The organism is Enterobacter cloacae complex sp. IR53030, assembly GCF_049238365.1.
GTDB classification, from domain to species: domain Bacteria; phylum Pseudomonadota; class Gammaproteobacteria; order Enterobacterales; family Enterobacteriaceae; genus Enterobacter; species Enterobacter kobei.
Window position 1 is genome coordinate 55,906 of sequence record NZ_JBMKHA010000009.1, and the last position, 57,671, is coordinate 113,576.

Annotated in this window: 49 protein-coding genes, 2 tRNA genes and 1 pseudogene (2 of these 52 only partly in view); 19 read left to right on the forward strand and 33 right to left on the reverse strand. The window is 55.3% G+C overall.

Features of this window, described 5'->3' with window-relative positions; translation table 11 throughout:
* Nucleotides 1-147, reverse strand: partial view of a YciY family protein gene (locus tag ACOTXR_RS11430; RefSeq protein WP_017384232.1) — the 5' portion only. It extends 27 nt beyond the left edge of the window; 147 of the gene's 174 nt are visible here — the first part of the coding sequence; it begins with the start codon at nt 145-147; the stop codon falls past the left edge of the window.
* Nucleotides 148-290: 143 nt separating this feature from the next.
* On the opposite strand from ACOTXR_RS11430, the gene cls reads away from it, so the two are divergent.
* Nucleotides 291-1,751: a cardiolipin synthase gene (gene cls / locus ACOTXR_RS11435; RefSeq protein WP_008502791.1), complete on the forward strand. Its 1,461-nt coding sequence runs from the start codon at nt 291-293 to the stop codon at nt 1,749-1,751.
* Between the two features lie 33 nt (nt 1,752-1,784).
* Nucleotides 1,785-2,114 carry an HI1450 family dsDNA-mimic protein gene (locus tag ACOTXR_RS11440; RefSeq protein WP_003856748.1) on the forward strand — a complete coding sequence of 110 codons (330 nt, stop codon included), beginning with the start codon at nt 1,785-1,787 and terminating at the stop codon, nt 2,112-2,114.
* Between the two features lie 31 nt (nt 2,115-2,145).
* On the opposite strand, the gene ACOTXR_RS11445 is transcribed toward ACOTXR_RS11440, so the two are convergent.
* From ACOTXR_RS11445 to ACOTXR_RS11475, 7 genes are all read right to left on the reverse strand, one after another.
* The gene (locus ACOTXR_RS11445) at nt 2,146-3,015 is read right to left on the reverse strand and encodes an ion transporter (RefSeq protein ID WP_023330571.1); all 870 of its coding nucleotides are present in this window, start codon (nt 3,013-3,015) and stop codon (nt 2,146-2,148) included.
* A 14-nt stretch (nt 3,016-3,029) separates the two neighbouring features.
* Nucleotides 3,030-4,034, reverse strand: coding sequence for a murein tripeptide/oligopeptide ABC transporter ATP-binding protein OppF (gene oppF, locus ACOTXR_RS11450; RefSeq protein ID WP_014884159.1), 1,005 nt, complete (start codon nt 4,032-4,034; stop codon nt 3,030-3,032).
* Nucleotides 4,031-5,044, reverse strand: a complete 1,014-nt coding sequence (locus ACOTXR_RS11455) for an ABC transporter ATP-binding protein (protein WP_014884160.1) — start codon at nt 5,042-5,044, stop codon at nt 4,031-4,033. Before ACOTXR_RS11455 ends, oppF begins: the two co-directional genes overlap by 4 nt.
* An 11-nt stretch (nt 5,045-5,055) precedes the next feature.
* On the reverse strand, nt 5,056-5,964 hold the full coding sequence (gene oppC, locus ACOTXR_RS11460; RefSeq protein WP_014884161.1) for an oligopeptide ABC transporter permease OppC: 909 nt from the start codon (nt 5,962-5,964) through the stop codon (nt 5,056-5,058).
* A 12-nt stretch (nt 5,965-5,976) separates the two neighbouring features.
* Nucleotides 5,977-6,897, reverse strand: coding sequence for an oligopeptide ABC transporter permease OppB (gene oppB, locus ACOTXR_RS11465; protein ID WP_014884162.1), 921 nt, complete (start codon nt 6,895-6,897; stop codon nt 5,977-5,979).
* A gap of 83 nt (nt 6,898-6,980) precedes the next feature.
* Complete coding sequence (oppA, locus tag ACOTXR_RS11470; protein WP_023330572.1) at nt 6,981-8,612, reverse strand: oligopeptide ABC transporter substrate-binding protein OppA; 1,632 nt, start codon at nt 8,610-8,612, stop codon at nt 6,981-6,983.
* 770 nt (nt 8,613-9,382) lie between these two features.
* Nucleotides 9,383-10,030 carry a YchE family NAAT transporter gene (locus tag ACOTXR_RS11475; RefSeq protein WP_014884164.1) on the reverse strand — a complete coding sequence of 216 codons (648 nt, stop codon included), beginning with the start codon at nt 10,028-10,030 and terminating at the stop codon, nt 9,383-9,385.
* 480 nt (nt 10,031-10,510) lie between these two features.
* Between ACOTXR_RS11475 and adhE the strand changes: the two genes are divergently transcribed.
* The gene (gene adhE, locus ACOTXR_RS11480) at nt 10,511-13,189 is read left to right on the forward strand and encodes a bifunctional acetaldehyde-CoA/alcohol dehydrogenase (RefSeq protein ID WP_421767031.1); all 2,679 of its coding nucleotides are present in this window, start codon (nt 10,511-10,513) and stop codon (nt 13,187-13,189) included.
* Nucleotides 13,190-13,253: 64 nt separating this feature from the next.
* Here adhE and tdk read toward each other — a convergent pair whose 3' ends face one another.
* Nucleotides 13,254-13,868, reverse strand: coding sequence for a thymidine kinase (gene tdk, locus ACOTXR_RS11485; protein ID WP_045135478.1), 615 nt, complete (start codon nt 13,866-13,868; stop codon nt 13,254-13,256).
* Between the two features lie 550 nt (nt 13,869-14,418).
* On the opposite strand from tdk, the gene hns reads away from it, so the two are divergent.
* Entirely contained in the window at nt 14,419-14,832 is a 414-nt protein-coding gene (gene hns / locus ACOTXR_RS11490; RefSeq protein ID WP_008502781.1) for a histone-like nucleoid-structuring protein H-NS, read from the forward strand.
* A gap of 201 nt (nt 14,833-15,033) precedes the next feature.
* Here hns and galU read toward each other — a convergent pair whose 3' ends face one another.
* From galU to rssA, 3 genes are all read right to left on the reverse strand, one after another.
* Nucleotides 15,034-15,942: a UTP--glucose-1-phosphate uridylyltransferase GalU gene (galU, locus tag ACOTXR_RS11495; protein WP_045135479.1), complete on the reverse strand. Its 909-nt coding sequence runs from the start codon at nt 15,940-15,942 to the stop codon at nt 15,034-15,036.
* 200 nt (nt 15,943-16,142) lie between these two features.
* Entirely contained in the window at nt 16,143-17,156 is a 1,014-nt protein-coding gene (gene rssB / locus ACOTXR_RS11500) for a two-component system response regulator RssB (RefSeq protein WP_014884168.1), read from the reverse strand.
* A 91-nt stretch (nt 17,157-17,247) separates the two neighbouring features.
* Complete coding sequence (gene rssA / locus ACOTXR_RS11505; RefSeq protein ID WP_200923885.1) at nt 17,248-18,150, reverse strand: patatin-like phospholipase RssA; 903 nt, start codon at nt 18,148-18,150, stop codon at nt 17,248-17,250.
* 114 nt (nt 18,151-18,264) lie between these two features.
* On the opposite strand from rssA, the gene ACOTXR_RS11510 reads away from it, so the two are divergent.
* The 4 genes from ACOTXR_RS11510 to ACOTXR_RS11525 all read left to right on the forward strand — a co-directional run bounded on the left by ACOTXR_RS11510 (nt 18,265) and on the right by ACOTXR_RS11525 (nt 19,974).
* A complete protein-coding gene (locus ACOTXR_RS11510) occupies nt 18,265-18,723 on the forward strand; it encodes a YchJ family protein (protein WP_072205285.1) in 459 nt (152 codons plus the stop codon).
* Nucleotides 18,724-18,769: 46 nt separating this feature from the next.
* On the forward strand, nt 18,770-19,612 hold the full coding sequence (purU, locus tag ACOTXR_RS11515; RefSeq protein WP_014884171.1) for a formyltetrahydrofolate deformylase: 843 nt from the start codon (nt 18,770-18,772) through the stop codon (nt 19,610-19,612).
* Nucleotides 19,613-19,769: 157 nt separating this feature from the next.
* Nucleotides 19,770-19,854: transfer RNA gene (locus ACOTXR_RS11520), tRNA-Tyr, on the forward strand.
* 35 nt (nt 19,855-19,889) lie between these two features.
* Nucleotides 19,890-19,974: transfer RNA gene (locus ACOTXR_RS11525), tRNA-Tyr, on the forward strand.
* 131 nt (nt 19,975-20,105) lie between these two features.
* On the opposite strand, the gene ACOTXR_RS11530 is transcribed toward ACOTXR_RS11525, so the two are convergent.
* A complete protein-coding gene (locus tag ACOTXR_RS11530) occupies nt 20,106-20,549 on the reverse strand; it encodes an Lrp/AsnC family transcriptional regulator (RefSeq protein WP_058689891.1) in 444 nt (147 codons plus the stop codon).
* Nucleotides 20,550-20,657: 108 nt separating this feature from the next.
* Between ACOTXR_RS11530 and ACOTXR_RS11535 the strand changes: the two genes are divergently transcribed.
* Nucleotides 20,658-21,554 carry a DMT family transporter gene (locus tag ACOTXR_RS11535; protein WP_058689890.1) on the forward strand — a complete coding sequence of 299 codons (897 nt, stop codon included), beginning with the start codon at nt 20,658-20,660 and terminating at the stop codon, nt 21,552-21,554.
* Here the strand turns inward: ACOTXR_RS11535 and narI are convergent.
* The 5 genes from narI to ACOTXR_RS11560 form a co-directional block, all read right to left on the reverse strand.
* On the reverse strand, nt 21,551-22,228 hold the full coding sequence (gene narI / locus ACOTXR_RS11540) for a respiratory nitrate reductase subunit gamma (protein ID WP_023330579.1): 678 nt from the start codon (nt 22,226-22,228) through the stop codon (nt 21,551-21,553). The two genes, ACOTXR_RS11535 and narI, sit on opposite strands and share 4 nt — an antisense overlap.
* Nucleotides 22,228-22,938, reverse strand: coding sequence for a nitrate reductase molybdenum cofactor assembly chaperone (narJ, locus tag ACOTXR_RS11545; protein WP_058689889.1), 711 nt, complete (start codon nt 22,936-22,938; stop codon nt 22,228-22,230). Before narJ ends, narI begins: the two co-directional genes overlap by 1 nt.
* Nucleotides 22,935-24,470, reverse strand: coding sequence for a nitrate reductase subunit beta (gene narH, locus ACOTXR_RS11550; protein WP_058689888.1), 1,536 nt, complete (start codon nt 24,468-24,470; stop codon nt 22,935-22,937). The genes narJ and narH overlap by 4 nt, the downstream gene beginning before the upstream one ends.
* Nucleotides 24,467-28,210: a nitrate reductase subunit alpha gene (locus tag ACOTXR_RS11555; protein WP_045135481.1), complete on the reverse strand. Its 3,744-nt coding sequence runs from the start codon at nt 28,208-28,210 to the stop codon at nt 24,467-24,469. The genes narH and ACOTXR_RS11555 overlap by 4 nt, the downstream gene beginning before the upstream one ends.
* Nucleotides 28,211-28,587: 377 nt before the next feature.
* Nucleotides 28,588-29,985, reverse strand: coding sequence for a NarK family nitrate/nitrite MFS transporter (locus ACOTXR_RS11560; protein ID WP_014884177.1), 1,398 nt, complete (start codon nt 29,983-29,985; stop codon nt 28,588-28,590).
* Between the two features lie 309 nt (nt 29,986-30,294).
* On the opposite strand from ACOTXR_RS11560, the gene narX reads away from it, so the two are divergent.
* Nucleotides 30,295-32,091 carry a nitrate/nitrite two-component system sensor histidine kinase NarX gene (narX, locus tag ACOTXR_RS11565; RefSeq protein ID WP_058689886.1) on the forward strand — a complete coding sequence of 599 codons (1,797 nt, stop codon included), beginning with the start codon at nt 30,295-30,297 and terminating at the stop codon, nt 32,089-32,091.
* Nucleotides 32,084-32,734, forward strand: a complete 651-nt coding sequence (gene narL, locus ACOTXR_RS11570) for a two-component system response regulator NarL (RefSeq protein ID WP_008499531.1) — start codon at nt 32,084-32,086, stop codon at nt 32,732-32,734. Before narX ends, narL begins: the two co-directional genes overlap by 8 nt.
* Before the next feature lie 3 nt (nt 32,735-32,737).
* Here the strand turns inward: narL and ACOTXR_RS11575 are convergent, their stop codons facing one another.
* The 6 genes from ACOTXR_RS11575 to ACOTXR_RS11600 all read right to left on the reverse strand — a co-directional run bounded on the left by ACOTXR_RS11575 (nt 32,738) and on the right by ACOTXR_RS11600 (nt 43,693).
* Nucleotides 32,738-34,144 carry a YchO/YchP family invasin gene (locus ACOTXR_RS11575; protein WP_058689885.1) on the reverse strand — a complete coding sequence of 469 codons (1,407 nt, stop codon included), beginning with the start codon at nt 34,142-34,144 and terminating at the stop codon, nt 32,738-32,740.
* Nucleotides 34,145-34,292: 148 nt separating this feature from the next.
* Nucleotides 34,293-36,770, reverse strand: coding sequence for a nitrate reductase (locus ACOTXR_RS11580; RefSeq protein WP_058689884.1), 2,478 nt, complete (start codon nt 36,768-36,770; stop codon nt 34,293-34,295).
* Nucleotides 36,767-40,753, reverse strand: coding sequence for a nitrite reductase large subunit NirB (gene nirB, locus ACOTXR_RS11585; RefSeq protein WP_072205283.1), 3,987 nt, complete (start codon nt 40,751-40,753; stop codon nt 36,767-36,769). Before nirB ends, ACOTXR_RS11580 begins: the two co-directional genes overlap by 4 nt.
* Nucleotides 40,754-40,766: 13 nt before the next feature.
* The gene (locus tag ACOTXR_RS11590; protein WP_014884182.1) at nt 40,767-41,555 is read right to left on the reverse strand and encodes an ABC transporter ATP-binding protein; all 789 of its coding nucleotides are present in this window, start codon (nt 41,553-41,555) and stop codon (nt 40,767-40,769) included.
* Nucleotides 41,556-41,564: 9 nt separating this feature from the next.
* Nucleotides 41,565-42,443: a nitrate ABC transporter permease gene (gene ntrB, locus ACOTXR_RS11595; protein WP_014884183.1), complete on the reverse strand. Its 879-nt coding sequence runs from the start codon at nt 42,441-42,443 to the stop codon at nt 41,565-41,567.
* Between the two features lie 2 nt (nt 42,444-42,445).
* Nucleotides 42,446-43,693, reverse strand: coding sequence for a CmpA/NrtA family ABC transporter substrate-binding protein (locus tag ACOTXR_RS11600; RefSeq protein WP_059373518.1), 1,248 nt, complete (start codon nt 43,691-43,693; stop codon nt 42,446-42,448).
* On the opposite strand from ACOTXR_RS11600, the gene ACOTXR_RS11605 reads away from it, so the two are divergent.
* Nucleotides 43,692-43,814 (forward strand): hypothetical protein, encoded by a 123-nt coding sequence (locus ACOTXR_RS11605; RefSeq protein ID WP_255343926.1) that lies wholly within the window; start codon nt 43,692-43,694, stop codon nt 43,812-43,814. The two genes, ACOTXR_RS11600 and ACOTXR_RS11605, sit on opposite strands and share 2 nt — an antisense overlap.
* A 106-nt stretch (nt 43,815-43,920) precedes the next feature.
* Here the strand turns inward: ACOTXR_RS11605 and nasR are convergent, their stop codons facing one another.
* Nucleotides 43,921-45,105: a nitrate regulatory protein NasR gene (nasR, locus tag ACOTXR_RS11610; RefSeq protein ID WP_058689882.1), complete on the reverse strand. Its 1,185-nt coding sequence runs from the start codon at nt 45,103-45,105 to the stop codon at nt 43,921-43,923.
* A gap of 72 nt (nt 45,106-45,177) precedes the next feature.
* On the opposite strand from nasR, the gene ACOTXR_RS11615 reads away from it, so the two are divergent.
* The 3 genes from ACOTXR_RS11615 to ACOTXR_RS11625 all read left to right on the forward strand — a co-directional run bounded on the left by ACOTXR_RS11615 (nt 45,178) and on the right by ACOTXR_RS11625 (nt 47,873).
* Nucleotides 45,178-45,531 (forward strand): DsrE/DsrF/TusD sulfur relay family protein, encoded by a 354-nt coding sequence (locus ACOTXR_RS11615; protein ID WP_014884187.1) that lies wholly within the window; start codon nt 45,178-45,180, stop codon nt 45,529-45,531.
* Between the two features lie 106 nt (nt 45,532-45,637).
* A complete protein-coding gene (locus ACOTXR_RS11620) occupies nt 45,638-47,422 on the forward strand; it encodes a methyl-accepting chemotaxis protein (protein ID WP_058689881.1) in 1,785 nt (594 codons plus the stop codon).
* A 211-nt stretch (nt 47,423-47,633) separates the two neighbouring features.
* Nucleotides 47,634-47,873, forward strand: coding sequence for a DUF1883 domain-containing protein (locus tag ACOTXR_RS11625; protein ID WP_010432930.1), 240 nt, complete (start codon nt 47,634-47,636; stop codon nt 47,871-47,873).
* A 30-nt stretch (nt 47,874-47,903) separates the two neighbouring features.
* On the opposite strand, the gene ACOTXR_RS11630 is transcribed toward ACOTXR_RS11625, so the two are convergent.
* Both ACOTXR_RS11630 and chaB read right to left on the reverse strand, forming a co-directional pair.
* The gene (locus ACOTXR_RS11630) at nt 47,904-48,599 is read right to left on the reverse strand and encodes a gamma-glutamylcyclotransferase (protein ID WP_014884190.1); all 696 of its coding nucleotides are present in this window, start codon (nt 48,597-48,599) and stop codon (nt 47,904-47,906) included.
* A 177-nt stretch (nt 48,600-48,776) separates the two neighbouring features.
* Complete coding sequence (gene chaB, locus ACOTXR_RS11635; protein ID WP_014884191.1) at nt 48,777-49,007, reverse strand: putative cation transport regulator ChaB; 231 nt, start codon at nt 49,005-49,007, stop codon at nt 48,777-48,779.
* A gap of 269 nt (nt 49,008-49,276) precedes the next feature.
* Here chaB and chaA point away from each other — a divergent pair, with 269 nt between their 5' ends.
* Nucleotides 49,277-50,377: a sodium-potassium/proton antiporter ChaA gene (gene chaA, locus ACOTXR_RS11640; RefSeq protein WP_008499517.1), complete on the forward strand. Its 1,101-nt coding sequence runs from the start codon at nt 49,277-49,279 to the stop codon at nt 50,375-50,377.
* 115 nt (nt 50,378-50,492) lie between these two features.
* Here chaA and kdsA read toward each other — a convergent pair whose 3' ends face one another.
* The 6 genes and pseudogenes from kdsA to hemA form a co-directional block, all read right to left on the reverse strand.
* Nucleotides 50,493-51,347, reverse strand: coding sequence for a 3-deoxy-8-phosphooctulonate synthase (gene kdsA / locus ACOTXR_RS11645; RefSeq protein WP_014884193.1), 855 nt, complete (start codon nt 51,345-51,347; stop codon nt 50,493-50,495).
* A 36-nt stretch (nt 51,348-51,383) separates the two neighbouring features.
* Nucleotides 51,384-52,193 (reverse strand): invasion regulator SirB1, encoded by an 810-nt coding sequence (sirB1, locus tag ACOTXR_RS11650; RefSeq protein ID WP_008499515.1) that lies wholly within the window; start codon nt 52,191-52,193, stop codon nt 51,384-51,386.
* Nucleotides 52,194-52,228: 35 nt separating this feature from the next.
* A pseudogene (locus ACOTXR_RS11655) lies at nt 52,229-52,318 on the reverse strand (siroheme synthase); the annotation flags it as partial.
* A gap of 8 nt (nt 52,319-52,326) precedes the next feature.
* Nucleotides 52,327-53,157, reverse strand: coding sequence for a peptide chain release factor N(5)-glutamine methyltransferase (prmC, locus tag ACOTXR_RS11660; RefSeq protein WP_047027839.1), 831 nt, complete (start codon nt 53,155-53,157; stop codon nt 52,327-52,329).
* Nucleotides 53,157-54,239 carry a peptide chain release factor 1 gene (gene prfA / locus ACOTXR_RS11665; protein WP_014884195.1) on the reverse strand — a complete coding sequence of 361 codons (1,083 nt, stop codon included), beginning with the start codon at nt 54,237-54,239 and terminating at the stop codon, nt 53,157-53,159. Before prfA ends, prmC begins: the two co-directional genes overlap by 1 nt.
* Before the next feature lie 41 nt (nt 54,240-54,280).
* Nucleotides 54,281-55,537: a glutamyl-tRNA reductase gene (gene hemA, locus ACOTXR_RS11670; protein ID WP_008499512.1), complete on the reverse strand. Its 1,257-nt coding sequence runs from the start codon at nt 55,535-55,537 to the stop codon at nt 54,281-54,283.
* A gap of 201 nt (nt 55,538-55,738) precedes the next feature.
* Here hemA and lolB point away from each other — a divergent pair, with 201 nt between their 5' ends.
* From lolB to prs, 3 genes are all read left to right on the forward strand, one after another.
* The gene (gene lolB, locus ACOTXR_RS11675; protein ID WP_045281217.1) at nt 55,739-56,350 is read left to right on the forward strand and encodes a lipoprotein insertase outer membrane protein LolB; all 612 of its coding nucleotides are present in this window, start codon (nt 55,739-55,741) and stop codon (nt 56,348-56,350) included.
* Complete coding sequence (gene ispE / locus ACOTXR_RS11680; RefSeq protein WP_058689879.1) at nt 56,347-57,216, forward strand: 4-(cytidine 5'-diphospho)-2-C-methyl-D-erythritol kinase; 870 nt, start codon at nt 56,347-56,349, stop codon at nt 57,214-57,216. The genes lolB and ispE overlap by 4 nt, the downstream gene beginning before the upstream one ends.
* A gap of 125 nt (nt 57,217-57,341) precedes the next feature.
* On the forward strand, nt 57,342-57,671 hold the beginning of the coding sequence (gene prs / locus ACOTXR_RS11685; RefSeq protein WP_003856663.1) for a ribose-phosphate diphosphokinase. It continues 618 nt past the right edge of the window; 330 of the gene's 948 nt are visible here — the first part of the coding sequence; the start codon lies at nt 57,342-57,344; its stop codon lies off the right edge, out of view.

Below are 57,671 nucleotides of genomic sequence, written 5' to 3' on the forward strand. Positions count from 1 at the left end.
CGCGTTGCGGTGCCTGTTCAATCCACATTTTCTGATGGCGTGGATACGCATATTGCGGCGGGATTGTGCTTCCAGCCAACGAGCCTTACGACGACTCACCTGTCGCAACATGCGCCAGCGCCCTACTTCTGTTCTACTGCGCTTCATGTCTACAACTCTTTCTCAAACAGAGCCGCCATTATAAACCCAACCCGGCAGCAAACCAGCGCTTTTACCTGGCGTTTTTATTTGCCAGATGAATCCTGATGCGTACACTCATAACAATACGCTTTCAAAAGGATTTTTTAACCATGACAACCTTCTACACCGTGGTGAGTTGGCTGGTCATTTTGGGATACTGGCTGTTAATCGCGGGTGTGACATTACGCATCCTGATGAAGCGCAGAGCCGTACCCTCTGCCATGGCCTGGCTTCTGATCATTTACATCCTCCCGCTGGTGGGAATTATTGCCTATCTCTCTTTCGGTGAGCTTCATCTGGGTAAACGCCGGGCCGAGCGGGCGCGTGCCATGTGGCCTTCCACCGCGAAGTGGCTTAACGATCTTAAAGCCTGCAAACATATCTTTGCCGAGGAGAACAGCAGCGTCGCCTCCTCGCTGTTTAAGCTCTGCGAACGGCGTCAGGGGATTGGCGGCGTTAAGGGGAACCAGCTCCAGCTTCTGACCTCCTCCGATGACGTGATGCAGGCGTTGATCCGCGATATCCAGCTTGCTCGCCATAACATTGAGATGGTGTTCTATATCTGGCAGCCCGGCGGCATGGCCGACCAGGTCGCTGAATCCCTGATGGCGGCCGCGCGTCGGGGGATCCACTGCCGTCTGATGCTGGACTCCGCAGGCAGCGTGGCCTTTTTCCGCAGCCCCTGGGCAGGCATGATGCGTAATGCCGGTATCGAAGTGGTTGAGGCGCTAAAGGTAAATCTCCTGCGCGTCTTTCTGCGCCGGATGGACCTTCGCCAGCACCGTAAAATGATCATGATTGATAATTATATTGCCTATACCGGCAGTATGAACATGGTTGACCCGCGCTTCTTTAAACAGGACTCCGGCGTCGGGCAATGGGTGGATCTGATGGCACGAATGGAGGGGCCGATTGCCACCTCGATGGGTATCGTTTACTCCTGCGACTGGGAGATAGAGACCGGCAAGCGTATTCTGCCCCCACCGCCAGATGGCAACATCATGCCGTTTGAAGAGGCCAGCGGTCATACTATTCATACCATTGCCTCCGGGCCTGGCTTCCCGGAAGACTTAATTCATCAGGCGCTGCTGACGGCTACCTACTCAGCGCGTGAATATTTGATCATGACGACGCCCTACTTCGTCCCCAGCGATGACCTGTTGCACGCGATCTGTACCGCAGCGCAGCGCGGTGTCGATGTGAGTATCATTTTGCCCCGCAAAAATGACTCGCTTCTGGTGGGCTGGGCCAGCCGCGCCTTCTTTAGCGAACTGCTGGCCGCCGGGGTGAAAATATACCAGTTTGAAGGCGGGCTGCTGCACACCAAGAGCGTGCTTGTCGACGGCGAATTAAGCCTGGTGGGCACGGTAAACCTCGATATGCGCAGCCTGTGGCTGAACTTTGAAATCACCCTGGTGATTGATGACGCCGGATTTGGCGGTGACCTGGCGGCGGTGCAGGATGATTATATCTCCCGCTCGCGGCTGCTGGATGCCAGGCTGTGGGTAAAACGCCCGCTGTGGCAGAGAATAGCTGAACGACTGTTTTACTTCTTTAGTCCGTTGCTGTAAAACGTGCCCAACGATGTTAAACAGGTAGTCATCATGGAAATGGATCTGAACAATCGCCTGACCGAAGACGAAACGCTCGAGCAGGCCTATGACATTTTTCTCGAACTGGCGGTTGATAACCTCGATCCCGCGGACGTGATCCTCTTTAATCTGCAGTTCGAAGAGCGCGGCGGTGCCGAATTGTTCGACCCTGCAGAAGACTGGGCTGAACATGTGGATTTCGACCTGAATCCTGACTTCTTTGCCGAAGTGGTGATTGGGCTGGCTGACGAAGATGGTGGGGAAATTAACGACATTTTCGCTCGCGTCCTGCTCTGCCGGGAGAAAGACCACAAGCTGTGCCACATTCTCTGGCGCGAATAATAAAAAAGGCTGCGATGGCAGCCTTTTTTATTTACTTCGGTAACTCGCTCCCACAGCGGTTGCAAAACCGCGCGCTCTGCTCATGCTCTCCCTGATGACAGCGCGGACATTTACGCTGCGCTTTATGGCTTTGAAATGCACTGCTCATGTGCGTGGTAATTAACCCCGTCGGGATAGCAATCACCGAATACCCAATCAGAATGAGCACGGATGCCACTATGCGCCCCAGCGGCGTATGGGGTGTGATATCACCGTACCCCACGGTCGTCACGGTCACGATGGCCCAGTAGACGGAGGCGTTGAGCGTTGTGAAGCCGTATTTGGGCCCTTCTATCAAATACATCAGCGCGCCGAAAACAATCATCACAATGGCAATAAACGAGTAAAACAGAATAAGCTGATGTCGTGCGCTAACGATGGCACTCCAGAATACGCGCAGCGACGGCATAAAACGCAGCAATTTAAGAATTCGCAATACGCGAATCACGCGCATGGCGCGCCAGGCGAAAACATAGTTGAGACTGATTTCTGGCCATAGCCACATGACATAGAGCGGCAGGATAGTCGCTAAATCGATAAAACCCCAGAAGCTGAATACGTACTTTGCCGGATTGGGCCAGCAAACGACCCGCAGAATATACTCAGCGGTAAAGACCAGGGTGATCGCCAGTTCAAGCCAGACAAAGGCATGCCATTCATCAAATGTCAGGTGATATTGTGTCCCGACACCGGATTCAATAAAGATGACAATGACACTGAGTAACGCAAACAGCGCGCAGAGTCCCTCAAAACGGCGTCCCGATACCGTTTCTGGATCGAATAAAAGATGATAGAGCCGTCGACGGGCTGAAGTGAATAAACGCGACACGGTAACCTCGCAATAAATAAGGGCTGACATCATGTCAGCCCTTGCGATTATAACGGGTCTACTTTCAGGCAGGAAACCGCATGTCGGAAACTGCCTTCCAGAACCGGTCGTGTTTTCGCACATTCCGGCCCGGCCATCGGGCAGCGCGTACGGAAAACGCAACCTGACGGAGGGTTAATTGGTGAAGGCAATTCTCCTTCCAGAAGCTGGATCGTTTTATTTTTCTCCAGATCGGGATCGGGGATGGGTACTGCAGACATCAGTGCTTTGGTGTAAGGGTGCAGCGGATTGTGGTACACCTCATCATACGTGCCCAGCTCCACGGCATGACCCAGATACATCACCAGCACACGGTCAGAAATGTGTTTTACCACGGCCAGATCGTGCGCAATGAAGATCAGCGACAGCCCCATCTCGCGCTGCAGCTTCTGCAGCAGGTTTACCACCTGCGCCTGAATGGAAACGTCCAGCGCGGAAACCGGTTCATCACAGATAATCAGCTTCGGCTCAAGGATCAGCGCACGCGCAATACCAATACGCTGACACTGACCGCCGGAGAATTCGTGCGGATAACGGTTAATGAGGTTAGGCAACAGCCCCACTTTCAGCATCATCGCCTTTACGCGGTCACGGACTTCCTGACGCGGCATCTTAGGATGATAGGTGCGCAGCGGCTCGGCAATAATCTCTCCGATGGTCATACGCGGGTTAAGTGATGCCAGCGGATCCTGGAAAATCATCTGGATGTCGCTTCGCACGTCGCGCCACTCGTCGGGCTTCATCCCCAGCAGGTCTTTACCCAGCCACGCCACTTTTCCGTCGGTAGCTTTGACCAGGCCGATAATGGCACGAGCGAAAGTGGATTTCCCACAGCCGGACTCGCCCACGACCCCCAGGGTCTCCCCCTCGTACAGACGCAGGGTGACGCCATCCACCGCTTTTAGGGTTTTCGGCGGCTGCCAGAACCACTGTTTACCATCCTTAATATCGAAATGCACCTTAAGGTCAGCGATTTCGAGCAGCACATTGCGTTTTTCATCTAATGCGTTCATACCAGCTCCTCCTGCGGCTTAAAGCAGGCGCGCAGACGGCCTGGTGCAAATGCTTCCAGCGGCGGCGCGCTGTTGCAGATTTCCATCGCATGCGGACAGCGCGGCTGGAACGGACAGCCTTTTGGCAGACGCAGCAGGTTTGGCGGGTTGCCCGGAATGGTGAGCAGGGATTCCCCTTCCGCATCAAGCCGCGGCACCGCGTTCAGCAGGCCAATGGAGTATGGATGGGCAGGCTGATAGAACACGTCACGCGCTTTGCCGTATTCCATCGTACGACCGGCATACATCACCAGCACTTTGTCACAGATACCGGCAACAACACCCAGATCGTGGGTAATCATGATAATCGCCGTGTTGAACTCACGCTTAAGCTCGTTCAGCAGGGTCATGATTTGCGCCTGAACGGTAACGTCCAGTGCGGTAGTCGGTTCATCGGCAATCAGCAGTTTTGGCCGGCACAGCAGTGCCATAGCAATCATCACGCGCTGACGCATACCGCCGGAGAATTCGTGAGGAAACATGCGCATGCGCTTACGCGCTTCCGGCATTTTTACCGCATCCAGCATTTTGACGGATTCCTCAAACGCTTCCGCTTTCCCCAGACCTTTATGCAGCATCAGAACTTCCATCAGCTGCTCACCGACGCGCATATACGGGTTCAGCGAGGTCATCGGGTCCTGGAAAATCATCGAGATCTGCTCGGCACGCAGCTTGTTCAGCTCGTGCTCCGGCAGGTTGAGGATTTCGCGACCATTGAATTTTGCGGAACCGCCAATCACACCGTTAGATGCCAGCAGGCCCATCAACGCAAAGGCGGTCTGGGATTTTCCGGATCCGGATTCACCGACAATCCCCAGCGTTTCACCCGCACTCAGGTTGAAGTTGAGATCGTTGACGGCGGTAACATCCCCGTCAGGGGTTTTAAAGGTCACACGGAGGTCTTTTACGTCCAGCAGAAGATTGCTCTGCTGTTGCGCCTGTGGCGCAGTGGCCGTTTCAATAATTGTCATGACGGCGCTCCTTAACGGTCTTTCGGGTCGAGGGCATCACGCAGGCCATCGCCGATAAAGTTGAAACAAAACAGTGTGACCACCAGGAAACCCGCCGGGTAGAGCAACAGCCACGGTGAGACTTCCATCGAGTTTGCACCATCGCTCAACAGTGCGCCCCAGCTGCTCAGTGGTTCCTGCGTACCCAGCCCCAGGAAGCTGAGGAAGGATTCAAACAGGATCATGCTTGGCACCAGCAGTGAGGCATAGACCACAACCACCCCCAGCACGTTAGGAACAATATGGCGAACCACGATATTTCGGGTAGATACGCCACCAACCTGCGCGGCTTCGATAAATTCTTTACGTTTCAGGCTCAGCGTCTGGCCGCGCACGATACGCGCCATATCCAGCCAGGAAACCATCCCGATGGCCACGAAAATTAACAGAATGTTCTGGCCGAAGAAGGTCACCAGCAGAATGACGAAGAACATAAACGGGAAGGAGTTCAGGATTTCCAGCAAACGCATCATCACTGAGTCCACTTTGCCGCCAAGGTAGCCGGAAAGTGAGCCGTAGAGCGTCCCCAGAATTACCGCCACCAGCGCGGCGGCGATACCGACCATCAACGAGATACGCCCCCCAATCGCGACGCGCACCAGCAGATCACGGCCGGATGAGTCGGTCCCGAAATAGTGACCGGATTCCATATCCGGCGCGCTGGACATCATGCCCCAGTCCGTATCGAAATAGGTAAATTGCGACAGCATCGGTGCCAGGGTCACAAACAGCGCGATGATCACCAGAACCACCAGACTGGCGACGGCGGCACGGTTGTGCATAAAGCGACGGCGTGCATCCTGCCAGAGACTACGACCTTCCACTTCCAGTTTTTCACTGAAGTTTTCCAGCGCCTCGCTGTTTTTCTTACTCAACATCATGGCGTGCTCCAGTTAGTAACGGATTTTCGGGTCGATGACGGCATACAGCACATCAACGATCGCGTTAAAAAGAATGGTGAGCGCACCAACGAGGATCGTCAGGCTCAGTACCAGCGAATAGTCGCGGTTGAGCGCGCCGTTAACGAACAGCTGACCAATGCCCGGCAGACCGTAGATGGTTTCGATAACCATCGAGCCCGTGATGATCCCAACGAATGCAGGCCCCATATAGGAGAGCACCGGCAGCAGCGCCGGTTTGAGCGCGTGGCGGAAGATAATCCGGCGCATCGGCAGCCCTTTCGCGCGCGCGGTGCGGATGAAGTTCGAATGCAGCACTTCGATCATAGAACCTCGGGTGATACGCGCGATACTGGCGATATAGGCCAGAGATAATGCCACCATTGGCAAAATCATGAACTTCAGAGCCCCGCCGTTCCAGCCGCCGCCAGGCAGCCACTTCAGCGTAATGGCAAATATCATCACCAGTAATGGCGCGACAACGAAGCTGGGTATCACTACCCCGGTCATTGCCACCCCCATTACGGCATAATCCCATTTGGTATTTTGTCTGAGCGCGGCGATAACGCCTGCGGTAACCCCAAGAACGACGGCCAGAATGAATGCCGCAGCACCCAGTTTTGCCGAAACCGGGAAGCTGGAGGCCACCAGGTCGTTTACGGAATAGTCTTTATATTTAAATGACGGTCCAAAATCACCGTGCGCCAGCTGCTTCAAATAATTGAAGTATTGGGTAGTGATGGGATCGTTTAAGTGATACTTCGCCTCGATATTCGCCATAACTTCCGGCGGCAGCGTACGTTCACCGGTAAATGGACTTCCCGGTGCGAGACGCATCATAAAGAAGGAAATCGTAATTAGAATAAATAACGTTGGTATCGCTTCTAGACAGCGACGCAGGATAAATTTCAACATTGCCCGTACCTTCTGGCGTGTGCCTGATGAATGTTACAAAGTAGACACAGTGGGGCAAGCCAGGCTCACCCCACGTATTGCCATTAATGCTTGATAATATAAAGATTCTTAACGGAAATATTATCCAACGGGTCTTTACCGGTATAACCCCCTACCCACGGTTTCACCAGACGGGCGTTAACGTAGTAGTAGACCGGTACGATTGCAGAGTCTTTATCGAGCTGCTCTTCAGATTTCGCGTACAATTCTGCGCGTTGCGCATCGTCAGACACTTTCAGCGTATCAGCGATGATCTTGTCGAACGCCGGGCTCTTATAGTGCGCAGTGTTGTTTGAACTGTCGCTGAGCATCGTGTTCAGGAATGAGGTCGGTTCGTTATAGTCCGCACACCAGCCTGCACGCGCCACGTCGAAGGTCCCCTGATGACGCGTATCGAGGAAGGTTTTCCACTCCTGGTTTTCCAGCTTAACGTTGACGCCCAGGTTTTTCTTCCAGATAGACGCGACGGCGATAGCCAGTTTTTTATGCAGATCTGACGTGTTGTACAGCAGGTTAAACGTTAATGGCTTATCGGCAGTGTAGCCCGCTTCAGCCAGCAGCTTTTTCGCTTCTTCGTTACGTTTTTCCTGTGACCACTTGAACCATTCAGGCTCAACCAGTTTCATTCCATCGGTATAAGGAGGGGTGTAGCTATACGCCGGGAGATCGCCCTGGTTTTTCACTTTGTTCACGATAATATCGCGATCCAGTGCCAGCTTCAGCGCAGTACGAACGCGTACGTCGGTGAACGGTGCTTTCTGGTTGTTGATTTCGTAGTAATAGGTGCACAGGTATGGGTCGACGTGAACTTCTTTCGGGATCTCTTTCTTCAGCTTCTGGAACAGTTCAATCGGCATGTTGTTATAGGTCATGTCGATTTCACCGCTACGGTAGCGGTTAACATCCGTGACTTCAGAAGAGATTGGCAGGTAGGTGACCTGATTAATCACGGTCTTCGCGTTATCCCAGTATTGCGGATTACGCTCCAGGACCATACGTTCGTTGACCACCCAGTCTTTCAGCTTATAGGCGCCGTTGGTCACGATATTGGCAGGTTGCGTCCATTTTTCACCAAATTTTTCCACAGCGGATTTTGGTACCGGGGAAACGGATGGGTGAACCAGCAACTTATAGAAGTACGGAACAGGTTCGCTCAACGTCACTTCAAAGGTATTGGCATCGATCGCTTTCACGCCAAGGTCGGTGACCGGCTTTTTACCGGCGATGATGTCATCGATATTGGCGATGTGGCCATATTGCAGATAGCTCGCATACGGAGAGGCGGTATTTGGATTCGCCAGGCGCTGCCAGCTATACACGAAATCTTCGGCGGTAACCGGCGTACCGTCGGACCATTTGGCATCTTTACGCAGATGGAAGGTCCAGACTTTAAAATCTTTATTTTCCCACTTTTCTGCCACACCTGGTGCCGGGTGGCCGTCAACGTCAGTCACCAGTAGACCTTCGAACAGGTCACGGTTAACGTTTGACTCAGGAACACCTTCAATTTTGTGCGGGTCAAGAGACTGAACTTCCGCACCGTTGTTACGCACCAGCGTCTGTTTCTCCGCCAGTTGTACTCCTGCAGGAACGTCCGCAGCCATTGCAGCATTGCCCGCGATTAGCGCAGTTAAAATCCCCGCCGCTACCAGATTTTTTTTTGTGATGATGGACATTGTGTTGGTACTCCACTCATTATAATTACTGGCTTTCGCCAGCTGTCTATTCCCCTGTTGGGGCCTGTACAGCGCAGGAGTTTTTTTTGCTGCTGTCAGGTTCTTCTTTTACTACTTGCTATCACCGACTTTTTTATTACTGACTGCTCGTATGGCCGTCTTGCGTCGATTCTTCACAGGCCTCCCCTGTTTGAGACCTGAGCTGGATATCTGAGAAGAGAGCTATATGAAAATAATTCTCATCTGATTGTTTTATGCTGCAAAATAATAGGCCGGAAAGTATCAAATGGCGTAAACGCGCGCCAATACATTTTGCAAATTTGTTAAGCAATTCTCTTTTACGAAGTACTTCGTGTCGTTGGGGGCAGCCCTGCCAGACATCGAAAGCCGGTAAAAACACCGGGTATTCAATAAGGTAGAGAAAACTTCCTCTACTCGCGCGTCGCTGCGCTACTTTTGAGTGATTTTGTACAAAAATTTAACAACTGATCATTATTTAGCACATTCCTCTAAGGGAAAGTTGAAATTACTAATAACATTTCGGTTATCTCTCAGCAAGCCCCAGAGTATCGTGTGAGTAAAATAACAGAGCGTTAGAAGATTTTCTGTGCAGGCGGGATTGTGCGAAATTCATAACCCTTTGAAATAAAAGAGATGAACATTATTAGTAGAATTTATTATGATATGTGAGCATTTCAACTTTAGTTATATGATTTGCTGATATTCACGTAAAAAAACGGAGCCGTAGCTCCGTTCTTTCATTCGAAATATTAGTGTAGCAAGCCGGGGAAAATGCTTTTAATACCGGTGACAATGAATTCGATCCCTAACGCCATCAACAACAACCCCATGATACGGGTGATGACGTTAATCCCCGTCTGTCCCAGCAAGCGAACCAGCCAGGGCGCCATACGAAATACCCCCCAGCAGCAGAGCGCGAAAACAGCAATAGCGACAGAAAAACCAATCAGGTGCATGAGGCTATGGTAACGCGTACCCCAGACAATGGTTGAACTGATGGCACCGGGCCCTGCCATCAAGGGTAACGCCAGCGGAACCACGCCGATACTCTCGCGTATCGCGGTTTCTGACTTCTCCTGCTTGTTCTGTTTGTCCTCGCCCAGCTTACCGCTGATCATCGACATGGCGATCGTCACCACCAGGATCCCACCCGCAATGCGGAAGGAGTCGATGGAGATACCGAAGACCTGGAGAATGGCATCCCCCAGGAAAAGCGAGGTGAGCAAGATGATCGCCACAGACAGGTTAGCGGTGAGATTGGTTTTGTTCCGGGCCGCCGCCGTCTGGTAACTGGTCATACTAATAAAGACAGGAATGATACCCACCGGGTTAACCAGGGCAAACAAACCGATAAAAAATTTGAAATACGTTGGAAAATCAAAGAGCGTTTGGATCACGTTTTGCTCCGCCTTTGCACATGCCCGGGACTGACAACGTTGTCATGAAAAATCGCGCTGAAGATACGCTTTTTATTAGCATACTTCACCAGAAATCTGTGCCAAAACGTTAGCATTTCAGAATGTTAAACATATGTTGAATCATTGATGTCGCCACTTCCAATAGTTACATAATTAATTAACAGTGGAAAAATATCCATGAAATAACCCTGCTGAAAGGTATCAGCTTGGGGAGAAATTGACGCAGATCATGATTTCCGTACTCAGAAGTGAGTAATCTTGATTACGCCCCCCAGGAAGGTCACCTGTCAAAAAGGGATGATGCTAAGGTAAGGCTCTTTTAGTAAATTAGTGTGCTGGAGCATAAAGTAACCCATTGTTTTACTTTATGTAACGCAAGTCGTATTGGCACTGTCTATACTGTCTGACGTATCGAGCGCTGGTTTACTAAAAGAGTTTAAACATTATCAGGAGAGCATTATGGCTGTTACTAATATCGCTGAACTGAACGCCCTCGTCGAGCGCGTTAAAAAAGCCCAGCGTGAATATGCCAATTTCACCCAAGAACAGGTTGATAAAATCTTCCGCGCTGCCGCTCTGGCTGCTGCAGATGCTCGAATCCCTCTCGCTAAAATGGCCGTTGCCGAATCTGGCATGGGTATCGTTGAAGATAAAGTGATCAAAAACCACTTTGCTTCAGAGTATATCTACAACGCCTATAAAGATGAGAAAACCTGTGGCGTGCTGTCTGAAGACGACACCTTCGGCACGATCACCATCGCTGAACCTATCGGTATTATCTGCGGTATTGTTCCAACGACTAACCCAACTTCAACGGCTATCTTCAAATCTCTGATCAGCCTGAAGACGCGTAACGCAATTATCTTCTCTCCACATCCACGTGCAAAAGATGCGACCAACAAAGCAGCAGATATCGTTCTGCAGGCTGCGATTGCCGCAGGCGCACCAAAAGATCTGATTGGCTGGATCGACCAACCTTCCGTTGAGCTGTCCAACGCACTGATGCACCATCCTGACATTAACCTGATCCTGGCGACCGGTGGTCCTGGCATGGTTAAAGCTGCATACAGCTCCGGTAAACCTGCCATCGGTGTGGGCGCGGGTAACACCCCTGTTGTTATCGACGAAACTGCTGATATCAAACGTGCCGTTGCTTCCGTACTGATGTCTAAAACCTTCGATAACGGCGTTATCTGTGCATCTGAACAGTCTGTTGTTGTGGTTGATTCCGTATACGACGCAGTACGCGAGCGTTTCGCCAGCCACGGCGGCTACCTGCTGCAGGGTAAAGAGCTGAAAGCGGTTCAGGACATCATTCTGAAAAATGGCGCGCTGAACGCCGCTATCGTAGGTCAACCCGCCTATAAAATTGCTGAACTCGCAGGCTTTACCGTTCCGGCAACCACCAAGATCCTGATCGGTGAAGTAAAAGTTGTCGACGAAAGCGAGCCGTTTGCTCACGAAAAACTGTCTCCTACGCTTGCCATGTACCGTGCGAAAGATTTCGAAGACGCGGTAGAGAAAGCTGAGAAATTGGTTGCCATGGGCGGTATCGGTCACACCTCTTGCCTGTACACCGACCAGGATAACCAGCCTGAGCGTGTTGCTCACTTCGGTCAGATGATGAAAACTGCCCGTATCCTGATTAACACCCCTGCTTCTCAGGGTGGTATCGGTGACCTGTACAACTTCAAACTCGCACCTTCCCTGACTCTGGGTTGTGGTTCCTGGGGTGGTAACTCCATCTCTGAAAACGTTGGTCCGAAACATCTGATCAACAAGAAAACCGTTGCTAAGCGAGCTGAAAACATGTTGTGGCACAAACTTCCGAAATCTATCTACTTCCGCCGTGGCTCTCTGCCAATCGCGCTGGATGAAGTGATTACTGATGGCCACAAGCGTGCGCTCATCGTGACTGACCGTTTCCTGTTCAACAACGGCTACGCTGACCAGATCACCTCTGTTCTGAAAGCGTCTGGCGTTGAAACTGAAGTGTTCTTTGAAGTTGAAGCTGACCCAACACTGAGCGTGGTGCGTAAAGGTGCTGAACTGGCGAACTCCTTCAAACCAGATGTGATTATCGCTCTGGGTGGTGGTTCCCCAATGGATGCCGCGAAAATTATGTGGGTTATGTACGAACATCCAGAAACCCACTTCGAAGAACTGGCGCTGCGCTTTATGGACATCCGTAAACGTATCTACAAGTTCCCGAAAATGGGCGTGAAAGCGAAAATGATCGCCGTCACCACCACTTCCGGTACGGGTTCAGAAGTTACGCCATTTGCAGTAGTAACTGACGATGCAACCGGTCAGAAATACCCACTGGCTGACTACGCCCTGACCCCAGATATGGCTATCGTTGATGCCAACCTGGTTATGGAAATGCCGAAATCACTGTGTGCCTTCGGTGGTCTGGATGCCGTGACTCACGCTCTGGAAGCTTACGTTTCTGTTCTGGCATCTGAGTTCTCTGACGGTCAGGCTCTGCAGGCACTGAAACTGCTGAAAGAAAACCTGCCAGCGTCTTACAACGAAGGTTCTAAGAACCCTGTAGCGCGCGAACGTGTCCACAGTGCAGCCACTATCGCCGGTATCGCGTTTGCGAACGCCTTCCTGGGTGTTTGCCACTCTATGGCGCACAAACTGGGTTCACAGTTCCACATTCCTCACGGTCTGGCGAACGCCCTGTTGATCAGCAACGTTATCCGTTATAACGCCAACGACAACCCAACCAAGCAGACGGCTTTCAGCCAGTACGACCGTCCGCAAGCGCGCCGTCGTTATGCTGAAATCGCTGACCACCTTGGTCTGAGCGCACCGGGCGACCGCACTGCTGCGAAGATTGAGAAACTGCTGGCATGGCTGGAAAGCCTGAAAGCTGAACTGGGTATTCCTAAATCTATCCGTGAAGCAGGCGTTCAGGAAGCTGACTTCCTCGCTCACGTAGACAAGCTGTCTGAAGATGCATTCGATGACCAGTGTACTGGTGCTAACCCGCGCTACCCACTGATCTCCGAGCTGAAACAGATTCTGCTGGATACCTACTACGGTCGTGAGTTCAAAGAAGGTGACGTTGCTGCTGTGAAAACAGAAGCAACTGTCATTAAAGCTGACAAGAAAGCGAAGAAAAGCGCTTAACTGACAGCCTGATGAAAAAACCCGCCTTCCAGGCGGGTTTTTTTATGTCTGAATACCAAAGAGGTTATTTTCTGTTGTCGTGCTGAATCGCCGTCAGAGAGCCGACTGACAGCGCTTCTTTATAATGCTTACGACAGACCGAGACATAGCGTTCATTGCCGCCTATCACCACCTGCTCCCCATCTGCATAAGGTTTTCCGGCCTGATCGAGTCGAAGCACCATGCTGGCTTTACGTCCGCAGAAGCAGATAGTTTTCAGTTCCACGAGCTTATCTGACCAGGCGAGCAGATACTGGCTTCCGGCAAACAGCTCCCCGCGAAAGTCCGTACGCAGTCCGTAGCACAGAACGGGAATATCCAGCTCATCCACCACTTCGGAGAGCGCATGAACCTGTTCACGCGTCAGGAACTGGCTCTCATCAACCAGAACGCAATGAATAGGCTCTGACGCATGCGCAGCGCGGATGTCATTCAGCAGGTCAGATTGCGGGTTAAACAATCTGGCTGGCGAAGACAGGCCTATTCTTGAACTCACCTTTCCGGCACCGAAGCGGTCGTCGATTTCAGCGGTATAAACAACGGTACGCATCCCTCGTTCCTGGTAATTGTATGAGGATTGCAGCAGTGCGGTAGATTTGCCGGCATTCATTGCCGAATAGTAGAAATAAAGCTGTGCCATTGGCCGTAAAACCCTAATCAATGTGTAATATTACCGATGATTCATTGTACCATATTTTGTCTGGTCTTCCGCGACAGGCCGCACAGAAGATGCCTTGCTGAAAGGTGTAAAACAGCTACTTCTGGCGAAAATAATCTGTTAAAACAGAGAGTAAAGATAAGCTCATTTGTGAATATGTTATAGGGTGAGCCAAACATAACACTTCTTTTTATAGTGGCATCAGCGTTCATTAAAATTCACTATTTATTAACTATTCCTGCCTTAACACCCCAGCCTGGAACTAATACAAAAGGCTGATATTTATCCGCCGAAACTATAATTCCTGCGGTAAATGTCACAAAAAAAAGATGCAATCGGCGGGGTTAAGCAGGTTAACGTGATAACAAGCGACACACAGTCGAAGAGGAAATTTAAGTTAGCGTAATTAATAATAGCGGCTTTATTTAGTATTTTTTGAATTCCTTACATTCCTGGCTATTGCACAACTGAATTTATGGCTCTATTATTAGGACAACAAACCACCCCCCATTATAAGTTTGAGATTACTACAATGAGCGAAGCACTTAAAATTCTGAACAACATCCGTACTCTTCGTGCGCAGGCAAGAGAATGTACCCTTGAAACGCTCGAAGAAATGCTGGAAAAATTAGAAGTTGTAGTTAATGAACGTCGCGAAGAAGAAAGCGCTGCTGCTGCTGAAATCGAAGAGCGTACTCGTAAACTGCAGCAATATCGTGAAATGCTGATTGCTGATGGTATCGATCCAAATGAATTGCTGAACAGCATGGCTGCAGCTAAAACCGGTACCAAAGCAAAACGCGCTGCGCGTCCTGCTAAATATAGCTACGTTGATGAGAACGGCGAAACTAAAACCTGGACTGGCCAGGGCCGCACTCCTGCTGTAATCAAGAAAGCTATGGATGAGCAAGGTAAACAGCTGGATGACTTCCTGATCAAGGATTAATCACGCCGAATTCAGAAAAATCCCGCTTCTGGCGGGATTTTTTTTTGGCCGCAATTTATTGCAAACATCCTCTTACACAACGTCATAAAGCGTTATTCATCGATATAGCTATGCTTACAATCAGGCACCCCGGGGCGTTTTATGGGCATAAAAAAACCGGTGGGCAACGCCACACCGGTTTCAGACATTTACACCTGGGAGTTATTTCTTAATACCCATACTCTCTTTGAGCCAGGCTTTAAATTCTTCACCCAGTGAATTGTGGCGAATGCCATATTCAACGAAAGCCTGCATATAACCGAGCTTATTACCGCAGTCATGGCTCTTACCTTTCATATGGTAAGCCTCAACGGTCTCTTTCTCGATCAGCATATCGATAGCATCGGTCAGCTGGATTTCATCCCCTGCGCCTGGAGGCGTTTTCGCCAGCAGAGGCCAGATTTCAGCACTCAGGACATAGCGACCCACAACCGCCAGATTAGAAGGCGCTACGTCGGCTTTAGGCTTCTCTACAACGCCAACCATGGGTACGCTTTCGCCTGGTTCAAGGTTAACGCCTTTGCAGTCAACCACGCCGTAAGCCGTCACGTCATCAACAGGCTCAACCATGATCTGGCTGCTACCCGTTTCATCGAAACGCTTGATCATCTCTGCCAGGTTGTCCTGGGAAAGATCGGATTCGTATTCATCCAGAATAACGTCAGGCAGAATAACCGCTACCGGCTCATCACCGACAACCGGGTGTGCACACATCACCGCGTGACCCAGGCCTTTAGCCAGCCCCTGACGCACCTGCATAATAGTGACGTGCGGAGGGCAAATAGACTGAACTTCTTCTAACAGCTGACGCTTAACACGTTTTTCCAGCATGGCTTCGAGTTCAAAACTTGTATCGAAGTGGTTTTCGATAGAGTTTTTTGATGAATGCGTAACCAGCACAATTTCAGTGATGCCGGCAGCGATACACTCATTGACGACATACTGAATTAATGGCTTATCAACCAGAGGCAACATCTCTTTAGGAATCGCCTTAGTTGCTGGTAACATCCTGGTCCCCAATCCCGCTACCGGGATGACGGCCTTTCTGACTTTCGAATTTAGGGCAGCCATTCAAATTCTCCTGATTTGTTCAAGTTTTGAACTTTTATGCAATAAATAACGCGTTGAGTATATCAGCCTCGCCCTGCAGTCCGGGTCTGAAAAGAACGCGTTGCCGATCAATTAGGACAAATACGCATGATTCTGGGCTGCGATAGTAGCACTCCCGAGAAAACAGAGGTAAAGCAATCTTAAAATTACGCTCCAGTTGCTTATTCCGTGGACAACATTAAGCGTAGCCTTCCCCCAGCCCCCCAAATTTGGCACTGCCATGAGGAACAACGGTGGCTAATTTGATTAAGATACGCCGTACCCAGTGTTCCAAGCGGTACACCGTTACTCACCTGAATATGGTGTTCACCCGTATTCAGTGACGCATTCAGACCTGCTGAAACGAGGATAAGATTTTTTAAACCGCTATGGTAATAACCCACCAGCAGCGGGAACTGTCCCGGTAAATTGGCCTGACGAAAAAGCTGGTTTACTTGTTTGAGTAAACTGCCTAACTCAGGAAGCCGTTGTCCCTGATGCGATAACTGTTCCTGCAATAAACCGTTAAATAGCGCACGAAGTAACAACGCGGCTAATACGCCATTATCCCCTGCACGGGTTACGTCCAGAGAATAAAACGCGAGATCAGAGTCAGACAGTGGCGCAATATCCAGCACCAGCCCAGGCTGGTCAGCCGCCACCAGCTGGCGATAATTTACGCGGCAGTGTGAAATAGTCTGCTGAACGGGTGGCTGAAGTTCTTGCAACAGTTTGGCTGCCGCAGGCGGATCACTTACCAGCGCGTCCCAGTCCTGGAAAAGACGTTCCTCTTCCTCAACGCGGGAATTAAACATATTCGGATAGAGGCACGCTAATACCGTTTCACGTAACCGGTTCAGATCTTTAACGGGTTTAAGCAGGATATCCTGGACGCCAAGGCGCAATGCTTTGGCGATATCCGCCATATTTTCTGTCGCAGAGATCACCAGAATGGGCATCTGGTCACCCTCGTTACGCAGATGTTCAACCAGTTTCAGTCCGTTCATGCGCGGCATCGCGATATCGCAAATCATCAGATCGGGCGCAATGCTGGTCATTTTTTCCAGCGCGTCGATGCCATCTTCAGCCAGTAACGTGTTTGCGCCCAGTGAGGATAACCATGAATCCAGTAGCGATCGGAAAACGGGCTCGTCTTCAACAATCAAAATGTGTTTTCCGGCCAATGGCTGCGTCATGGTTCCTCCCCTGGCTGATAGTTACTAAATAGTGGCATGCTATCGGTACTATCGCCTGTCAGATTTTGCTGAAGTAGTCAAAAAAAGGTGCTTAACGTGCTGTTCGCACAAATGGCAGCAACTCGTCTATTTTCTTTTCGACGGCTAATGAGCCCGCTGCGATGGCGGCCTCAGCCCGATGGAAATCAAGGGTAGAGATTTGTGGACAGTATGGCTGAATAAGAATATCCGGAGGATCGCCAGCCATACGGTTACGTTTAAGGCGATTCTCAAGAACCTGAATAGAGGTGGTCATGATTTCCATCGCCGTCGGTGCGGCGACCGAGCGTCGTGCGGCCAGACGCCCAATTCTTCCGCGCAAACGCGCGTGCCAGGCAAGCTTCTCGCCTTCGGCATCTTCGCTCTGGAGATTGACCGGCATAAGGTCTTGCTGCATCAGGTGAGCATCGTGCTGCAAATCCACGGCAATCACGATATCGGCCCCCATGGCACGCGTCAGAGAGATGGGAACAGGATTAACGACGCCACCATCGACAAGCCAATAACCGTTATGGGGGACAGGTGCCATAAGCCCGGGAATGCTGCATGAGGCACGCACCGCAAGGTGAATATCTCCTTCGGTCAGCCAGAGTTCGCGTCCGGTGCTGAGATTCGTCGCGACGGCACCGAAAGGCATCTGACAATCCGTGAAGTCCTGAAGAGGCATAACCTGGCGGAACTGCTTAAAGACGCGTTCGCCGCGCAACAGTCCACCGCGCTGCCAGGAGAGATCCATCAGGCGAAGCACGTCCCAGTAGCTGAAGGAACGTACCCAGGTTTCGAGTTCCGGGAGTTTGCCGCACGCATACGCGGAGCCGACAAGCGATCCTATGGAACATCCCGCAACGATATCGACGTCAACGCCCATCTTGTTTAAGGCATTAATCACGCCGATGTGGGACCATCCCCGGGCTGCACCTGAGCCCAGCGCCAGTCCAATTTTAACCTTTCTCATTAGCCCTGTTTTACTTCCCCTGGATTCCTGACATAGCGTCAACGCAACAGCTCAGTTAACATAGTGCTACCCGAGGCGTTTAACGCCCTTATTTTTTATTCCAGGAAGAGAATCGTGTCTCAACTCTGCCCCTGTGGTAGCGCTCTGGAGTATAGCCTATGTTGCCAGCGATATCTTTCTGGCAATCAGGTTGCACCGGACCCGTCACACCTCATGCGTTCACGGTATACTGCTTTTGTGATCAAAGACGCAGACTACCTGATAAAAACCTGGCACCCATCCTGCCACGCCGCCGACTTCAGACAAGAGATCGAAGCCGGGTTTACGCATACCCAATGGCTAGGACTTACCGTCTTTGAATCGTCATCCGGCAGTCACGACGACGAAGGCTTTGTCAGCTTTGTCGCCCGCTTTACCGAGAACAATAAACCTGGCGCCATTATCGAGCGTTCCCGGTTCTTAAAGGAAAGCGGGCAATGGTATTATATTGACGGTACGCGCCCACAGTTTGGTCGTAACGATCCCTGCCCTTGTGGTTCAGGTAAAAAATTTAAAAAGTGTTGCGGGCAGTAACGCCTGACAACCCAGACTTCGCAAATACAAACAGGATTTCCCGGCGATGCAATCATTACAACGTAAAGTTCTGCGCACTATCTGTCCCGATCAAAAAGGGCTGATCGCACGAATTACCAACATTTGCTACAAACATGAACTGAATATCGTGCAGAACAACGAGTTCGTTGACCACCGTACCGGTCGTTTCTTCATGCGAACCGAACTGGAAGGTATTTTCAACGACACCACCCTGCTTGCCGATTTGGACAGCGCGCTGCCGGAAGGTTCGGTGCGTGAGCTGAATCCAGCGGGCCGTCGTCGCGTTGTGATTCTGGTGACGAAAGAAGCTCACTGCCTGGGCGATCTGCTAATGAAAGCCAATTACGGCGGTCTGGATGTTGAAATCGCCGCGGTTATCGGCAACCACGAGACCCTGCGCACGCTGGTTGAACGGTTTGATATTCCGTTTGAACTGGTGAGCCATGAAGGCCATACCCGTGAAGAGCATGACAACCTGATGGCTGAAGCCATTGAAGCGCATAATCCGGACTACGTGGTGCTGGCGAAATATATGCGCGTGCTGACGCCCTCTTTCGTGGCGCGTTTCCCGAACAAGATCATCAACATTCACCACTCATTCCTGCCAGCCTTCATTGGTGCCCGCCCTTACCATCAGGCGTACGAGCGCGGCGTGAAGATCATCGGCGCGACTGCGCACTACGTGAATGACAATCTGGACGAAGGCCCAATCATCATGCAGGACGTCATTCACGTGGATCACACCTACACGGCTGAAGACATGATGCGCGCTGGCCGTGACGTTGAGAAGAATGTGTTAAGCCGTGCGCTGTATCAGGTGCTGGCACAGCGTGTCTTTGTCTACGGTAACAGAACGATTATTCTTTAATCGACAATGAAATGAACTGGTTAGCTTTCCAGCTTTGCGCGTAAAAATCATGCAACCAGTTTATTTTTATTGTGGTAACGCTTTACAGGGGCGTGTCATTTGATATGATGCGCCCCGCTTCCAGCAGGAAGCGGGCCAGTAAATAGCATTACCCCGTGGTGGGGTTCCCGAGCGGCCAAAGGGAGCAGACTGTAAATCTGCCGTCATCGACTTCGAAGGTTCGAATCCTTCCCCCACCACCATCTCTCAGCATTACCTCAAAATGTGAATTACCCCTGGTGGGGTTCCCGAGCGGCCAAAGGGAGCAGACTGTAAATCTGCCGTCATCGACTTCGAAGGTTCGAATCCTTCCCCCACCACCATCATTTCCAAACACCTCTGAATTATCTGCTCGCACTCGACCTCATGCATTTCCGTTATGGGGAAGGATGAGAAGCTTCGACTAAGCCGTTGTAGGCCGGGTAAGGCGCAGCCACCACCCGGCGACAGGCAGCTACATCGGTGGCAATCGTCGCTTCACCGGCGAACTCTTCACAATCGACGTATTACACTGCGCATGCTCCGCCAGCCCGTCCAGCAACATATCCAGTTGCTCAATCGAGCGCACCACCAGCCTGATCACGAAGCAATCTTCCCCGGTCACTTTGTCGCTCTCAATACACTCCGGCATCGCCTGAATGTACTTATCCACTTTATGCAGCAACCCAGGCAGCGGCCGCACGCGCACCAGCGCCTGCAGCGTATATCCCAACGCCGCCAGATTCACCCGCGCACGATATCCCTGAATCACACCGCGTTCTTCCAGCCTTTTCAGCCGTTCTGCCGTGCTGGGTGAGGTCAAACCGATACGGCCACTGAGCACCTTCAGCGACATGCGCGCATCTTCAACCAGGCAGGTTAATATGTGTCTGTCGATCTCATCGAGAAGGTTTTCCATCGATTTTGCCTCATTTTAAAAAGTCATCACTCTCTTTCACCTTATATCACCCCTGTAAAACCCGACAGCGATTTTCGACAATAAGGTCATTAAATCAGGAGGTGGATAATGCGTGATTTCCATAAAGGCGTCTGGCAAATGAGCCTGGCGATGTTAATTTCCGGCTCTATCGGTGCGTTTGTTTTACTCTCCGGTCTGCCCGTCACGGAAGTGGTCTTCTGGCGCTGTCTTATTGGGGCCATAACACTTTTTATTTTTATCCGGGTCAGTCAAAAGCCCTTTAGTCCCCTCACCCGCACCACGCTGATGCTGGCGATTCTCGGGGGTGTGGCATTAGTTGTGAACTGGCTACTGCTTTTCGCCGCTTACGAACGTATCTCTATTGGCCTGTCTACCGTGGTATATAACACCCAGCCGTTTATGCTGGTATTGATGGGGATGTTTTTAGGTGAGCGCGTCAGCCTGGTAAAATGGGGCTGGCTGTTCCTCGCCTTTGGCGGAGTGGTGATATTGCTCTCCAGTGAGCTGACCGGAGCCCATAACAGTAAATGGCTCGCAGGGGTTGGTCTGGCCATGGCCGCGGCCTTCTTCTATGCGCTGACGGCAATCATTGCGCGCAAACTCAAAACAATCGCCCCACAGCATATCGCTTTTATCCAGGTGCTGACCGGCGTGGTGATGCTGCTGCCTTTTGCCAGCCAGCAGTCGCTCTCCGTCGATTTTCCCTGGCCGATCTTGCTGACGCTGGGCATCGTCCATACCGGTATTATGTATCAACTGCTGTATAGCGCGATCCAGAAACTGCCAACGCCGGTGACCGGCTCCCTGTCGTTTATCTATCCGGTGGTGGCAATTATTGTAGATAATCTGGTGTTCGGACACGCATTGAACCTGACGCAGCTGGCGGGTGGTGCGTTAATCCTGTTTGCCGCAGCGGGCAACAACCTGGGCTGGGGCGAAAAAAAACCCCGCGAGTGCGGGGTTGGTATTAAAACGGTGAATTAGCGACGGGCACGCACAATCTGATACTTGCGTGTCAGGTACTCCACCGGCGCGCTCCAGATGTGTACCAGACGGGAGAACGGGAACAGCACAAACAGCGTCATCCCCAGCACCAGGTGAACGCGGAAGATAAACGCCACGCCGTCCAGGTGTTCGGACGCGCCACCGTGGAAAGTCACCACGGACTGCGCCCAGCCGACCAGCTTCATCATTTCACTGCCGTCCATATGCTGCGCCGAGAACGGAATGGTCAGCAGACCCAGCGCGCATTGCACCACCAGCAGGGAAAGGATCAGGATGTCCGCCGCGGTGGTCGTTGCCCGCACACGCGGGCTGAACAGACGACGTTTCAGCAACAGCAGGCCCCCGACGAGGGTCATCACGCCGCAGGCACCGCCCGCGATCATCGCCATCTTCTGTTTCACCTCAATCGGCAGCCACGCTTCGTACATCCAGTGCGGGGTCAGCATCCCGAGGAAGTGCCCGGCAAAAATCCCGAGGATCCCGATATGAAACAGGTTAGACGCGACGTGCATCCCCTTACGATCCAGCATCTGGCTGGAGGCAGCACGCCAGGTGTACTGGCCGTAGTCATAACGCAGCCAGCTTCCCACCAGGAACACGGTGCCCGCGATATACGGGTAAATGTCAAAGAAGAACATATTCAGGAAGTGCATTAGTGCCGTCCTCCGTTAGAGATATCCAAATATTGCGGAGCGACCGCCCCGGCAAAACGACGCTGGTGAGCGGAGATTTCAGACTCGCCGCAGCTCTGGTCAGCAAAGAATTTCACCTGCTCTTCCTCCCAGACCGCATCCAGCGCTTGCGGGGTATCATCGCGGGCTTCATCCGCGATTTTCTCCGCCACTTTTTCACTGTCGACAGCGGCGTTTGCCAGCTTCATCAGCAGGTCGAACAGCACCGCATAGCGGCTCTCACGCTGCTGAAGACGCGCGCTGAGCAACGCCAGGATCGGCGCGATGTCCTGCAGACCGCCCAGCGCCTCGTCTTTCGGCAGTTGAGCCAGATACTCCAGGTACAGCGGCAGATGGTCCGGCAGCTCGCGGCTGTCGAGCATCAGGCCGTGCTGTTCGTACTGTGCCATCAGGTCCACCATCGCCTGACCCCGGTCGCGGGATTCACCATGAACGTGTTCGAACAGCAGTAACGACGTTGCACGGCCACGGTCAAACAGCTGGCTGTAGTCCGCCTGCGCGTTGAGCAGATCGCGCGCTAACAGGTCGCGGAGGAAAACGCCCAGCGTCTGGGCATCCTCTTTATCCAGGTTTTCAGATGACGCGAGTGCATCAAAAAGCTCCTGCTGATGCTGCGCAAGCGCAGCATCCGGATACTCGAGCAGACGCGAAACAATGACGAGTTCAATCATTGGTGCGGCTCCGTTTTGCTGGTCACATCCATGGCGTCGATGCGGCGGCTGTTAAACAGGTTGAATTTGCTGTCTGACCCATGGCAACCGTCGCCAAAACTAAAGCCACAGCCATTTTTCTCCGGGAAGGCCTCGCGAGCCAGTTCACGGTGGCTGCTCGGCACCACGAAACGGTCTTCATAGTTGGCAATTGCCAGGTAGCGGTACATCTCCTGGGCCTGTGCTTCAGTCAGACCGACCTCGTCCAGCGCGCGGGTATCGTTAACGCCATCAACGGTTTCCGCACGCTTAAAGTGACGCATCGCCAGCATACGTTTCAGCGCCAGCAGTACCGGCTGGGTATCCCCTGCGGTTAGCAGGTTTGCCAGATACTGAACCGGGATACGCAGGCTCTCGACGTCCGGCAGAATGCCGTTGCTGCCCAGCTCGCCTGCATCGGCAGCAGACTGGATTGGCGACAGCGGCGGCACGTACCAGACCATCGGCAGCGTGCGGTATTCCGGATGAAGCGGCAGAGCCAGCTTCCAGTCCATCGCCATTTTATACACCGGTGACTGTTGCGCCGCGTCGATAACGCTCTGTGGAATACCGTCCTTCAGCGCCTGCTCAATGACTTTCGGATCGTTCGGGTCAAGGAACACGTCAAGCTGACGCTGATACAGATCTTTCTCGTTCTCGGTACTCGCGGCATTTTCAATCGCGTCTGCGTCATACAGCAGCACGCCGAGGTAGCGGATACGGCCTACGCAGCTTTCGGAGCAGACGGTTGGCTGACCTGCTTCGATACGCGGGTAGCAGAAGATGCACTTCTCTGATTTCCCGCTCTTCCAGTTGAAGTAGATTTTTTTGTACGGGCAGCCGGTGATGCACATACGCCAGCCGCGGCATTTGTCCTGGTCGATCAGAACGATGCCGTCCTCTTCACGCTTGTAGATGGCGCCGCTTGGGCAGGTCGCCACGCACGCCGGGTTCAGGCAGTGCTCGCAAAGGCGAGGCAAATACATCATGAAGGTTTTTTCGAACTGGCCGTACATCGCCTTCTGCATGTTCTCGAAGTTCTGGTCTTTGGCGCGTTTTTCGAACTCGCCGCCCAGAATCTCCTCCCAGTTTGGACCGCTGGTAATTTTGTCCATGCGCTTGCCGGTGATCAGCGAGCGAGGACGCGCGATCGGCTGGTGTTTGCTTTCTGGCGCGTTGTGCAGGTTCTGGTAGTCATAGTCAAACGGCTCGTAGTAATCCTCAATGCCCGGCAGATGCGGGTTAGCGAAGATTTTTCCCAGAAGCATCGCGCGGTTACCCATGCGCGGCTGCAGCTTGCCGTTGATTTTACGGATCCAACCGCCCTTCCACTTCTCCTGGTTTTCCCAGTCGGTCGGGAAGCCGGTACCCGGCTTGCTTTCCACGTTGTTGAACCAGGCGTACTCCATACCTTCACGGCTGGTCCAGACGTTTTTACAGGTGACCGAGCAGGTGTGACAGCCGATGCATTTATCCAGATTCAGCACCATGCCGACTTGTGAACGAATTTTCATTTTACGCTCTCCTGTACCTGGTCATTACCTTCGCCGTCTAACCAGTTAATGTTCTTCATCTTACGTACCACCACGAACTCATCGCGGTTCGATCCTACGGTGCCGTAGTAGTTAAAGCCGTAGGCCAGCTGCGCATAGCCCCCGATCATATGGGTCGGCTTCGGCGTAATACGGGTCACGGAGTTGTGGATCCCGCCGCGCTGTTCGGTGATTTCTGACCCCGGCAGGTTAACGATACGTTCCTGCGCGTGGTACATCATGGTCATCCCGGCCGGTACGCGCTGGCTCACCACCGCACGCGCCGTCAGAGCACCGTTGCTGTTAAACACCTCGATCCAGTCGTTATCTTCAATACCCAGATCTTTGGCATCCGTCTCGCTCATCCAGACAATTGGACCGCCGCGCGAAAGCGTCAGCATCAGCAGGTTGTCGCTATAGGTCGAGTGGATCCCCCACTTCTGGTGCGGCGTCAGGAAGTTCAGCGCCTTTTCAGGGTTACCGTTGGATTTCGCGCCCATAACTGCGGTTACGGAGCGGGTGTCGATTGGCGGACGGTACACCAGCAGGCTTTCACCGAAGTCACGCATCCACTGGTGATCCTGATACAGGGACTGACGACCGGACAGCGTGCGCCATGGGATCAACTCGTGAACGTTGGTGTAACCGGCGTTATAGGAGACATGCTCATCTTCAAGTCCTGACCAGGTCGGGCTGGAGATAATCTTGCGCGGCTGGGCCTGAATATCGCGGAAGCGGATTTTCTCTTCCTCTTTATTCGTTGCCAGATGCGTGTGGTCACGACCGGTAAACTCGCTCAGCGCTGCCCACGCCTTCACCGCCACGTGGCCGTTGGTTTCCGGCGCCAGGGTCAGGATCATCTCTGCGGCATCAATCGCCGTGTTCAGCATTGGCTGGCCTTTCGCCGGGCCGTCCGCTTTGGTGTAATTGAGCTTACGCAGCAGATCCATTTCGCTCTGGGTATTCCAGGCAATCCCTTTCCCGCCGTTACCGATTTTCTCCATCAGCGGACCGATAGAGGTAAATCGCTCGTACGTCGCCGGGTAATCACGCTCCACCGGAATGATGTGCGGCGCGGTCACGCCCGGGATCAGGTCACATTCGCCTTTTTTCCAGTCTTTGACGTCCAGCGGCTGCGCCAGCTCTGCCGCAGAGTCGTGCTGGATTGGCAGCGTCACCACGTCGGTCTCTTTGCCCAGATGCCCGACGCACACTTCAGAGAATTTCTTCGCGATATCTTTGTAGATATCCCAGTCGCTTTTCGACTCCCACGCCGGGTCAACCGCGGCAGACAGCGGATGAATAAACGGATGCATATCCGAGGTATTCATGTCGTCTTTTTCGTACCAGGTCGCGGTTGGCAGCACGATATCGGAATACAGGCAGGTACTGGACAGACGGAAGTCGAGGGTCACCACCAGATCCAGCTTGCCGTCCAGACCGTTGTCTTTCCATTCCACCTCTTCCGGCTTCACGCCACCCTGCTTGCCGAGATCTTTCCCCTGGATACCGTTCTCGGTACCGAGCAGGTATTTCAGCATGTACTCATGACCTTTACCGGACGAGCCCAGCAGGTTGGAGCGCCAGATGAACAGGTTACGCGGATGGTTTTTGCCGTTCTCTGGCTGTTCAGCCGCGAAACGGATTGAGCCGTCTTTCAGGGACTTAACGGTGTAATCCACCGGTGACATTCCAGCTTTTTTCGCCTCTTCCGCGATGCGCAGCGGGTTAGTACCCAGCTGCGGCGCAGACGGCAGCCAGCCCATGCGCTCAGCGCGGACGTTGAAGTCAATCAGGTGGCCGCTGTAGCGGGATTTATCCGCCATTGGCGACAGCAATTCCTGCGCGGTAACCGTCTCGTAGCGCCACTGGCTGGAGTGGTTATAGAAGTACGAGGTACTGTTCATGTGACGTGCAGGACGCTGCCAGTCAAGGGCAAACGCCAGCGGCTGCCAGCCGGTCTGCGGACGCAATTTTTCCTGGCCTACGTAGTGGGCCCAACCGCCGCCGCTCTGACCGACACAGCCGCAGAAGATCAGCATGTTGATCAGGCCACGATAGTTCATATCGAGGTGATACCAGTGGTTCAGACCCGCGCCGACGATGATCATTGAGCGACCGTGCGTCTTATCCGCGTTTTCTGCAAATTCGCGGGCGATACGGGTAATCTGTGCGCGAGGAACGCCGGTGATCTGCTCCGCCCATGCCGGGGTGTAGGCTTTTACGTCGTCATAGCTGGTTGCGCAGTTTTCATCATTCAGACCCCGTTCCAGACCGTAGTTCGCCATGGTCAAATCGTAAACGGTAGTGACGAGCGCCGTTGAGCCATCAGCCAGCTGCAGGCGTTTAACCGGCAGTTTATGCATCAGAACATTTTTCAGTTCAACCTTGTTGAAATGCTCTGATCCTTCGCCTCCAAAGTACGGGAAGCCGACCTCGGCGATCTCGTCCTGGCTGCCCAGCATGCTGAGACGCAGTTCCGTCTCTTCACCGGTGGTACCGTTACGCTGTTCGAGGTTCCACTTGCCCTTCTCACCCCAGCGGAAGCCGATAGAGCCGTTAGGTGCCACCAGCTCGCCGTTGCTGTTATACGCAACGGTTTTCCATTCAGGGTTATTTTCCTGGCCCAGCGCGTCCACCAGATCGGCGGCGCGCAGCGTACGGCCAGCGGCGTAGTAACCGTCACGCTCTTCCAGCATCACCAGCATCGGCATGTCGGTGTAGCGACGTACATAGTCGGTGAAATACTGGCTTGGTTTATCGAGGTGGAATTCGCGCAGCATAACGTGGCCCATCGCCATCGCCATCGCGGCGTCGGTACCCTGTTTCGGTGCCAGCCACAGGTCACACAGTTTGGCAATTTCCGCATAGTCCGGGGTGATCGCAACGGTTTTGGTCCCTTTGTAGCGGACTTCGGTAAAGAAGTGCGCGTCCGGGGTACGGGTTTGCGGAACGTTAGAACCCCAGGCGATGAGGTAGCTTGAGTTGTACCAGTCAGCAGATTCCGGCACGTCGGTTTGCTCGCCCCAGGTCTGCGGAGACGCAGGCGGCAGGTCGCAGTACCAGTCGTAGAAGCTCAGACAGGTGCCGCCGATCAGTGACAGATAGCGCGCACCGGAGGCGTAAGAGACCATCGACATCGCCGGGATCGGCGAGAAGCCTGCCACGCGGTCAGGGCCGTAGGTTTTGACAGTGTAGACGTTAGAGGCGGCAATCAGCTCGTTTACCTCTTTCCAGGAGGAACGAACAAAGCCACCGCGGCCGCGAGCCTGCTTAAAGCTTTTCGCTTTATCCGCATCTTCGATGATGGACGCCCAGGCATCAACCGGATCGCTGTGCTGCACTTTCGCTTCACGCCACATTTTCATCAGACGCTTACGCATCAGCGGGTATTTCAGACGGTTAGCGCTATAGAGATACCAGGAGTAGCTGGCGCCACGCGGGCAGCCGCGCGGTTCGTGGTTCGGCATATCCGGGCGGGTGCGCGGATAGTCGGTCTGCTGCATTTCCCAGGTCACCAGACCGTTTTTAACGAAAATCTTCCAGCTACATGAGCCAGTGCAGTTTACGCCGTGGGTAGAACGGACAACTTTGTCATGCTGCCAGCGTTGACGGTAACCGTCTTCCCAGTCCCGGTTGGTATCCAGAACCTGGCCGTGCCCATCGGCAAAAGTTTCACCCTTCTGTTTGAAGTAGCGAAACCGGTCCAAAAATTTGCTCATCGGGTATCTCCTGTGTGGAGCCTGTGGCTCTCTAAATCGACATTGCTGATTTGCAGCGAAGGTAACGCTCTGAAAGAGGAGGAGAATTGATAACGATCAAGACGACGAGGGACTTTCAGGGGTGGGGTTAGGCAAAATACCACCAAAGCGGTAGATTTTAAAAATTCATAATAATATGATTTTTAATGATATTTTCATTTCATCGTACAATAACCACGGCAAAATTTAACATCTCAGGTATTAAGGGGTAGACCTCCCTGCAAGGCGACGGCGATCACAGTGTTACCGGCGCACTTCTGTGAAACCCATCAGTATGTTGTAACTACTTCCAGAACAAAAAAACGCGGCCCCAAGGCCGCGCAAACGGATAATCACACTTACTTATTTTTCTTGGTATTACGGCCATATACCAGCCACGTAATCACAACGCAGGCGATATAGAACACAAGGAACACTTTCATCGCACCCGCCGGGGAACCGGTCAGGTCAAGCGAAATACCGAACGCTTTCGGGATAAAGAAGCCGCCAATGGCACCGATGGCAGAGATAAAGCCCAGCGCAGCAGCGGTATCCGTCGCCGCTTCACGCATCGCCTGCTCTTCGCTTCCACCCTGCGCTTTCACGCGATCCATCGTCAGCTTACGGAAGATCACGGAGATCATCTGGAAGGTGGACGCACTCCCCAAACCGGCCGTCAGGAACAGCACCATAAACACGCCGAAGAAGGCGATGAAGTTTCCGCCCTGTCCGTCCGCTGGCAGCGTCAGGAACAGCAACGCACAGAAGACAGCCATCACGACAAAGTTCACCAGCGTCACGCGGGTACCGCCCAGACGGTCAGAAACCATGCCGCCCAGTGAGCGAGCCAGCGCGCCAATAAATGGACCAAAGAAGGCGAATTGCAGGATCTGCACGTCCGGGAACTGGGTTTTCGACAGCATGGCGAAACCGGCAGAGAAACCGATAAACGACCCGAAGGTGGCCAGATACAGCAGCGCCATAACCCAAAGGTGTCCACGTTTCAGCACCGGCAGCTGTTCACTCAGTGACGCCTTCGACGCAGACAGATCGTTCATAAAGAACCACGCTGCCAGGGTGAAGACCACCAGGAACGGCACCCAAATCCAGGCGGCGTTCTGCAGGTAGAGGGAAGAACCATCCGCCTGTTCAACGCCACCGCCACCAAAGGCAGCAAAAATGGACACCGAGATCGCCAGCGGCGCGATCAGCTGCATCACGCTCACGCCCATGTTGCCCAGACCACCGTTAATGCCCAGCGCGCCACCCTGTTTCGCTTTCGGGAAGAAAAAGCTGATGTTCGCCATACTGGAGGCGAAGTTCGCACCCGCAAAACCGCACAGCAGGGAGATGATCACGAACACGCTAAACGGCGTGGACGTATCCTGCACCGCGAAGCCGAGCCACACGCAAGGCACGATCATGATCCCGGTACTGAATGCCGTCCAGCGACGGCCACCAAAGACCGGCACCATAAAGGCGTAAGGAACGCGCAGCAGCGCGCCAGACAGTGACGGCAACGCGGTCAGCATAAACAGCTGATCGGTTGTGAACGTAAACCCAACTTTTGGCAGATTTACCGCCACTGCACTAAACAACATCCATACGCAAAACGCTAATAACAGACACGGAACGGAAATCCACAGATTCCGGCTTGCTACACGATGGCCGCGCTGTTGCCAGAACGCCGGATCCTCTGGACGCCAGTCTGTAATAACGGCACCATTTTCCCTTTCGGGAGCGGATGAGTGACTCATAGACACCTCTGATTCTCGAATGATGCTGCAAACATTAGGGTTTTAGGGCGGCGGTAAGTTGATATAAATCAAAGGAAAAGTGCGAGGATTTGCGGCACGAAAAAAGGTCTTATCCTTAGTGAGTAGGCAAATCAGGTCAAAAAGACGTTGTTTTTCACGGCGCTGACGCGTCCCTGCTTCCCCTACCCTCTGACGCATACTCCACTGACAATTTAGGAGTAATCATTTATAGGTATGGGTATACTCCAGGGTATGCACCAGAATAGCGCCATTCCTGCAAGCAGGCCACGTCAGGAGCCCGGCAACTCTATGTTAAAAAGATGTTTATCACCGCTGACACTCGTCAATCAGTTAGCCCTGATCGTTTTGCTGTCCACAGCACTCGGCGTGACCGGCATGGCGATTTCCGGCTGGCTGGTACAAGGGGTACAGGGTAATGCGCATGCCATCAATGAGGCAGGCTCGCTACGCATGCAGAGTTACCGTCTGCTGGCGTCGGTGCCTCTGACGCAGGACGACCAGCCTCTCATTGATGAAATGGAGCGCACGGCTTTCAGTCCTGAACTGGAAAATGCAGCCATCCGCGCCGGTCAGCAATCCCAGCTTAAAGCCCTTCAGGGCTACTGGCACACCCAACTGGACCCCGGACTGAAACAGGCGCAAAGCCCGGAGACGGTCGCGCAGGACGTGGCGGGTTTTGTCTCACGCATTGATGCCCTGGTCTCCTCTTTTGACCAAACCACTGAATTACGCATCGATCGGGTGGTGATGGTACACCGTGCCATGGCCCTGTTTATGGGCCTGCTGCTGATCTTCACCATTATCTGGCTCCGCGCGCGGCTGCTGAATCCGTGGAAACAGCTGCTGGCCATGGCCCGGGCGGTAACCGCCCGGGATTTTACCCAGCGCACGCACATCAGCGGACGCAACGAAATGGCGATGCTCGGCCAGGCGCTCAACACCATGTCGGCAGAGCTGTCCGAAAGCTACGCGGTGCTTGAGCAGCGCGTACAGGAAAAAACGGCCGGGCTGGAGCAGAAAAACGAAATCCTCTCTTTCCTGTGGCAGGCCAACCGCCGGCTGCACATGCAGGTGCCGCTCTGTGAACGCCTCTCCCCGGTGCTGAATGGCCTGCAAAATCTGACCCTGCTGCATGACCTGGAACTGCGCGTTTACGACGTGGAAGATGAAGATAATCATCAGGAGTTTACCTGTCAGTCCGACATGTCCTGTGATGATAAAGGCTGTCATTTATGCCCTCGCGGCCTGCCGCCGTCGACCACTGGCGGCACGACGCTGAAATGGCGGCTAACGGACAGCCATACCCAGTACGGTATTCTGCTGGCGACCCTGCCCGCCGGGCGTCACCTGAGCCACGATCAGCAACAGCTGGTTGATACGCTGGTTGAACAGCTAACGGCCACGCTGGCGCTCGACAGGCATCAGGAAAAACAGCAGCAGCTCATCGTTATGGAAGAACGCGCCACCATCGCCCGCGAGCTGCATGACTCGATCGCCCAGTCGCTCTCCTGTATGAAAATGCAGGTAAGCTGCCTGCAGATGCAGGATGCGCAGATGCCGGACAGTAATAAACAGCTGCTCAGCCAGATACGCAACGAGCTGAATACCTCCTGGGTACAGCTGCGTGAGCTGCTGACCACCTTCCGCCTGCAGCTGACCGAGCCGGGCCTGCGTCCGGCGCTGGAAGCCAGCTGTCAGGAGTTTAGCGCCCGGCTGGGGTTCCCGGTGAAGCTGGATTACCAGCTGCCGCCGCGATTTGTCCCGTCACATCAGGCCATTCATCTACTGCAGATCGCCCGTGAAGCGCTCAGCAACGTGCTTAAACACGCGGAAGCGACGGCGGTCACGGTCACCGTCAGCCAGCACGCTAACCAGGTCAGACTCACGGTTCACGACAACGGCCGCGGCGTGCCGGAAAATGCCGAGCGCACGAACCACTATGGTTTAATCATTATGCGAGACCGCGCCCAAAGCCTGCGCGGTGATTGTCAGGTTCGCCGGAGAGAGACGGGTGGCACGGAAGTCGTGGTCACCTTTATTCCCGAAAAACCGCTTACAACTTCTCAAGGAGAAACCCATGACTAATCAGGAACCGGCATCCATCCTGTTGATCGACGACCATCCGATGCTGCGTACTGGCGTAAAACAGCTGGTCAGCATGGCACCCGATATTACCGTAGTTGGCGAAGCCAGCAACGGGGAACAGGGCATTGAGCTCGCCGAGTCCCTCGATCCCGATCTGATCCTGCTCGATCTGAACATGCCCGGCATGAACGGCCTGGAGACCCTCGACAAGCTGCGGGAAAAATCGCTTTCCGGACGCATCGTCGTCTTTAGCGTCTCGAACCATGAAGAAGATGTGGTCACGGCGCTGAAGCGCGGCGCGGATGGTTATCTGCTGAAAGATATGGAGCCGGAAGATCTGCTTAAAGCACTGCAGCAGGCTGCGGCCGGCGAGATGGTGCTGAGTGAAGCCCTGACGCCGGTGCTGGCCGCCAGCCTGCGGGCCAACCGCGCCACGTCTGACCGTGACGTCAGCCAGTTAACACCGCGCGAACGCGATATTCTCAAACTAATTGCCCAGGGGCTGCCGAATAAAATGATCGCCCGCCGTCTGGATATCACCGAAAGCACGGTCAAAGTGCATGTGAAGCATATGCTGAAGAAAATGAAGTTAAAATCCCGCGTTGAGGCCGCCGTGTGGGTACATCAGGAACGCATTTTTTAAGGATTACTCATCCGGCAGCAGCTTCCAGCGCGGGTCGTCGTCAGGTATAGCGATCAACGGCTGCACCACCGCAAGCGTGATCTCATTGGACGAGACGCGCTGGCCCTTCTCATCTTCCACTACCGCCGAAAGATGCCAGCGGTTTGTCGCGCCTTCTGCCTCATTCCAGGCAGGCATAATCACGCTCCAGCCGTCGCTGCTGTTACCCTTCCCGGGCGACGTCAGGCTCAGTGCCTGGGTATCGCCCTGCCAGTGGATCTGACGGATGCCGTGCGTGCTACGAATCTGTAGCTTCAGCATGACGGTTTCCCCCCCTTTCAGATCCCACGGCGGCGTTGCCAGCCAGACGGACAGCGTTTTACGCTGGCGGAACTCCATAATCGGAAGGCTGTTGCGCTCGGGGGAATCATAGCGGTTGCCACGCAGAGAACGCGTGGCCGCAACTTCACTGGCGGAGAGTTGCTTTACCAGCGGCACGCCAAAGCGGTAGTTAAGCTTCAGGCCGAGGTTATTCTGGCTTTCGCCGCTTTCACCCTGCTTATGCGCGGCGGTCAGCGTGACCAGCGGAACCGGGGTATAGTTAAGCCCAAGATTGACCGCCACCGGGTTGTGATAGCCGGTTCCGCTGTTGAAGAGATCAACGTTGTCGCCAAAATACTGCTCGACGCTGACGCTGGTGTTCAGGTGATGAAACCACGGCAGCCAGGCTTTGGCGGTGACATCATATCCCCGCGCCATTCGCTGTTCCTGAACATCAGATCTGTCGCGCCATCCGGCAAACGGCTGGTAATAGTTCGCTGACAGGCGCAGATTCTCCCCCCACACCTCGGCGCCCAGTCCGGCACGCTGCAGGTTTTCGTCCAGCAGATTATCGTAGAAGGTGTTATAGCCCAGCAGCCATTTTCCGGCGACCCAGCGCTGGCCGATTCCGGCGTTACTGACCAGGCCATCCGTCTGCTGCGTCAGGCCAAGCTGGCTCCAGCTCAGGTAACGGTTGTTATCGTTCCAGGGGATAAACCAGCTCCCGCTGCTGCCGTTAAATTTGCCCTCGTTATCCACCAGTAAATTGACGCTGGCGTTCCCCCAGGGCGACAGCCAGGACTCAATCTGCTGGTTCACTTCGCCGCTCACCGCGTCGCGCACCTGACCAAAGGCAAACTGACGCGCCTGCTCGCCCGTTGTCAGGCCGTTGTCGGTCATACTGGCTTCACCAAAGGCTTTCGCCATTTCGGCCAGGTGCTTTTCCCCTTCCCCTGAGGGAGCAGCCATACCCAGGTCGGGCAGATTATCCCCGTTATTATCAAAAGGATTTTGTGCCTGCTGGATAAAGGAACGCGGCGCACCGTGAACGGCTCCGGCCGTAAGAAGGGGGAGTAAGAGCAGAAAACGAATGCGGGACGATACAACCATCAACGTCGTAAAAAAGAACCTGTGTTTATGGATAAACTCTTATTATGTTAACGCGATAAGCCTGGAAATGCAGTTCTGGCGGAAATTTCAGGATTATCCTGAAACTGATTGTCGGGTGGCGGCTACGCCACCCGACGCGCTTACACCATCATCCAAACAGTCCTTTCAACTCCGAAACGCAGGAGCCACAGTTCGTGCCGCACCGTAACGTTGCCCCCAGCGCGGCGACGCTTTCGCACCCTCCGGCTATCGCCTCCCGAATCGCATTTTCTCCGACGCTGAAGCAGCTACAGATAATGCGTCCCGGATCCGCCGTCTCCTCCACACCCTGCCCGTTCAGCAGCGCATGACGCTCTGCAGGCGTCGTGGGGGGCGAGCGAAAAGCAGCGTCAATGATCGGGTGTACCAGCTCCGGTAACGTGGTGCCTTCCCAGAAGCCGAGCATCAGCTGACCTTCATGCCAGGCAAGCACGCTACTGCGTTCGCCGGTTTGAGCAACCTGTAACTGCCAGCCCCGACTGCTGGCGTAGTTCATGAGCCACGACAGCAACGGTTTATCTCCTGATACCGTCAGATGCGAGGCTTTACGCCACCAGTGAACCCAGGATGGTAACGCCGGCTGTTCGTGGGTATAGAGCACCCCTTGCCAGGCGGGCAGCCAGGGCATAATCCGAACGGCGGTTTGTTTGCTCTCCGGCTGGCCCGACGCCGGATCGCAGCGCCCTTCCACCAGCGCATTCACCTTTCCCTGACGGGCAAACACGGCGTTCCAGTGCATCGGGGCAAACACCTCGCCTTGCCGGATGCCGCGGTTGACTCGCACTCTGGCGACCATCACGCCGCGCGGCGAACTGATCCGCGCCAGCTGGCCATCACACAACGAGAACCGCACGGCATCGCTGGCGCAGACCTCAACAAACGGCTCCGCGATATGCTGCATCAGCCGGGGCACATACCCCGTCCGGGTCATGGAGTGCCATTGATCGCGGATGCGTCCGGTATTGAGGAGCACCGGGTACAGCGTGCTGACCGCCGCACCGTGCTGGACCGGATCGACCGGCACCAGGTTTCGACGCGGAAAATCCCCCGTTGACCACTGATACGGCTCCAGCCGCTCCCACGCTTCGCGGGTAAGTTCAGCCAGGTCATGCAGGTTCAATGCCCGCGTGCCGTCATTTTCAAAGGCCGTCAGCGCCGCGTGCTCGCAAAAAATCTCGTGCGGATGTTGCCAGGCAAAGGCATCGCCGTGACCAAGCCGTTTTGCAATCTGCGCGACGATCCACCAGTCCGGTTTTGCCTCTCCCGGTGCAGGCAGAAAGGCGCGCTGGCGCGAAATACGCCGCTCGGAATTGGTCACAGTGCCGTCCTTCTCCCCCCAGGCCAGCGCCGGAAAACAGATATGGGCGAACCGGCTGGTGTCGGTATCGTTCATGACCTCAGAAACAATCACCAGCGGGCAGCCTGCCAGCGCCTGACATACGGCGTGACTGTCCGGCAGCGAGACCGCTGGGTTGGTGCCCATGATCCACACCGCCTTCACTTCGCCACGGGCAATGGCATCGAACAGTTCAACCGCCATCAGGCCTGGCGTCTGCGCCAGCCTTTCCGTTCCCCAGAAACGCGCCACCCGCGAAAGGTCGTCCGGCTCAAAGTTCATGTGCGCCGCCAGCTGATTTGCCAGCCCGCCCACTTCCCGTCCGCCCATGGCGTTTGGCTGTCCGGTCAGCGAAAACGGACCGCAGCCCGGGCGGTTGAATTTTCCGCTGGCAAGATGGACGTTGATGATGGCGTTACACTTGTCGCTACCGCTCGATGACTGGTTGATCCCCATGGTGTAGAGCGTGATCGCGCGTGGCGCGGTGACAAACCAGTCATAAAACACACTAATATCCTGCACAGGAAGGTCGCAAAACGCCGCCACGCGGGCCATCGGCCACGCGTCGGTTCCCTGGATCACATTGAGCAACCCCACAAACAGCCCCGCATCGCTGCCGGGTTTTAGCGCCAGATGCAGGTCAGCGATATCACAGGTAACCGTTTCACGCGGGTCAATCACCACCACCTTCATCTGCGGATTAGTTTGCTTTGCCTGCACCAGCCGCTGGTACAGAACAGGGTGCGTCCAGGCGGCATTCGAGCCCACCAGTACCACCAGATCGCTGTTCTCCACGTCCTCGTAACTGCACGGCACCACGTCCTCACCGAAGGCACGTTTATAACCCACCACCGCTGACGACATGCAGAGCCGGGAGTTGGTATCAATGTTCGCCGCCCCGATGAACCCCTTCATCAGCTTGTTAGCGGCGTAGTAATCCTCGGTTAACAGCTGGCCGGACGCGTAGAACGCCACCGCCTGCGGCCCCCATCTGTCGATAATGTGCTGGAGCCGTTCACCTGCCGCCTCCAGTGCCTGCGTCCAGTCCACCTCATTACCGTCAAGGACCGGGCGCAAAAGCCGCCCCTGTAAATCGGTTGTCTCCCCCAGGGCGGCCCCTTTCACGCACAGGCGACCAAAATTCGCCGGATGGGTTTCATCTCCCCGAACGCTGACCACGCCGCCTTCCACGCGGGCGACCACGCCGCAGCCCACCCCGCAGTAGGGGCATGTTGTCCGGGTTTCTGTCATGAAGCCTCCGCACGCATGACCAGGGCATCGTTACCGACCCACACTTTGCCGTTTTCAATTTTCACCGGCCAGGCGCGTACCGCAGGCTCACCATTTTCAACCTGACAGCCATCGCGCAGACGAATGCGCTGTTTATAAAGCGGAGAGATCACCACCGGCTCCCCCGCCGCATCGCCAAGAATGCCGCGAGAAAGCACGTTCGCACGGCTTCCTGGCTCCAGGTCGTCGAGGGCATAAACGGTTTTGCCAAAGCGGAACAGCGCAATCGCATTGTGACCAAGACGCGCGCCAATGCCCGCCTGTTCGGGGATATCCTCGATACCGCAGATTTCCTGCCAGCGTTTGCCTTGCTCTGCGGCAGTGTCGTTCACAGCGGTGCGGAACAGCGCCAGACGGTTGGGATCGTTGAGCGTGGTCTGCCATTCGCACTGGTAGGTTTCTACCACCCGGGCCATCTCCTGCTCCAGTTCGTCGGCAATACCCAGACTGTCCTCGAGGATCACCTCGCGCAGATAGTCGAGGCCGCCTTCCAGGTTGTCCATCCAGGTGCTGGTGCGCTGCAGGCGATCCGCCGTGCGGATGTAGAACATCAGGAACCGGTCAACGGTACGGATCAGCGTTTCATCGTCCAGATCGCTGGCGAAAAGATCCGCATGGCGCGGCTTCATGCCGCCGTTGCCGCACAGGTAGAGGTTCCAGCCTTTATCGGTGGCAATGACGCCCACGTCTTTGCTCTGCGCCTCGGCACACTCGCGGGTACAGCCGGAAACCGCCATTTTGATTTTGTGCGGCGCGCGCAGGCCTTTGTAACGGTGCTCCAGTTTGACCGCGAGGCCGGTGGAGTCCTGCACGCCATAGCGGCACCAGGTCGACCCAACGCAGGATTTCACCGTGCGCAGAGATTTCCCGTAAGCGTGGCCGGTCTCAAATCCGGCTTCCACCAGCGCCTGCCAGATCTCCGGTAGCTGTTCCAGAGTGGCGCCAAAGAGGTCAATACGCTGCCCGCCAGTGATTTTGCTGTAAAGGCTATAGCGCTTTGCAATCTGGCCGATGGCGATCAGCCCGTCGGCGGTCACTTCCCCGGCGGGCATACGCGGCACGATGGAATAGGTTCCGTCCTTCTGAATATTGGCAAAGTAACGGTCGTTGGTGTCCTGCAGCGGCAAATGTGCCGGTTTAAGCAGATACTCGTTCCAGCAGGAAGCCAGCACGGAACCGACCAGCGGCTTACAGATTTCGCACCCGTGTCCCTGACCGTAGCGGCTGATGAGCTGGTCAAAGGTGCGGATATGGTTGACGCGCACCAGGTGGTAAATTTCCTGGCGTGACCAGGGGAAGTGTTCACAGATATCCTTTTTCACCTCCACGCCCTGTTCAGCAAGCTGAAACTCCATCACCTGCTTCACCAGCGCACTACAGCCCCCGCAACCGGTCGCCGCTTTGGTGCACTGTTTGATGGCACCGATATCCGTTGCGCCCGCGCTCACGGCCTGGCAAATATCGCCCTTGCTGACGTTATGACACGAACAGATCTGCGCACTTTCCGGCAGCGCCGCCACGCCCAGCGCTTTTGGCGCGCTGCCTGAGGATGCGGGTAATATCAGGGTTTCCGGCGCTTTCGGCAGGCTGATTCCATTGAGCATCATCTGCACCAGCGTGGCGTATTCGCTGGCATCACCCACCAGCACGCCGCCGAGCAGCGTTTTGCTGTCGTGGCTGACCACGATTTTCTTGTAGATTTGCTGCGGGCCGTGCGTCCACTGGTAGCTCAGCGCCCCCGGCGTGCGCCCGTGAGCGTCGCCAAACGACGCCACATCCACGCCCAGCAGCTTGAGTTTGGTGCTCATATCCGCGCCGGTGAAGGTTTTATCCTCCCCTGCCAGCGCGGCGGCGGCCACGCGTGCCATCTGGTAGCCCGGGGCAACCAGTCCAAAGATTTTCCCTTCCCACAACGCGCATTCGCCAATGGCAAACACGTCACGGTCGGAAGTCTGGCAGCCATCGTCAATGCAGATCCCGCCGCGCTCGCCGATAGCCAGCCCGCTGCTGCGCGCCAGCGCGTCCTGCGGACGGATACCGGCAGAAAAGACCACCAGGTCCGTTTCCAGCGCTTCGCCATCGGCAAAGCGCAGCACCAGCCCGTCATCCGTCGACGCAATTTCCGTGGTGGCTTTAGCGGTGTGAACGCCCACGCCCAGCGCCTCGATTTTCTTGCGCAGCATCGACGCGCCGTCGTTATCGAGCTGAACCGCCATCAGATTGGGCGCAAACTCCACCACGTGAGTGTCGAGCCCGAGTTGTTTCAGGGCGTTTGCTGCCTCCAGCCCCAGCAGCCCGCCGCCGATGACGACCCCGCGACGCGCACCCGCCGCATGGGCCGCAATGTTGTCGAGATCGTCGAGCGTGCGGTAGACAAAACAGCCCGGCAGATCGTTACCCGGTACCGGCGGGACAAACGGGTATGAGCCGGTCGCCAGCACCAGTTTATCCCAGTGCGTTTCATGCCCACTGGCGGTACGCACCACGCGCGCGTCGCGGTCAATGGCGACAATCTGCTGCGACAGGCGCAGCTCAATGCCGTTATCAGCAAAAAAATCCCCTGCCACCAGCGAGAGCGAATCCGCACTGCGGCCGCCAAAATACTCGGACAGATGCACGCGGTCATAGGCGGCATAGCGCTCTTCACCAAAGACCACGATCTGATACTGCTGATGTAAGTTGCGGTTAACGCAATCTTCGAGAAAATGATGGCCGACCATACCGTGCCCAACCACCACCAGAGTAGGTTTTGTCATAGCGTTCTGTCCTGCAACCTGTGGTTGCGTAGTGAATCGATCGAACAGCCAGTCCGCGTGTGCGGGCGCAGCCGTTGCCCGTAAATCGGTAAATGTCACCGCGTGGCGGCAATCTCCCATCAGCAGCACGCCAGCCAGCGTCCCCTGATGGATCAGTAAGCGACGATAGTGACGCGTCAGCGGATCCCATGAACGCCAGACCACGTCGCCCTCCTGCTCCGCCGCGCGACCCAGGCTGAACAGCTCCACGCCGGTCACCTTGAGGCGCACACCGTTGTCGGTGAGGGTAAACGGCGCAGTGGTGTCGCCCGCCAGCCGTGCGGCGAGGATATCGGCCTGCGCCAGACAGGGGGCGACCAGGCCAAACGTCTGGCCATCAATTTCGCAGCACTCGCCAATGGCATAGATGTCCGGCGCGGAGGTCTGCATCTGGTGATTCACCACAATCCCGCGCGCGCAATGAAGGCCGCTGGCCTTTGCCAGGTCAATGTTGGGCTGCACGCCGGTCGCCAGCACCACGCGCGCCGCAGCAATACTGCGTCCATTGAGCAACGTCACGGTGTTGTCGTTAATCGCCGAGATGCCGGAGGCAAGCTCACAGCGCACGCCCCGTTCCGCCAGCGCCTCCTCCAGCAGCGCGCCAGCCTTTTGATCCAGCTGTTGTTCCATCAGCCACGGACCGCGATGAACGAGCGTGACGTTGTCACCTGAGCGTGCCAGTGCTGCCGCAGTCTCAACCCCAAGCACGCCGCCCCCCAGCACCACCGCCGGACCGGAAACTGCCTGAATGGCGCAGGTATCCTCCAGGGTGCGGAACGTGAACACCTGAGGCGCATCACCGCCGGGGATCGGCGGAACAAAAGGCGTTGAACCGGTGGCAAATACCAGGGCATCCCAGCCCAGCGTGCGGGTGGCGGTTCGCACTTCCCGTGAGACCACGTCCACGGCAAGCGCCCTTTCGCCCCGCAGCACCGTAACGCCACGTACCCGGTACCAGTCCTCATCCTGAAGACAGATATCCGCTGCCGCTTTCTCGCCCCCCAGCACCGGCGAAAGCTGAATGCGGTTATAGGCATGCTCAGGCTCATCACCGACGACGGTGATAGCAAAACGACCCGAGGCCCGCCCGGTTAGCCCGTCAATCAGCCGGGTGGCCGCCATTCCATTCCCGATAATGACCAGTCGCATCAAAGCCCCCTCGTTACGCCGCTTTCGGCTGTTTTTCGTAGAGGAAATGGAGGATCTGCTGACGCATGTGGTGGTAGCGGCTGTCGTCCGCCAGCTGAACCCGGTTGCGCGGACGCGGCAGATCAACGCGCAGGATCTCTCCGACGGTCGCCGCCGGGCCGTTGGTCATCATCAGCACGCGATCGGAAAGCAGCACTGCCTCATCTACGTCGTGGGTAATCAGCACGATAGTGGTGTTCAATGCCTGCTGGATCTGCATCACCGAGTCCTGCAGATGGGCTCGCGTCAGCGCATCCAGCGCGCCGAACGGTTCATCCATCAGCAGCACTTTTGGCTTCATCGCCAGCGCGCGGGCGATGCCCACGCGCTGCTTCATGCCGCCGGAGATCTCCCCCGGGCGCTTATGCAAGGCATGCCCCATCTGCACGCGGTCGAGGTTGTGCTCGATCCACGCTTTACGCTCAGACTTGCTCATGGTGTGACGGAACACCTGATCCACCGCCAGGGCGACGTTGTCAAAGCAGGTGAGCCATGGCAGCAGGGAATGGTTCTGAAACACCACCGCGCGCTCGGGGCCCGGCCCGGCAATTTCGCGGTTGTCGCAGATAAGCCCACCTTCCGTCGGCAGCGTAATGCCGGCAATAAGGTTCAGCAGCGTCGATTTGCCGCAGCCGGAGTGGCCGATCAAACTGACGGTTTCGCCCTCGTGAATATCAAACGAAACGTTTTGCAGCGCCAGAAACTCGCCGCTGGCAGTAGAAAAGCGCTGGCTCACGCCCTGGACCTGAATTAATGGTTTCATCTTCGCTCCTTATTTTTCCTGCCAGCTAAAGCGACGGGCAATCAGCATCAGCCCCTGCTCCAGCAGCAACCCGACCACGCCAATAATGACGATGGCGATGAGAATGTTTTCGACGTTGAGGTTGTTCCACTCGTTCCAGATCCAGAAGCCGATGCCTAAGCCTCCGGTGAGCATCTCGGCGGCGACAATCACCAGCCAGGCAATACCGATGGAGAGGCGTACCCCGGTCAGCACCGCAGGCAGCACGGCAGGAAAGAGAATGCGGCGCATGATGGTCCACTCAGAGAGTTGCAGTACCCGGGCGACGTTGAGGTAGTCCTGTGGAATACGGCGCACCCCTTCCGCGGTGTTGATGACCATCGGCCAGATGGAGCAGATAAATATGGTCCAGCTTGATGCTGGCTCCGCTTTCTGGAACAGCAGCAGGCCGATGGGCAGCCAGGCCAGCGGGCTAACCGGCCGCAGGAGGGCAATTAGCGGGTTGAACATGCGCGAGAAAAAGGTGAAGCGGCCAATCAGAAAGCCCAGCGGAATCCCCGCCAGCGCTGCCAGACCAAAGCCGATGGCGACGCGCTGCAGTGACGCAAGCACGTTCCAGCCTATGCCCATATCGTTTGGCCCGTCGCGATAAAACGGATCGGCGAACAGGGTTATGGCCGAGTCGAGCGTGCTGAGCGGCGTCGGGAAGCCTTTGCTGTTTATCGCCGCCAGTTGCCAGAGCACCACCAGCAGCCCCAGCCCCAGAAACGCCGGAATGACGCGCTGTAAAACATCATTCATTCGACGCGCCAACGCAGGCGTACGACGACGAACCTGTAACGGTGGCAGGACAATCACCTCCCCGCTCTCAGGCTTCTCTTGTGGTTTTGTGTTTTGCAGATGCGGCATAATCAGGCCCCTTTACGGTGAATGGCAAAACGGTTGGCGTACCCTTCCGGATCGGTTCCGCTCCAGACGGTACCGTCCATCAGCGTGCTGCTGCGATACGGTGATGAGGGAGTGGAGAGTCCGCCGACGGCGGTGGCAGCATCCTGCCAGACCGCGGTCTGGTTAATGCGCTGCGCAATACCCACGTAATCCGGCGCGGTTTTAAGCAAGCCCCAGCGGCGGAACTGGGTTAAGAACCACATGCCGTCAGAGAGATACGGATAACTGACGGCACCCTCGTTGAAGAAACGGATCGGGTGTGCGTCCTGCCAGCGCTGCCCCAGGCCGTTGTCGTATTCCCCGAGCATTCGCCCGGTGAGATACTGTTCTTTGCAGTTGAGCCACGCCCGGCGCGAGAGGATCTGCGCGGTTTCACGTTTGTTTTCCGGGGACGCCTCAATCCAGCGCGCGGCTTCCATCACGGCACTCACCAGCGCCCGGGCGGTGTGCGGATTTTTCTCCACCCAGTCGCGACGCGTGCCGAGAATTTTTTCAGGATGATCCGCCCAGATGGACTGCGACGTGGCAGCGGTGAAGCCAATGCGGTCGTTAATCGCCCTCGCGTTCCACGGCTCACCGACGCAAAAGCCCACCATGTTGCCAATGCGCATGTTCATCACCATCTGCGGCGGCGGCACCACCACTGTGCGCACGTCATCGAAGGGGTTAATGCCTGCGCTCGCCAGCCAGTAGTAAAGCCACATGGCGTGCGTTCCAGTCGGGAAGGTGTGCGCGAAAGTGTAAGTGCCAGGCGCCTGCTGCCCGACCAGCGTTTTCAGCCCGTCAAGATCGCGAACCCCCTTCTCCGCCAGATCGCTGGAGAGCGTAATGGCCTGACCGTTCTGGTTAAGCGTCATCAGGTTTGCCATCTGCTGCGGCTTGCCTGCAATACCCAGTTCAAGCCCGTACAGCAGACCGTAAAGAATGTGCGCGGCGTCCAGCTCCCCCGCCACCAGCTTGTCGCGTACAGCTGCCCAGCTCGCCTCTTTGGTGGGGACGATGGTGATACCGTATTTTTTATCAAAGCCTTTCAGGGCTGCGATAACCACCGGCGCACAGTCGGTCAGCGGGATAAACCCGATACGTACCGTCTCCTGCTCCGGTTTATCCGAGCCTGCCGCCCAGGCAGCCTGCATGACACCCGGTAATAACACTGCGCCACTCGCCAGCATGCTGGCCTGCAAAAACCGTCGTCTCGACAAATCCGCCATGACCACTCCTGAAAAAAAGCCAAAAAAAAGCGCCCACAGTGCCGAAGCACCGCTGGACGCCTTTATCCCGAAGACTGATGCACCGCCGTTGGCGCACCGTCAAAAATGGTTAATTCAATAATGCAAAGTCAATGCCAGGTTTGAACACCCTGTTTCAGGGCCGACAGCCGGGTTTTGCTCGCCATTACGCACCCCAATCAGGCACAACATGCCCACTGATTGTGCAGCTACTCCTTTGGGGTTATCTGCCACACGCTTTTCACCGTAAGCAGCGCCCGGGCGATATCCACCATGCGCTGATTCTTGTCCATCGCCATTTTGCGCAGAGCTGTCCAGGCCTGCTCCTCACTCATATTCTGGTGGGTCATCAGCACGCTTTTTGCTTTATCAATGGTTTTGCGCTCCTCAAGCGTATCGCGCAGCGACGCAAGCTGACGGGAGAGTTGCTCAATCTCGCGCGCCTGCTGGCGAACCAGAGGCAGCAGGGGTTTATCCGGGTAATGCGCCAGCGGGTCCTCTAGTTCATCTGCGGGATGCGGATAGACCTCGTCACGCTGAATCCGCTCATCCACCGCGACCATCAGATCGGCGATGATTGTCTCCTCCAGCGCGCGCAGATGCTCCAGCCGCGCCGTCTGCAGCGCAAACCACGCCAGCGCGGTATGGCCATTATCCGCGGCAGGCTGGCGGGTACAGGCCACGCGCCGGAGTTGCTCCGTCTCACGGTCGGGCTGGCAGTTGAGGGAGAAAGTGGCCTGAACGTCAGCCTGACTGTGGGAGAGGAAGATCTCAAAGCAGGCTTGCTGCCCGTCAATGCGATCTACCAGTCTCTGGCGGGTAACGTCATCAAAAAAACCCTGCGTGAAGCCTATCGCCCCCAGGGCCCGCTCTTGTCCCGCCAGCTCTTTCCCCTGCATCAGGCTGTAAAGGGCGACAAACCGGCCCGCGATTTGCGGATCGTCAATGCTGTCATTGAGTTGCGGCACGATACTGAGCAGATGGCGAAGCATGCGGGAGTAATGTTCCATGGCCTGCGGGGCCGTCAGGGTTTGTTGACTCACCCCGTCACGCAGCGCGGGAAGTGTGTCCAGCGTATGCAGTGCATTACCGATACGTTCGCAGACGGCGCTCCCCGGGAGGAGGGACTGCTTGCCAAGTATCGTATTCAGCGCAGCAAAATTTTCGTCTACCAGCGCCCGGCTGGCTTTGCATTCAGGCGCGTAGAGCTTACCCTGTGAACAGAGCCAGACGTTGGATGCCCCGCGCTCGCACTGTAGCATATGTACCAGTTGGCTAATGCCGTGCACCAGCACGTTCAGCTCTGCCAGCTTGCTGAGCTGCTCCCGGCGCATCAGCCTCGCGCGCTGAAGCCATTCGGTTGCACCTGGCGAAATGCCAGCCATTAATGTCATGCTTACTCTCCCGGACAGCGAAACTCCGGAGAATTAAGCAATATTCGTGCCTTTATAAGAACAGGAGTCAACATGCAGAAGATTGTGATCGTCGCCAACGGGGCGGCCTACGGCAGCGAATCTCTTTTTAACAGCCTGCGTCTGGCCATTGCGCTACGTGAAAAAGAGAGCGACCTGGCATTACAGATTTTTTTAATGTCGGATGCCGTCACCGCCGGGCTGAAGGGCCAAAAGCCGGCAGAAGGCTATAACATTCAGCAGATGCTGGAGATCCTGACCGCGCAAAATGTGCCGGTGAAACTGTGCAAGACCTGTACCGACGGACGCGGGATTACCACTCTGCCGCTGATAGAGGGCGTAGAAATCGGGACGCTGGTTGAGCTGGCCGAATGGACGCTGACCGCAGATAAAGTATTAACTTTTTAATAATAATCCCGTAAAAATATTATTTTCTTATGGACGCGGTTTCAGCATCAAGTTTACCTGCGGGGTTGCCGATAGGCATGGAAACAACACAGCAGGTATTTCACTTATGTTCAGATCGATTCGCGCACGTATTATCGCCACGACGACAGGTTGCCTTGTCGTCGCCCTTCTTCTCAATACCATTATTAACTTCCAGGTCACGCGCCAGGATAACCAGCAGTCACAGCGCGATATATTGACCAGTACCAGCGCCAGCCACAACATGGCGATTGCCGACTGGGCCAAAAGCAAAATGACGGTGATTACCTCCGCACAAAGCGTCGCGCTGGCTGACGACCCGGTTCCGGTGTTTAAACAACTGGCGCAGGCGGGGGGATTCACTAACGTCTATGTGGGTTATGCGAGCAAGACGGCGAAGTTTTCTGAACCTGCGGGTGTCCCGGCGGATTATGATCCGACCATTCGTCCCTGGTATCAGCAGGTGGTGAGCACGGACGGCCCGGTAGTGACGGCACCCTATGTTGATGCCGGTACCGGAAAGCTGGTGGTGACGTTTGCTGTACCGGTGAAAGAAAATGGCGTCCTGAAAGCGGTGGTGGCGGGCGATGTCGCCATGGATAGCGTCGTGGCAAACGTGCGCGGCATCCACCCAACACCCGCCAGCAGCGGGCTGCTCCTGAACAGTGATGGTACCGTGATTGCCGCCAACGATCCGACTTTGACCCTGAAGCCGTTTGCCGAGACGATCAAAGGGATCGACTTTGCGGCGCTGAAACGCGGTAATCCGGTCGACGGAACCCTGAATGATGTAGACAAAACCTTCATTGCCTCAGCCGTGCCGGGCACAAACTGGCTGCTGGTCGTCGCGCTCGACAACAGCGATGCCACCTCCGGCATGCGTTCCCTGCTGAAAGCGTCGGCGATTTCGCTGGTGATCCTGGCACTCCTGAGCGGCGCCATTGTTCACGTCCTGATTGCCCGTCTGCTGAAACGCTTGTCTGACATTCGTGATGCGATGCATAACATTGCCAACGGGACCAACGATCTGTCCCAGCGTTTGCCGGACAGCGGCAATGATGAAGTGGCGCAAATTGCGCAGGCCTTTAATGCCTTCAGCGATAAGCTTTCCGTCGTGATGGTACAACTCCGTGACGCCAGCGCGTCGGTGAAAAATGCCGCGCAGGAAATTGCGGCTGGCAACCAGGATCTTTCCGGGCGTACCGAGCAGGCGGCGTCCAGCCTTCGCGAGACCGCCAGCGCGGTGGAGCAGATCACCGCCTCCGTCACGCAATCGAATGAATCGGCAGCGGAAGCGAACGATCAGGCAAGCAAAGCGTCTGCGGCTGCAGCGCGCGGTGGTGAAGTGGTTTCTCAGGCCATCAGCACGATGCAGTCCATCGAAGTGGCGTCCGCAAAAATTGGTGATATCACCAGCGTCATCGACGGTATCGCCTTCCAGACCAACATTCTGGCGCTGAACGCCTCCGTCGAGGCGGCGCGTGCCGGTGAGCAGGGCCGCGGATTTGCCGTGGTAGCCGGGGAAGTGCGTAACCTCGCCAGTCGTAGCGCCCAGGCGGCGAAAGAGATCAAATCCCTGATTGATTCCACCACCGATAGCGTGGCGACTGGTTCGCGCTATGTGCATCTGGCCGGTGAAAGCATGGATGAGATCCGCTCCAGCATCGGCAGCGTCTCCGGCATCATGCGCGAAATCTCCATCGCCACCAGCGAACAGATGAAAGGCATCCATGAGATAAATCACGCTGTGACGCATCTCGACAGAATGGTGCAGCAGAACGCGGAGCTGGTGGTGCAGTCCGCCGCCGCCGCGGGAGCCCTACAGAGCCAGGCGGGCGACCTTGCTGAAACGGCCGGCCATTTCCGCATTTAATGTTCCCCCGGCGCGCGTTTCGCGGGTAAAACGCGCGCCAGCCTCGCTTTTGAGGGATTTTGTCATTTTTGTTTAATCGTTATGCCATTTTTTGATCAAAATCAGCATCCCGACTCTCCCCCTTTGGTGTTATGCAACGAGTGAATTGTGAACAACATCACGCTCGGATATGGCTGCAGGGAGAGCGTTGTTTAAGACTACGGGGTAAAAAATGGCACTGGTAAAAACAAGTTTGAAACTGTTCGGCGGGGATACGGTAGTGGTGCGTTGCTCAGAACGCTGCCGCATACATCTCATGAGTTCAAAAGCGCAAAAGCAATCCCAGGCGGATATTCTGACCGTGCAGGATGATAAAGCGTGGCTTACCGTGCCGTATACCGGCACATGGGATGTGCTGATCGACAGCCACAGTCAGTCGCTGGAGCATTCCGTCAGCTACGTGGCAGCATAAGAGTAAACGCCCGTCCAGCCGGGCGTATTATCAGGCAAAACCCGGTCGCAGCGAGCTGTTGACAGGGTTCCCTTCCAGCAGCGCCCTCACCTTTACCACCAGCTCATTCAGACAATCGTCCTTCATGCCGAGGCGGGTCAGCTCCTGATCGAGGGAGAAGAGATACTGCGCGTTGGTGCCCAGCGGCCCGCTGGCGGCGGCAATCAACGGGGCGATGACCTGCGTGCGGGTATCCGCTTCATACAGCGGATGGCGTGGATCCATAATAAACACCAGCGCATTGACGGTACGTCCATCGTCAAGCTCCAGCTTGCACCAGCTCGGCATATAGCAGCCGGTGATCATCTCGCGCTTCCAGAGCAGCGTCAGCTCCTCTTCGAGCGTGGCATCCGGGAGGCGATACGCCACGCCCGTGGTGCGTCCGCCCTCTTTCAGTGCAAGCATGCGACCAGGCTGACACGCACTGCCGCGTCCGGCCGTCAGGCGCAGACAAAATGCGCGGTGCCAGCCAGGCAGCGTTCCCGTTGCCGATTCGACAAATTCCAGAGCCGGGTTCCACATCAGCGAACCGTAGCCAAAAATCCATACCGGGCCATCATCCGGGCGGCAGGCAAGCGTGGCAGCAAGCGACGCCGCACGTTGTTCAGCTGACCAGAGAAGCGATTCCTCAATAGCACCAAATGCCGTCTTACAATCTGCCTTCATTAAGAAATCACGCGTTAACACTTTACACCTCCGCCACTGCATGCTTCCTTGCGACATCTGTAATGCGCCTTCCCGGCATTTTTTTCTGGTCATTTCGCCAGCAGTGAAATAACGATAAGCAATTAGCGGACCAGTTGCAATACAACGGAAGTTCAACCGCCTGAAAAGTCAAAATGAAGGCAGCGAATTATTTCACAGCTATTTCTTTTTATGCCATTTATCATCGTCTCCTTTCTCGTAGTCATGTTTAACTGCGGCCCAGGCGACCTTATGCGCCGTCTCTTCCCGGCTGGCATCATCCCGGCGATCGTCTTTATCTTTGTACTGATCCCAGGCGCTGTTAAACGCTTCCTTGTAGATATCCTGCGCGTGCTCGGGCAGGACATTTTTCACGTTATCAGGTAATTCGCGTTTCGTTTTGTAGGGCATCACTAACCTCTCTTTTCGGTAAAGAGATAAGTGTGGACGACGATATGCCATGGTGCCACCCAACAATAATTAATGAGTAAATTAAAATTATAATTCGTTGTTATTTAATATTTATTTATGAGAGATATGGCATTATAGACTTCAAAGAATAAAAACATCACAAAGGGTAAAATTAAGTAAAAATTAGAAGGTATTTAACAGATTTATGTTAATTTAATCTCCTTAAAATCTATCTATAATTACAAGCACCTGCATTGATGGAGAAGCACATGACAGCAACACACGAGGCGGTAAAGACCCGCCACAAGGAGACGTCACTCATTTTCCCGGTTCTGGCACTGGCTGTGCTGCTCTTCTGGGGAAGCAGTCAGTCACTGCCAGTGGTGGTTGGTATCAATATTCTTGCCCTGGTCGGTATTTTAACCAGCGCATTTAGCGTCGTTCGCCATGCGGACGTATTAGCCCACCGTCTGGGCGAGCCGTACGGTTCGTTAATTCTCAGTCTTTCCGTTGTTATTCTCGAAGTCAGCCTGATTTCCGCGCTTATGGCGACCGGCGATGCTGCCCCGACGCTGATGCGCGATACCCTCTACTCCATCATTATGATTGTGACAGGCGGCCTGGTGGGCTTCTCGCTGTTACTGGGCGGGCGTAAATTTGCGACCCAGTACATGAACCTGTTTGGTATTAAACAGTACCTGATTGCTCTCTTCCCGCTGGCAATTATCGTGCTGGTCTTCCCGATGGCGCTGCCAGGTGCAAACTTCTCCACCGGTCAGGCGCTGCTGGTCGCGCTGATTTCCGCAGCCATGTACGGCGTATTCCTGCTGATTCAGACCAAAACGCACCAGAGCCTGTTTGTATACGAACATGAAGATGACAGCGACGACGATGACCCGCACCACGGTAAGCCGTCAGCACACAGCAGCGCGTGGCACACGGTTTGGCTGATCGTGCATCTGATTGCGGTTATTGCAGTCACCAAAATGAATGCCAACCCGCTGGAGACGCTGTTAACCGAGCTGAACGCCCCGGTGGCCTTTACCGGTTTCCTGGTGGCGCTGCTGATCCTGTCCCCTGAAGGACTGGGGGCGCTGAAAGCGGTGTTGAACAATCAGGTGCAGCGTGCAATGAACCTGTTCTTCGGCTCCGTGCTGGCGACCATATCACTCACCGTACCGGTGGTGACGCTGATTGCCTTTATGACGGGGAACGAACTGCAGTTTGCGCTGGGCGCGCCGGAGATGATTGTGATGGTGGCCTCGCTGCTGCTGTGCCAGATCTCCTTCTCCACCGGACGCACCAACGTGCTGAACGGCGCGGCACATATGGCGCTGTTTGTGGCGTACCTGATGACGATATTTGCCTAGCCTCTTTGCCCAGCGGCGCTTCGCTTGCAGTGCCTACAGGTTTTGTAGGCCAGGTAAGCGCAGCGCCACCCGGCAATATGCCCCATAAAAAAACCCGCCGAAGCGGGTTTTTTTATTAGTTGCTGGTATCAAGCTCGTCGAAGTTCTTCACCAGATCGTCAATCGCTTTGATCTGCTTCAGGAACGGCTCCAGCTTATCCAGCGGCAGTGCGGAAGGACCATCGCATTTCGCGTTAGCCGGATCCGGGTGCGCTTCAATGAACAGACCCGCCAGACCCGTTGCCATACCGGCGCGCGCCAGTTCGGTTACCTGCGCGCGACGGCCGCCAGACGCGGCACCAAACGGGTCACGGCACTGCAGGGCGTGAGTCACGTCGAAGATCACCGGAGACTGGTTAGAGACGTTCTTCATCACGCTGAAGCCCAGCATATCCACGACCAGGTTGTCATAACCGAAGTTTGCACCGCGGTCGCACAGGATAACCTTGTCATTGCCGCCTTCGATAAACTTGTCGACAATGTTCCCCATCTGGCCAGGGCTCACGAACTGTGGTTTTTTCACGTTGATGACCGCGCCGGTTTTCGCCATCGCTTCCACCAGGTCCGTCTGACGGGCCAGGAATGCCGGAAGCTGGATCACGTCTACCACGTCCGCTACAGGCTGTGCCTGCCAGGACTCATGCACATCGGTGATCACTTTCACGCCAAACGTCTGTTTCAGCTCCTGGAAAATCTTCATGCCCTCTTCCAGGCCCGGGCCACGGTAAGAGTGAATGGAGGAGCGGTTGGCTTTGTCAAAAGAGGCCTTAAACACGTACGGGATGCCCAGCTTCTGGGTCACGGTCACGTAGTGCTCGCAGATACGCATGGCGAGATCGCGGGATTCCAGCACGTTCATACCGCCAAACAGCACGAACGGCAGGTCGTTTGCTACCTTGATATCACCAATGCTAACCACTTTTTGTTTCATAGGATCGCCTTATTCAGGTGTGAATCGGAATTAAGATTAATGCAGTGTAATTTGTTTGTGCGAGATCGCGTTGATCTGCGCGCGAATCATTTCGCTAATCGGATCTTCCGGGCACTGCTCAACGAAATAGCTCAGATCGTTCAGCGCAACGTGTTCGCAGTCGAGCTGGGCATAGATAAGCCCGCGGTCGCGAATTTCGTAGGGATCTTCCGGATTAAACTGCAGCAGCACTTCGCTGGCACGCAAGGCAAGCTCCATCTGACGCTCTTCCATCAGCGCTGATTTCAGCGTATCCAGCAGCTTGCGGATCACTTCGGCGTTATCGGCCTCGTCGAGATCTTCGTTAAAGAGCTCGGCGACCGGGCTGATGTTGCCTTTCAGCCAGACGTCCAGCGTATGCTCATCCAGCGTATCGCCGTTAAACGGATTAATGAGCCACATCTCGCCGTCCAGCCACTCCGCCCGCAGGATCATCTGCGTCGGGAAAATGACCGGCACCAGTGGAATATCAAGACGGTGCGCGACCCACAGCAAAATAGAGCCCAGCGCAACGGCGCTGCCCTGACGGTTTTTTAAGACCTGGTCCAGCCATAATGCGTCAGACAGGCGATACACGCCACGCGTGTCGCAGAAACCCCATTCGCCGTAGAAAAGCTCAAGCAGCTTCTCTAATTGCCAGTCCTGCGGGCGCGCCTGATTGATCTCTTCACGCGCCAGGCTGACCAGATTCTCCAGTTCATCGTAAACGTACTGCGACGTAAAATCGTCGCGTATCATCTCCGAAATCAGGATCATGCCATCGCAAAGCGGCACTTTATTAAATTCGAAATCGGCTAAGGACTTCATGACTTACCCCAGTAACGCCCGAACGTACAGCTACCCCCGGGCGCGATAAAACTCAAAACAATGTAGATGATAACGCCAAACCGCCTTTCAGTCAGCCTTACGCCTTTATCAGTAAATGGCAGATAGCCTTGTTTCACGCCCACTGGCCTAGCGTCAACCGTTCATTACCGCCGTAGTCGCGGCAGGTTTCCACTGCGGTATAACCCGCTTGCGTAAACAGCGCACGTACGGCTTCCCCCTGCGTCCAGCCATGTTCCACCAGCAGCCAGCCGCCGGGAAGTAAATGTTGCCGTGACGTTGTCACTATGTGATCAAGATCGGCTAACCCTGCGTTAGCCGCAACCAGCGCCGTCAATGGCTCGAAACGAACATCGCCCTGCGCAAGGTGCGGGTCGTGCTCGTCAATATACGGCGGGTTACTGACGATCATCTCGAACGAGCGAGTCTCCAGCGCGCTAAACCAGCTGCTTTGCAGCACGGTCACGTTAGTCAGCCCGAGACGCGCCACGTTACGCTGCGCCAGGGTCACCGCGTCAGGCATCACATCCACTGCCGTCACATCACAATCCGGACGCTCGCAGGCAAGCGCCAGCCCGATAGCACCCGTTCCTGTTCCGAGATCGAGAATGCGGCTGGCCGCAGCCGGCAAACGCGCCAGCGCCTGCTCCACCAGACATTCGGTATCCGGGCGTGGAATCAGCGTTGCCGCTGAGACATAAAGCGGGAGCGACCAGAACTCACGTTCACCGACAAGATGCGCCACCGGCTCACCGTTTTTACGGCGGGCAAGCAGCGTAGCGAGCTGCGCTTGCTGCTCAGCGGTCAGTGGCGTCTCACCGAATGCCAGCAGATACGTACGGGCTTTACCCGTTACATGCTCCAGCAAAATTTCGGCGTCGCGTTTTGGGCTTTCGCTTGCGGAAAGCTCACCGGCGGCCTCACGTAACCAGCGCTGAAAATCCATTATTCCTGCTCGGACAGCGCCGCCAGCTGGTCGGCCTGGTATTCCTGCACGATAGGCTCAATCAGCATATCCAGCTTCCCTTCCATCACCTCGTCCAGACGGTAAAGCGTCAGGTTAATGCGGTGGTCGGTCACGCGGCCCTGCGGGAAGTTGTAGGTACGGTTACGGTCGCTGCGATCGCCGCTGCCGAGCAGGTTACGACGCGTCGATGCTTCCGCCTGCTGGCGTTTCGCCATTTCGGCCGCGTGGATACGCGCACCCAGCACAGACAAGGCTTTGGCTTTGTTTTTATGCTGCGAACGCTCGTCCTGACACTCCACCACAATACCGGTTGGCAGGTGAGTAATACGGATAGCGGAATCGGTGGTGTTAACGTGCTGGCCGCCCGCACCAGAGGAGCGGAAGGTGTCGATGCGCAGGTCCGCCGGGTTGATGTCCGGCAATTCCGCTTCCGGCAGCTCTGGCATCACCGCCACTGTACAGGCAGAGGTATGAATACGCCCCTGAGATTCCGTAGCAGGCACGCGCTGCACGCGATGACCGCCAGATTCAAACTTCAGACGACCATACACGCCGTCGCCGCTGATCTTGGCGATAACCTCTTTATAGCCACCATGCTCGCCGTCGTTAGCGCTCATGATTTCCACGCGCCAGCGACGCGATTCAGCGTAGCGGCTGTACATGCGGAACAGATCCCCGGCAAACAGCGCCGCTTCATCACCGCCGGTACCGGCGCGGACTTCCACAAACGCGTTACGCTCGTCGTCCGGATCTTTTGGCAGCAGCAGCACCTGAAGCTGTTGCTCCATCTCTTCAGAACGCGCTTTCGCATCCTGTAACTCTTCCTGCGCCATCTCGCGCATTTCAGGATCGTCGAGCATCATCTGCGCGGTTTCGATGTCTTCCTGAACCTGTCGCCAGTCGGTAAAGCATTTAGAAACATCACTTAACTGCGCGTACTCACGCGAGAGTGCGCGAAAACGTTCCTGGTCCGCAATGGTCCCGGCATCCCCGAGCAGCGCCTGGACTTCTTCATGGCGCTCGTGCAGAGCTTCCAGTTTAGCGACGATAGAAGGCTTCATAGGCGTAAGTGCACCTTGTCTTAGAAAATGGGTATAGGGCGCTATTCCAGCCCGAGGCTGTTGCGCAGAATAGTCAGGCGTTCATCATCCCCGTCACGGGCAGCCTGTTGAAGAGATTTGGTTGGTGCATGGATCAGGCGGTTGGTCAGTTTCCACGCCAGATCCTGCATAATGGCCTGTGCGTCGCCGCCCTGTTCAAGGGCCGCTAACGCTTTGGCAGTCAGGTCATCACGCACCTGCTCCGCCTGCCCGCGATACTCGCGGATGGTCTCGCTGACGCTTTGCGCGCGCAGCCAGGCCATAAACTCGCTGGTTTCCTGCTCAACAATGGTTTCCGCCTGTACCGCCGCCGCTTTACGCTGAGCGAGGTTGTGCGAAATGATGCTTTGCAGGTCGTCAACGCTGTAAAGATAGGCGTTCGCCAGTTTACCGACTTCCGGTTCAACATCACGCGGGACGGCGATATCCACCAGCAGCATCGGCTGATTTCGACGCGACTTCAGCGCGCGCTCCACCATCCCTTTACCGATGATTGGCAGGGGGCTGGCGGTAGAACTGATAATAATGTCCGCCTCTTTCAGACGTTCATCGATGTCGCTCAGCGCAACCACTTCTGCGCCCACCTCATCCGCCAGAACCTGCGCACGTTCGCGGGTGCGGTTCGCGATAATCATCTTTTTCACTTTATGCTCGCGCAGATGGCGCGCCACAAGTTCGATGGTTTCGCCCGCGCCCACCAGCATCACGGTGACGGTGGAAAGGGACTCAAAGATTTGACGTGCAAGGGTGCAGGCTGCGAAAGCAACAGAAACCGCACTGGCACCAATGTCGGTTTCGGTTCGCACACGCTTCGCCACGGAGAACGACTTCTGGAACATACGCTCCAGTTCACTGGCCTTCAAATGCCCTTTTTGCGAATCCGCAAAGGCTTTTTTCACCTGACCGAGAATCTGCGGCTCGCCCAGCACCAGTGAATCCAGACCGCTGGCGACGCGCATCAGATGGCTGACCGCATCATTGTCCTGATGCCAGTACAGGCTATTACGCAGCTCGTCTTCGTTGAGATTGTGGTAGTCACATAACCAGCGGATCAGCGCTTCATGCAGATTATCCTGCTCTTCCACGCTTAAATATAGCTCGGTACGGTTGCACGTCGAGAGCACCACACCCCCTTGCACCATGGGTTGGGCAAGCAGGCTGTCCAGCGCCAGGTCAAGCGTATCCGGCGAAAACGTAACGCGTTCTCGCAGCGAAACCGGGGCCGTTTTGTGGTTAATACCGAGTGCTAATAGGGTCATGTTGAGCGGGAGTAGTACCAGCGTTAATAAGGTTAGCAGGACGCATCATACAGGATGCGCGAGATCAATAAAAGAGACCGCCTCCTTTCGGAGTAATAGCTTACGCATTGCTTTGAGATAATTTGAACGTAGACGGTGGGACTGCGGGACGCTAGCATTAACAGTTATAACTGCAACGTATCTCAAGGATTTGTCCTCATTATGACCCGACTGATTCGCCTGCTGCCTCTGGCGGCACTGGTTCTGACCGCATGTACTGTCACCCAACCAAAAGGCCCGGGCAAAAGCCCTGATTCACCGCAGTGGCGTCAGCACCAGCAGGACGTCCGCAATTTGAGCCAGTATCAGACCCGCGGCGCCTTCGCCTATCTCTCTGATGAACAAAAAGTGTATGCGCGTTTCTTCTGGCAGCAAACCGGGCAGGACAACTATCGCCTGCTGCTGCTGAACCCGCTCGGCAGCACCGAACTGGAGCTTATCGCCAAACCGGGCGAAGCGCAGATCACCGACAATAAAGGCCAGCACTACACCGCGACCGATGCCGAAGAGATGATTGGCAAGCTGACCGGGATGCCGATCCCGCTGAACAGCCTGCGCCAGTGGATCCTCGGCCTGCCGGGTGACGCCACCGACTACACCCTGGACGATCGGTACCGTCTGAGCCAGGTCAACTACACCCAGAATGGCAAAACCTGGAAAGTGGTATACAACGACTATGACAGCAAGAGTAAACCATCGCTGCCATCAAATATGGAGCTGACACAGGGCAGCCAGCGCATCAAGCTCAAAATGGATAACTGGATCGTTAAATGATGACCCACTGGCCTTCTCCGGCAAAACTGAACCTGTTTTTATATATCACCGGTCAGCGTGCTGACGGCTACCATACCCTGCAAACGCTGTTTCAGTTTATTGACTATGGCGACACGATCGCCATTGAGCCGCGTCAGGACGGGCAGATTTGTCTCCTGACACCGGTCGAAGGCGTGGCGCATGAAGACAACCTGATTGTGCGTGCCGCGCGCCTGCTGATGAAAGCGGCAGCGGAATCAGGTCGTCTGCCTGCGGGCAGCGGTGCGGATATTCGTATCAAGAAAAGTCTGCCGATGGGCGGCGGTCTGGGCGGCGGCTCATCTAACGCCGCCACGGTGCTGGTTGCCCTGAATCACCTCTGGGGCAGCGGGCTGTCGCAGGACGAACTGGCCGCCCTGGGCTTGACACTGGGCGCGGATGTTCCGGTGTTTGTTCGCGGTCATGCGGCCTTTGCCGAGGGCGTGGGGGAAATCCTCTCCCCGGTCAACCCGCCGGAAAAATGGTATCTGGTTGCTCACCCCGGCGTGAGCATTCCGACCCCAGTCATCTTTAAAGATCCTGACCTGAAAAGAAATACCCCGATTCGGTCAATAGAAACGTTATTAAATTGTGAATTCAGCAACGATTGCGAGGATATCGCAAGAAAACGTTTTCGCGAGGTTGATGCGGTGCTTTCCTGGCTGTTAGAATACGCGCCGTCGCGCCTGACTGGTACAGGGGCCTGTGTCTTTGCTGAATTTGACACCGAATCCGCCGCTCGTCAGGTGCTTGAGCAAGCGCCGGATTGGCTGCATGGTTTTGTAGCGCGTGGGATGAACATCTCCCCTCTACAGCAGGCCATTCTGGCGCAGACTGAGTTTCGGTGACAACGTCACCCTGTTCCAGACGTTGCATCGCGCTCTTTAATACACCGCCTGGATAGCCTTCGCCTGGCCCGCACAGTTTGCGGCGAACGCTATCCACCACTGGACGCATGCCTGAGGTTCTTCTCGTGCCTGATATGAAGCTTTTTGCTGGTAACGCCACCCCGGAACTAGCACAACGTATTGCCAACCGCCTGTACACTTCCCTCGGCGACGCCGCTGTAGGTCGCTTTAGCGACGGCGAAGTCAGCGTACAAATTAACGAAAATGTACGCGGTGGTGATATTTTCATCATCCAGTCCACCTGTGCTCCAACGAATGACAACCTGATGGAACTGGTTGTTATGGTCGACGCGCTGCGTCGCGCTTCCGCAGGCCGTATCACTGCTGTAATCCCTTACTTCGGCTATGCCCGTCAGGACCGTCGCGTCCGTTCCGCGCGTGTGCCAATTACCGCT

Bases quoted from the DNA above. Each gene is read 5' to 3' on its own strand.
- ACOTXR_RS11590 (WP_014884182.1), bottom strand. From the start codon at position 41,555: ATGAAACCATTAATTCAGGTCCAGGGCGTGAGCCAGCGCTTTTCTACT.
- kdsA (WP_014884193.1), bottom strand. From the start codon at position 51,347: ATGAAACAAAAAGTGGTTAGCATTGGTGATATCAAGGTAGCAAACGAC.
- ispE (WP_058689879.1), top strand. From the start codon at position 56,347: ATGATGACCCACTGGCCTTCTCCGGCAAAACTGAACCTGTTTTTATAT.
- ACOTXR_RS11440 (WP_003856748.1), top strand. From the start codon at position 1,785: ATGGAAATGGATCTGAACAATCGCCTGACCGAAGACGAAACGCTCGAG.
- narJ (WP_058689889.1), bottom strand. From the start codon at position 22,938: ATGATTGAACTCGTCATTGTTTCGCGTCTGCTCGAGTATCCGGATGCT.
- hns (WP_008502781.1), top strand. From the start codon at position 14,419: ATGAGCGAAGCACTTAAAATTCTGAACAACATCCGTACTCTTCGTGCG.
- oppF (WP_014884159.1), bottom strand. From the start codon at position 4,034: ATGAACGCATTAGATGAAAAACGCAATGTGCTGCTCGAAATCGCTGAC.
- narX (WP_058689886.1), top strand. From the start codon at position 30,295: ATGTTAAAAAGATGTTTATCACCGCTGACACTCGTCAATCAGTTAGCC.
- narH (WP_058689888.1), bottom strand. From the start codon at position 24,470: ATGAAAATTCGTTCACAAGTCGGCATGGTGCTGAATCTGGATAAATGC.
- tdk (WP_045135478.1), bottom strand. From the start codon at position 13,868: ATGGCACAGCTTTATTTCTACTATTCGGCAATGAATGCCGGCAAATCT.
- ACOTXR_RS11615 (WP_014884187.1), top strand. From the start codon at position 45,178: ATGCAGAAGATTGTGATCGTCGCCAACGGGGCGGCCTACGGCAGCGAA.
- prmC (WP_047027839.1), bottom strand. From the start codon at position 53,157: ATGGATTTTCAGCGCTGGTTACGTGAGGCCGCCGGTGAGCTTTCCGCA.
- rssA (WP_200923885.1), bottom strand. From the start codon at position 18,150: ATGAGAAAGGTTAAAATTGGACTGGCGCTGGGCTCAGGTGCAGCCCGG.
- nasR (WP_058689882.1), bottom strand. From the start codon at position 45,105: ATGACATTAATGGCTGGCATTTCGCCAGGTGCAACCGAATGGCTTCAG.
- nirB (WP_072205283.1), bottom strand. From the start codon at position 40,753: ATGCGACTGGTCATTATCGGGAATGGAATGGCGGCCACCCGGCTGATT.
- chaB (WP_014884191.1), bottom strand. From the start codon at position 49,007: ATGCCCTACAAAACGAAACGCGAATTACCTGATAACGTGAAAAATGTC.
- ACOTXR_RS11625 (WP_010432930.1), top strand. From the start codon at position 47,634: ATGGCACTGGTAAAAACAAGTTTGAAACTGTTCGGCGGGGATACGGTA.
- rssB (WP_014884168.1), bottom strand. From the start codon at position 17,156: ATGACGCAGCCATTGGCCGGAAAACACATTTTGATTGTTGAAGACGAG.
- ACOTXR_RS11560 (WP_014884177.1), bottom strand. From the start codon at position 29,985: ATGAGTCACTCATCCGCTCCCGAAAGGGAAAATGGTGCCGTTATTACA.
- oppA (WP_023330572.1), bottom strand. From the start codon at position 8,612: ATGTCCATCATCACAAAAAAAAATCTGGTAGCGGCGGGGATTTTAACT.
- ACOTXR_RS11535 (WP_058689890.1), top strand. From the start codon at position 20,658: ATGCGTGATTTCCATAAAGGCGTCTGGCAAATGAGCCTGGCGATGTTA.
- ntrB (WP_014884183.1), bottom strand. From the start codon at position 42,443: ATGCCGCATCTGCAAAACACAAAACCACAAGAGAAGCCTGAGAGCGGG.
- ACOTXR_RS11600 (WP_059373518.1), bottom strand. From the start codon at position 43,693: ATGGCGGATTTGTCGAGACGACGGTTTTTGCAGGCCAGCATGCTGGCG.
- chaA (WP_008499517.1), top strand. From the start codon at position 49,277: ATGACAGCAACACACGAGGCGGTAAAGACCCGCCACAAGGAGACGTCA.
- ACOTXR_RS11620 (WP_058689881.1), top strand. From the start codon at position 45,638: ATGTTCAGATCGATTCGCGCACGTATTATCGCCACGACGACAGGTTGC.
- prfA (WP_014884195.1), bottom strand. From the start codon at position 54,239: ATGAAGCCTTCTATCGTCGCTAAACTGGAAGCTCTGCACGAGCGCCAT.
- narL (WP_008499531.1), top strand. From the start codon at position 32,084: ATGACTAATCAGGAACCGGCATCCATCCTGTTGATCGACGACCATCCG.
- ACOTXR_RS11445 (WP_023330571.1), bottom strand. From the start codon at position 3,015: ATGATGTCAGCCCTTATTTATTGCGAGGTTACCGTGTCGCGTTTATTC.
- narI (WP_023330579.1), bottom strand. From the start codon at position 22,228: ATGCACTTCCTGAATATGTTCTTCTTTGACATTTACCCGTATATCGCG.
- sirB1 (WP_008499515.1), bottom strand. From the start codon at position 52,193: ATGAAGTCCTTAGCCGATTTCGAATTTAATAAAGTGCCGCTTTGCGAT.
- ACOTXR_RS11605 (WP_255343926.1), top strand. From the start codon at position 43,692: ATGACCACTCCTGAAAAAAAGCCAAAAAAAAGCGCCCACAGTGCCGAA.
- ACOTXR_RS11575 (WP_058689885.1), bottom strand. From the start codon at position 34,144: ATGGTTGTATCGTCCCGCATTCGTTTTCTGCTCTTACTCCCCCTTCTT.
- hemA (WP_008499512.1), bottom strand. From the start codon at position 55,537: ATGACCCTATTAGCACTCGGTATTAACCACAAAACGGCCCCGGTTTCG.
- cls (WP_008502791.1), top strand. From the start codon at position 291: ATGACAACCTTCTACACCGTGGTGAGTTGGCTGGTCATTTTGGGATAC.
- lolB (WP_045281217.1), top strand. From the start codon at position 55,739: ATGACCCGACTGATTCGCCTGCTGCCTCTGGCGGCACTGGTTCTGACC.
- ACOTXR_RS11530 (WP_058689891.1), bottom strand. From the start codon at position 20,549: ATGGAAAACCTTCTCGATGAGATCGACAGACACATATTAACCTGCCTG.
- oppB (WP_014884162.1), bottom strand. From the start codon at position 6,897: ATGTTGAAATTTATCCTGCGTCGCTGTCTAGAAGCGATACCAACGTTA.
- adhE (WP_421767031.1), top strand. From the start codon at position 10,511: ATGGCTGTTACTAATATCGCTGAACTGAACGCCCTCGTCGAGCGCGTT.
- ACOTXR_RS11580 (WP_058689884.1), bottom strand. From the start codon at position 36,770: ATGACAGAAACCCGGACAACATGCCCCTACTGCGGGGTGGGCTGCGGC.
- oppC (WP_014884161.1), bottom strand. From the start codon at position 5,964: ATGATGTTGAGTAAGAAAAACAGCGAGGCGCTGGAAAACTTCAGTGAA.
- ACOTXR_RS11455 (WP_014884160.1), bottom strand. From the start codon at position 5,044: ATGACAATTATTGAAACGGCCACTGCGCCACAGGCGCAACAGCAGAGC.
- purU (WP_014884171.1), top strand. From the start codon at position 18,770: ATGCAATCATTACAACGTAAAGTTCTGCGCACTATCTGTCCCGATCAA.
- galU (WP_045135479.1), bottom strand. From the start codon at position 15,942: ATGGCTGCCCTAAATTCGAAAGTCAGAAAGGCCGTCATCCCGGTAGCG.
- ACOTXR_RS11555 (WP_045135481.1), bottom strand. From the start codon at position 28,210: ATGAGCAAATTTTTGGACCGGTTTCGCTACTTCAAACAGAAGGGTGAA.